Origin of the sequence: Rhizobium leguminosarum (assembly GCF_010668065.1) — a bacterium.
Classification (GTDB): domain Bacteria; phylum Pseudomonadota; class Alphaproteobacteria; order Rhizobiales; family Rhizobiaceae; genus Rhizobium; species Rhizobium leguminosarum_S.
This window is the reverse complement of record NZ_WUEN01000010.1, coordinates 227570-272003: the sequence shown is the minus strand read 5'-3', so window position 1 is coordinate 272003 and position 44434 is coordinate 227570. Positions and strand designations below refer to the sequence as shown.

The 44434-nt window shown below is 61.5% G+C and carries 38 protein-coding genes and 3 tRNA genes (1 of these 41 only partly in view); 21 read left to right on the top strand and 20 right to left on the bottom strand.

What is annotated here, in order from left to right; all coding sequences use genetic code 11:
- From GR198_RS25320 to GR198_RS25310, 3 genes are all read right to left on the bottom strand, one after another.
- A partial coding sequence (locus tag GR198_RS25320) for a GTP-binding protein (RefSeq protein ID WP_245456151.1) occupies positions 1 to 125 on the bottom strand: 125 nt, incomplete at its 3' end.
- Positions 126 to 473: 348 nt separating this feature from the next.
- Positions 474 to 547, bottom strand: a tRNA-Gly gene (locus tag GR198_RS25315).
- 25 nt (positions 548 to 572) lie between these two features.
- Positions 573 to 657, bottom strand: a tRNA-Tyr gene (locus GR198_RS25310).
- A 202-nt stretch (positions 658 to 859) separates the two neighbouring features.
- Here GR198_RS25310 and rlmB point away from each other — a divergent pair.
- The 3 genes from rlmB (at position 860) to GR198_RS35530 (ending at position 2438) form a co-directional block, all read left to right on the top strand.
- Complete coding sequence (gene rlmB, locus GR198_RS25305; protein WP_029872806.1) at positions 860 to 1750, top strand: 23S rRNA (guanosine(2251)-2'-O)-methyltransferase RlmB; 891 nt, start codon at positions 860 to 862, stop codon at positions 1748 to 1750.
- Positions 1751 to 2077: 327 nt separating this feature from the next.
- Positions 2078 to 2236, top strand: a complete 159-nt coding sequence (locus tag GR198_RS35535; RefSeq protein ID WP_003558513.1) for a hypothetical protein — start codon at positions 2078 to 2080, stop codon at positions 2234 to 2236.
- 64 nt (positions 2237 to 2300) lie between these two features.
- Entirely contained in the window at positions 2301 to 2438 is a 138-nt protein-coding gene (locus tag GR198_RS35530; RefSeq protein ID WP_172643817.1) for a hypothetical protein, read from the top strand.
- Between the two features lie 146 nt (positions 2439 to 2584).
- On the opposite strand, the gene GR198_RS25300 is transcribed toward GR198_RS35530, so the two are convergent.
- Both GR198_RS25300 and GR198_RS25295 read right to left on the bottom strand, forming a co-directional pair.
- Positions 2585 to 2971 (bottom strand): hypothetical protein, encoded by a 387-nt coding sequence (locus GR198_RS25300; protein ID WP_172643818.1) that lies wholly within the window; start codon positions 2969 to 2971, stop codon positions 2585 to 2587.
- A 111-nt stretch (positions 2972 to 3082) separates the two neighbouring features.
- Positions 3083 to 3158: transfer RNA gene (locus GR198_RS25295), tRNA-Thr, on the bottom strand.
- A 158-nt stretch (positions 3159 to 3316) separates the two neighbouring features.
- Here GR198_RS25295 and GR198_RS25290 point away from each other — a divergent pair.
- The 3 genes from GR198_RS25290 to GR198_RS25280 are packed head-to-tail and all read left to right on the top strand — an operon-like array spanning position 3317 to position 5658.
- Positions 3317 to 4090 carry an NAD kinase gene (locus GR198_RS25290; RefSeq protein ID WP_017993642.1) on the top strand — a complete coding sequence of 258 codons (774 nt, stop codon included), beginning with the start codon at positions 3317 to 3319 and terminating at the stop codon, positions 4088 to 4090.
- A gap of 4 nt (positions 4091 to 4094) precedes the next feature.
- A complete protein-coding gene (locus GR198_RS25285) occupies positions 4095 to 4610 on the top strand; it encodes a hypothetical protein (protein WP_029872808.1) in 516 nt (171 codons plus the stop codon).
- A 34-nt stretch (positions 4611 to 4644) separates the two neighbouring features.
- Positions 4645 to 5658, top strand: coding sequence for an alpha/beta hydrolase family protein (locus GR198_RS25280; RefSeq protein WP_164069739.1), 1014 nt, complete (start codon positions 4645 to 4647; stop codon positions 5656 to 5658).
- Positions 5659 to 5722: 64 nt separating this feature from the next.
- Here the strand turns inward: GR198_RS25280 and dhaL (GR198_RS25275) are convergent, their stop codons facing one another.
- The 11 genes from dhaL (GR198_RS25275) to GR198_RS25225 all read right to left on the bottom strand — a co-directional run bounded on the left by dhaL (GR198_RS25275) (position 5723) and on the right by GR198_RS25225 (position 20595).
- A complete protein-coding gene (gene dhaL / locus GR198_RS25275) occupies positions 5723 to 6388 on the bottom strand; it encodes a dihydroxyacetone kinase subunit DhaL (RefSeq protein ID WP_029872810.1) in 666 nt (221 codons plus the stop codon).
- 61 nt (positions 6389 to 6449) lie between these two features.
- Positions 6450 to 8549 (bottom strand): bifunctional sugar-binding transcriptional regulator/dihydroxyacetone kinase subunit DhaK, encoded by a 2100-nt coding sequence (locus GR198_RS25270; RefSeq protein WP_080658204.1) that lies wholly within the window; start codon positions 8547 to 8549, stop codon positions 6450 to 6452.
- 156 nt (positions 8550 to 8705) lie between these two features.
- On the bottom strand, positions 8706 to 9356 hold the full coding sequence (gene dhaL / locus GR198_RS25265) for a dihydroxyacetone kinase subunit DhaL (protein WP_029872811.1): 651 nt from the start codon (positions 9354 to 9356) through the stop codon (positions 8706 to 8708).
- A 15-nt stretch (positions 9357 to 9371) separates the two neighbouring features.
- A complete protein-coding gene (locus GR198_RS25260; protein ID WP_029872812.1) occupies positions 9372 to 10367 on the bottom strand; it encodes a dihydroxyacetone kinase subunit DhaK in 996 nt (331 codons plus the stop codon).
- 22 nt (positions 10368 to 10389) lie between these two features.
- Positions 10390 to 11160, bottom strand: a complete 771-nt coding sequence (locus GR198_RS25255; RefSeq protein WP_164069738.1) for an SDR family oxidoreductase — start codon at positions 11158 to 11160, stop codon at positions 10390 to 10392.
- A gap of 58 nt (positions 11161 to 11218) precedes the next feature.
- Positions 11219 to 12205: a substrate-binding domain-containing protein gene (locus tag GR198_RS25250; RefSeq protein WP_029872814.1), complete on the bottom strand. Its 987-nt coding sequence runs from the start codon at positions 12203 to 12205 to the stop codon at positions 11219 to 11221.
- An 88-nt stretch (positions 12206 to 12293) separates the two neighbouring features.
- Positions 12294 to 13298 (bottom strand): ABC transporter permease, encoded by a 1005-nt coding sequence (locus GR198_RS25245; RefSeq protein WP_011651405.1) that lies wholly within the window; start codon positions 13296 to 13298, stop codon positions 12294 to 12296.
- Positions 13299 to 13341: 43 nt separating this feature from the next.
- The gene (locus GR198_RS25240) at positions 13342 to 14820 is read right to left on the bottom strand and encodes a sugar ABC transporter ATP-binding protein (protein WP_164069742.1); all 1479 of its coding nucleotides are present in this window, start codon (positions 14818 to 14820) and stop codon (positions 13342 to 13344) included.
- 323 nt (positions 14821 to 15143) lie between these two features.
- Positions 15144 to 16275, bottom strand: a protein-coding gene (gene prfB / locus GR198_RS25235) for a peptide chain release factor 2 (protein ID WP_012756997.1) whose coding sequence is annotated in 2 segments (ribosomal slippage) — positions 15144 to 16205 and positions 16207 to 16275 — 1131 coding nt in all. Because the reading frame shifts where the segments join, the coding sequence is not laid out codon by codon here.
- A gap of 228 nt (positions 16276 to 16503) precedes the next feature.
- Positions 16504 to 18963 (bottom strand): penicillin-binding protein 1A, encoded by a 2460-nt coding sequence (locus tag GR198_RS25230; RefSeq protein ID WP_029872816.1) that lies wholly within the window; start codon positions 18961 to 18963, stop codon positions 16504 to 16506.
- 375 nt (positions 18964 to 19338) lie between these two features.
- Positions 19339 to 20595 carry an N-acetylmuramoyl-L-alanine amidase gene (locus GR198_RS25225; protein WP_029872817.1) on the bottom strand — a complete coding sequence of 419 codons (1257 nt, stop codon included), beginning with the start codon at positions 20593 to 20595 and terminating at the stop codon, positions 19339 to 19341.
- Between the two features lie 623 nt (positions 20596 to 21218).
- On the opposite strand from GR198_RS25225, the gene GR198_RS25220 reads away from it, so the two are divergent.
- Both GR198_RS25220 and GR198_RS25215 read left to right on the top strand, forming a co-directional pair.
- A complete protein-coding gene (locus tag GR198_RS25220) occupies positions 21219 to 24089 on the top strand; it encodes an Rne/Rng family ribonuclease (RefSeq protein WP_164069737.1) in 2871 nt (956 codons plus the stop codon).
- Positions 24090 to 24230: 141 nt separating this feature from the next.
- On the top strand, positions 24231 to 24440 hold the full coding sequence (locus tag GR198_RS25215) for a type II toxin-antitoxin system VapB family antitoxin (RefSeq protein WP_164069741.1): 210 nt from the start codon (positions 24231 to 24233) through the stop codon (positions 24438 to 24440).
- Between the two features lie 67 nt (positions 24441 to 24507).
- Here the strand turns inward: GR198_RS25215 and GR198_RS25210 are convergent, their stop codons facing one another.
- Complete coding sequence (locus GR198_RS25210; RefSeq protein ID WP_029872820.1) at positions 24508 to 26166, bottom strand: acyl-CoA dehydrogenase family protein; 1659 nt, start codon at positions 26164 to 26166, stop codon at positions 24508 to 24510.
- A gap of 179 nt (positions 26167 to 26345) precedes the next feature.
- Between GR198_RS25210 and GR198_RS25205 the strand changes: the two genes are divergently transcribed.
- The 9 genes from GR198_RS25205 (at position 26346) to rpmG (ending at position 37981) form a co-directional block, all read left to right on the top strand.
- Positions 26346 to 27302 (top strand): aspartate carbamoyltransferase catalytic subunit, encoded by a 957-nt coding sequence (locus GR198_RS25205; RefSeq protein WP_029872821.1) that lies wholly within the window; start codon positions 26346 to 26348, stop codon positions 27300 to 27302.
- Positions 27299 to 28588: a dihydroorotase gene (locus tag GR198_RS25200; RefSeq protein WP_029872822.1), complete on the top strand. Its 1290-nt coding sequence runs from the start codon at positions 27299 to 27301 to the stop codon at positions 28586 to 28588. The genes GR198_RS25205 and GR198_RS25200 overlap by 4 nt, the downstream gene beginning before the upstream one ends.
- Positions 28589 to 28666: 78 nt before the next feature.
- Positions 28667 to 29287, top strand: coding sequence for a glycerol-3-phosphate 1-O-acyltransferase PlsY (plsY, locus tag GR198_RS25195; protein WP_029872823.1), 621 nt, complete (start codon positions 28667 to 28669; stop codon positions 29285 to 29287).
- Positions 29287 to 30429 (top strand): DNA-processing protein DprA, encoded by a 1143-nt coding sequence (dprA, locus tag GR198_RS25190; protein WP_029872824.1) that lies wholly within the window; start codon positions 29287 to 29289, stop codon positions 30427 to 30429. Before plsY ends, dprA begins: the two co-directional genes overlap by 1 nt.
- A 248-nt stretch (positions 30430 to 30677) precedes the next feature.
- On the top strand, positions 30678 to 33332 hold the full coding sequence (topA, locus tag GR198_RS25185; RefSeq protein WP_029872825.1) for a type I DNA topoisomerase: 2655 nt from the start codon (positions 30678 to 30680) through the stop codon (positions 33330 to 33332).
- Between the two features lies 1 nt (position 33333).
- Positions 33334 to 35706, top strand: a complete 2373-nt coding sequence (gene rnr, locus GR198_RS25180) for a ribonuclease R (protein WP_029872826.1) — start codon at positions 33334 to 33336, stop codon at positions 35704 to 35706.
- Between the two features lie 123 nt (positions 35707 to 35829).
- The gene (locus tag GR198_RS25175; RefSeq protein WP_029872827.1) at positions 35830 to 36282 is read left to right on the top strand and encodes a DUF983 domain-containing protein; all 453 of its coding nucleotides are present in this window, start codon (positions 35830 to 35832) and stop codon (positions 36280 to 36282) included.
- Between the two features lie 254 nt (positions 36283 to 36536).
- On the top strand, positions 36537 to 37721 hold the full coding sequence (locus GR198_RS25170) for an MFS transporter (RefSeq protein ID WP_029872828.1): 1185 nt from the start codon (positions 36537 to 36539) through the stop codon (positions 37719 to 37721).
- A 92-nt stretch (positions 37722 to 37813) separates the two neighbouring features.
- Positions 37814 to 37981, top strand: coding sequence for a 50S ribosomal protein L33 (gene rpmG / locus GR198_RS25165; protein ID WP_003547442.1), 168 nt, complete (start codon positions 37814 to 37816; stop codon positions 37979 to 37981).
- Between the two features lie 751 nt (positions 37982 to 38732).
- Here rpmG and GR198_RS25160 read toward each other — a convergent pair.
- Both GR198_RS25160 and GR198_RS25155 read right to left on the bottom strand, forming a co-directional pair.
- On the bottom strand, positions 38733 to 40106 hold the full coding sequence (locus GR198_RS25160) for a PleD family two-component system response regulator (protein ID WP_029872829.1): 1374 nt from the start codon (positions 40104 to 40106) through the stop codon (positions 38733 to 38735).
- 18 nt (positions 40107 to 40124) lie between these two features.
- Positions 40125 to 40496, bottom strand: coding sequence for a response regulator (locus GR198_RS25155; RefSeq protein ID WP_003547430.1), 372 nt, complete (start codon positions 40494 to 40496; stop codon positions 40125 to 40127).
- Positions 40497 to 40628: 132 nt separating this feature from the next.
- On the opposite strand from GR198_RS25155, the gene GR198_RS25150 reads away from it, so the two are divergent.
- Positions 40629 to 40937 carry a DUF3572 domain-containing protein gene (locus GR198_RS25150; protein WP_003558471.1) on the top strand — a complete coding sequence of 103 codons (309 nt, stop codon included), beginning with the start codon at positions 40629 to 40631 and terminating at the stop codon, positions 40935 to 40937.
- A gap of 2 nt (positions 40938 to 40939) precedes the next feature.
- The gene (locus GR198_RS25145) at positions 40940 to 41614 is read left to right on the top strand and encodes a hypothetical protein (RefSeq protein WP_164054576.1); all 675 of its coding nucleotides are present in this window, start codon (positions 40940 to 40942) and stop codon (positions 41612 to 41614) included.
- On the opposite strand, the gene GR198_RS25140 is transcribed toward GR198_RS25145, so the two are convergent.
- Entirely contained in the window at positions 41589 to 42176 is a 588-nt protein-coding gene (locus GR198_RS25140) for a GNAT family N-acetyltransferase (protein ID WP_032984178.1), read from the bottom strand. The genes GR198_RS25145 and GR198_RS25140 overlap by 26 nt on opposite strands.
- A 76-nt stretch (positions 42177 to 42252) precedes the next feature.
- On the opposite strand from GR198_RS25140, the gene GR198_RS25135 reads away from it, so the two are divergent.
- Both GR198_RS25135 and GR198_RS25130 read left to right on the top strand, forming a co-directional pair.
- Positions 42253 to 43542: a DNA polymerase IV gene (locus GR198_RS25135; RefSeq protein WP_164069740.1), complete on the top strand. Its 1290-nt coding sequence runs from the start codon at positions 42253 to 42255 to the stop codon at positions 43540 to 43542.
- Positions 43543 to 43735: 193 nt separating this feature from the next.
- Positions 43736 to 44434, top strand: the 5' portion of a protein-coding gene (locus GR198_RS25130) for a L,D-transpeptidase family protein (protein WP_029872834.1). Its footprint extends 555 nt past the window's final position; 699 of the gene's 1254 nt are visible here — the first part of the coding sequence; the start codon lies at positions 43736 to 43738; the stop codon falls past the right edge of the window.

Below are 44434 nucleotides of genomic sequence, written 5' to 3'. Positions count from 1 at the left end.
TACGCCTTGTACTCACCGAAGTACTTCGTGATCGCTGCCGTCAGAGACGTCTTACCGTGGTCAACGTGGCCAATCGTGCCAATGTTGACGTGCGGCTTGTTGCGCTCAAACTTACTCTTTCCCATTTGAATGCTTCCTGTGAACGAAAATGGTGGCCCCGGCGAACCGGTTTAGTGCCGCCGTTTAAGGCTTTCGGCGACATTGCGCAAGACTTAATTGCAGACGCCAAACTTGGCCTGACAGCGCATATGGGAGACAATTCGCCGCCTGCAAGGCGATTCGCCAAAGCCCCCTCGAAAATCGCTGAAATCTTAGAGAAAATCGCATTGACCGCCGGAGACGCGCTATAGACGTTCGGCGTCGAGCGCCCTTCCCTACCAGTCGATAATCGCAATCGTCAGCTTCTCCGCCAGCGCCGGAGATATCTCGGGGACTATCACAGCAGCGGTCGAATAAAGTAGCGTAACGGAAACTGGAGCGGGTAGCGGGAATCGAACCCGCGTATTCAGCTTGGAAGGCTGCTGCTCTACCATTGAGCTATACCCGCGCGGGTGGTCCGATCCGATGACGAATGGTGGAGAGAGTTGGATTTGAACCAACGTAGGCTGAGCCAACGGATTTACAGTCCGTCCCCTTTAACCACTCGGGCATCTCTCCAGTTTTTCGTCCGGATCGCAAGACCAAGTTCGTCAGACTTCGAAGCGTTGCCGCCCGTCGTCTGCGCCGCGTATATGACCGGAGCATTTCAGTCTGTCAACACGATGACAACGGAAAAAACACGAAAAATTTCATTCGCCGCCGAAAGCCGGCATATGAAAGAAAGCCTATGCGGCAGCGAGCGCCATGGCTATAAAGCTGCATGAGCAAAGACAACAAATCCGGCGGCAAGACCGCGACAGACCCATCCGCCAAGGATACGCATTACGCCACTCTGCGGCGCGCCCACCGTGACGCCAAGCGCGAACGCGGAGAGATTCCGACGCCTCAGCCGCAGAAGCGAAAGCGCGGCGGCGAGGACTGGAAGCCGCCGGCGCTGGCGCCCGACCAGGTGCATCTCTATGGCCTGCATACGGTGCGCGCGGCCCTCGACAATCCCGAGCGCAAGAAGATCAAGCTGTTCGTGACGCAGAACGCACTCGCGCGCCTCGAAGTCGACGTCGAAACGCTCGGCATACCCTTCGAGATCGTTTCGCCGCAGGAGATCGACAAGGTGCTCGGCCCGGAGGCGATCCATCAGGGCGTCATGCTGGAAACACGGCCGCTTCCGGTACGCCGGCTCGAAGCGCTGAAGGAAAGCCCTCTCCTGCTCGTCCTCGATCAGGTGACCGATCCGCACAATGTCGGCGCGATCATGCGCTCAGCCGTCGCCTTCAATGCCGGCGCGGTGATCACCACGCAGCGACACAGCCCGACCGAATCGGGCGTGCTCGCCAAGTCCGCCTCCGGCGCGCTGGAACTGATACCTTATATACAGGTCACCAATCTCGCCGATGCGCTCGGTGAATTGCACAAGCTCGGTTTCTCCACCATCGGCCTTGATTCGGAAGGGCCGGCGCCACTCGAAGGCACCTTCTCGGGCGAGAAGGTGGCGCTCGTGCTCGGCTCCGAGGGCAAGGGACTTCGGCAGAAGACGCGGGAAACCGTCAACGCACTTGCCCGTCTCGACATGCCGGGCTCGATCAAATCGCTCAACGTCTCGAATGCAGCGGCAATCGCGCTTTATGCGGCGCGGCTCCACCTGAAGGCATAGGCTGCCCCCACCAGGGGCAGCCGGTCGATCCGTCTATCGGCCTGCGCGCCGTATCGCCTGCATAGGCCACTTCGACGGGATAGACGATCATCCGTGACATACAGCGCCGCGCGTCTTTTCAGACGCGCAATCGATTCGGATTTAATGAATTATGCAGGAGTTCGATCCGGCGCGACAAATGGAAACGCACACGGACAACGCTCGTGCAACGCCCGACCGATGCCGGAAAAATCCACTTTTGCCTTGGAATGACGCCCTGGAGCACTATGATCGGGCGATGACCGGTTGTTGCGACCGGCTCAGAAGCAAGAAGGAACGATCCCTATCATGGCCATTCGACCGCTGATTTTCGGTATCCTCTTCATCGCGGTCTTCGTCGTGATTATCATCAGCATCATCTGGGTGGACACGTCGCACCCCATCCACCAGCCCGATCCCCTGTCGCCGACGGCGCCCGGCCCCGCGACGCCGGGCCAGGTGCAATAATACTGGCAGGAACGCGGACGGCGATCATGCGTTAATCCCGGAATCGAACGAGGATTGAACGCTTATGCGCATAATGATCGCCGTCGTCGCCTTCATGGTCGTCTCTGTGCTTAGCATCACAATGATGTCGCCCTCCGGCGCCGGACAGACCGGCAATGGCGACAGGATCGAGGCGAGCGTCAACGAACCCGTAACTCATTAGAACAGGATGATTTTAGGCCGGCTCGGCCTAAAATCTGAATCCTGTTCTAAAATTAAATAGTTGGAGCATGATGTCGTCCGAAAACCGATCACACTTTTCGGCATCATGCTCTAAAGTAACGGCCCGGATGATCCGAGCCGTTTTCGTCAGCTGCGGTAGAGCCAGAACGGCATACCGCGATCGCGATGACGCCAGTCGCGGCGTTCCTGCCAACGCTCGGCACGCCACCGCCGCCCGTGACGGCGATCATCGCGCCAATCGGACCGGCGCCAATCGCGCCCATCGCGCCAGCCACGGTCGTCACGGTCGCGATCACGTCGCCAGCCATCACGAATTTGAACGATATCGCCCTGCGTCGACACCGCCGGCCGCTCGGCCGGCATGGCGGCCGCCGGTGCGATGGACGCGAAAGCCGCACCGACGGAAATGGTTGCGGCGAGAAAGAGATGTGCGAGCTTCATGGCTGTTTCCTCATTGATGATGAGGCGAAGATAAGCGCGCGCGGCTGAATTGGCGGTGAAGCAGCCCTTCACGCGCGGTTCATCAAGCGATACGTGCTATCTGAAAAGATCTGCTGGTGCGATTGAGCGCAACAGCGTCGAACCCAGACTGTGGGTCAGCAGACGTTATCGCGCGGAAAAGAATGGTGCCCCCGCCAGGGTTCGAACCCGGGACCCCCTGATTACAAATCAGGTGCTCTACCAACTGAGCTACAAGGGCAATAATTGCCCAACTAGCAGATTCTGTGATTCTGTAAAGGGAAAATCCGTGTCTGCGTGGACTGGTCGGCTGCAGCTCAAAACGCTTCGCGGCAGAAAACGTCCTTGTCGCACAAGGCCTTTATCCTTTAGCTAGGGCAGCATCATAAAGGGCATTGCATGGGCCGTTCATTTCAGACGCTTTCCTTTCTCGCCTCACCCACGACGGAGGCGCTTGCCGCGCGCGAGGAGTTGATTGGCCTCTATGGCGACGTACCGGCCGACGAAGCCGACGTCATCGTCGCGCTCGGCGGCGACGGTTTCATGCTGCAGACGCTGCACAACACCATGAACTCCGGCAAGCTGGTTTACGGCATGAATCGCGGCTCGGTCGGCTTTCTGATGAACGATTATCGTACCGACCGGCTTCAGGAGCGCATCTGCGTCGCCGTCGAAAACGTCTTCCGGCCATTGCAGATGACGACGGCCAACGCCGACGGCACCAACTCGACGGCGCTCGCCATCAACGAGGTCTATCTTTTTCGCCAGTCCTATCAAGCCGCGAATCTGAGGGTCATGGTGGACGGGCGCGTCCGCCTGGAGGAACTGATCTGCGACGGGCTGATGGTGGCGACACCTGCCGGATCGACGGCTTATAATCTTTCCGCCCATGGCCCGATCCTGCCGCTCGAGGCGCCGCTGCTCGCCATGACGCCGGTCAGCGCTTTCAGGCCGCGGCGCTGGAGGGGCGCTCTGCTGCCGAACAAGGTGACCGTCGATATCGATATTCTCGAGCCGGAGAAGCGGCCGGTGAACGCAGTGGCCGACAATACCGAGGTTAAGTCGGTGCTGCATATCCGCATTGCCCAGTCGGAGCATGTGACGGCGCGCATTCTTTCTGATCCCGACCGCTCCTGGTCCGACCGTATTCTCGCCGAGCAGTTCAAGGATTGAGACGATGGCAATGCGACGGATATTGATGACCAGCCTCCTGCTTGCGGGATGGAGCATCACAGCGGAGGCCGCGCCGGCGCAGGATGCCCTCCTGCCGGCATCGGTGATTTTCGCGACCAGCACCGGCTATTGGGAGGACGACGGCAACGCACCTGATGTCGAGCGGGCGCCGACGAGCGCCGAGAGCGTTGCAAATCCCGAGGGAGAGGCCACGCAGCGCCACGGCTACTACAAGCTCTTTGCCGTGCGCCAACCGGACAGGACCTCGAAGGTCTATCTGCAGCAGATTGCCCAGACCGAGACCGGCCCGGCGATCGCCTCGACCATCGAGTTGCAGGAGTTCAGCGACCTGAAGCCTTACGTGACCGATATCCGCCCGGAGAATTCGAACGGCATCATCAAGGAGCCGGGGCTCTTCGCCACGGTCTATCTGAAGACCGACCCTGCCGCGGAGCCGGATGGCTGGACCGTGCTGATCGACGAATTCGGCGACATCACCGTCGAGAAGGCGACGAATTGAACGGCCGGGACGTGTTCAATGGGGCATTCAAGAGATGACACTGGGCTTTCGCGACGGCGTCCTCTACGACGAGAAAAGGTCGAACTGGGACGCCGCCGGCCCCAGACCCATCAGTTGGTCTCTCTGGTATCCCGCCGCCGACGACGCGCAAAGCGACGTGCCGGAAAGAAGCTGGTTCCAGAAGGCGGCCGTCGCCCGCAATGCCCCCATCCGGCCAAGGGCTAGGCCCTATCCCCTCGTGCTATTATCGCATGGCACCGGCGGATCCGCGGCCGGATTGGAGTGGCTGGCGCGACGCCTGGTCGATCGCGGATTTGCCGCGCTCGGCATCAGCCACCACGGCAATACCGGCATCGAGCCCTACCGCGCTGAAGGCTTTGCCTGCCTTTGGGAGCGGGCGCCGGATCTAAGCACCATGCTCGACCATTGCGATGCGTGGCTCAGCGATCTCTCAGGCCATATCGATACGAACAGCGTCTTCGCAGCCGGATTTTCGGCCGGAGCCTATGGCGTGATGCTGCTTCTTGGGGCTGTCGCCCAGTTCTCGCAGTTCGAACCGTCGAGGATGAAGCCGGGTGGGGCGCGCGGACCAAGAGAGTTTCCCGATCTTGCCGATCATATCCCGGCATTGCTGCGCACCAGCGATGTGTTTCGCGATTCGTGGTCCCGCATGTCGAATTCCTACCGAGACGACAGAATCAAGGCCGCACTCATCTGCGCGCCGGGCCGGTCCGTTCTCGGCTTCAGCGAGGAAAGCCTGAAAGCTGTCGATGCGCCTGCCCTCATCCTGGTCGGTGATGCCGACAGGGCGGCACCCGCCGAAGAATGTTCGTCGTGGCTGCATGCGCGGCTCCGGCGCAGCGTCCTTAAAATCTTCGGCGGCGGCCTTGGGCATTATGTCTTCGTGCCAGAGGGAACAGCGCTCGGCCTTGCCTTTGCGGCGGAACTCTTTACCGATCCCCCGGGCATCGAGCGCGCAGCCGTTCACGACGAGATTGCCGATCTGTCGGCAGCGCTGTTTCAAGACAGCGGCATCATCGCGGAATAGGCGACGAATTGAGGATGCCCCCGGAGAACGAAGATGCATTTGCTCCGCGCAGCATGCAATTCTGTCACCGATCCTGCTCTTTCACAGTGTCGACGGCGAAGGTTTCCTTCATCGCGCGCAGGATGATGACTGCCGAGGCCGCGCCTGGATCGATGTGTCCGAGCGACCTCTCGCCGAGCCGGGCCGCCCTCCCCCGAGTGGCAACCATGGAACGGGTCGAATTCGCGCCGGTTTCGGCCGCCTCCAATATGCTGGTCCACATTTCGAGGCTCCCGGCCGCCCGCGCCCGTGCAGTGACGGCGGCTTCGGTCGCGGGAATCCAGGCATCGAGCATCGTCTTGTCGCCGCGCTGGCCCTTTCCACGCTCCCTGATGCCTGTTGTCATCGCCTCGACGATCGCCGCCTGATCGGCAGTTGAAAGGTGTTGGTCATCGTTCAGGACCTGGGCGGCCCTGCGAAATGCCGTTGCGTAAAGCGGTCCCGTGGATGCACCGACGGCATTCAGAAAGGCTGTCGCCGCCGACGTGAACACCTCTGATGGAAGCATGTGGTCGAGGTCGAGTTTCGCGAGTTCCCCGTTCACCGCCGTGAAGCCGAGCACCATGGTGATTCCATGATCGGCGTCGCCGATAGCCCCGTCCAGATCCGAGAGACGGTCCTTCTCCGCTGCGATCGCAACGGAGATGCGATGAAACATCCTGCTAAGGTGGCGCGCCGCGCTTTCCGACATCATGATCCTCCCAGTTCGAGCAGGATGCGGCCCGTGTCAGCCGGGCGCATCTCTTATACCTTCAGTTCGCGACCCGCAGGAACGCGGTATCGCAAGGATGATGCAACAATTCCGTCAATTCCTGATCGAGGTGCAAGATGGATATGGATGCGCCGACCATATCGAGCGAGGTGCAATAGTGTCCCACCCAATTCGCCTCTATCGCGATGCCTTTCGCACTCAGCCGCTGCTCGACACGCCGGAAGAGAATATAGAGCTCCATCAGCGGCGTTGCGCCGAAGGAATTGACCAATACTGCGACGCGGTCGCCCGATGCCGGCTTCATTTCCGCGAATATGCGATCCATCACCCGATCGGTGATTTCATCGGCGGTCATCATCTTTTCGCGAATGACGCCGGGTTCACCATGGATGCCCATGCCGATCTCGATGTGGTCGGGGCCAATTTCAAAGTTGTGGCGACGGGTCTGGGGAAGCGAGCACGGTTCCAATGCAACGCCCATCGTAAATGTCCGTGCGTTGGCCTTGCGCGTCGCCGTTTCGCAGGCGGCAAGCGACAGGCCGCGGTCGCAGGCCGCTCCGGCGACCTTGAAGATGAAGAAATTGCCGGCGACGCCGCGCCGGCCCTCCCTGTCTTCCAGCGGCGATGAGGCGATGTCGTCCGTCGTCACGACCGTACGGACCGCGATGTTTTCCTCCGCCGCCATCTCGGCTGCCATCTCGAAATTCATGACGTCGCCGGCATAGTTGCCGTAGACGAAAAGCACACCCTCTCCGCCGGACGCCGCCCTGGTGCATTGAAGGATCGGGCCGGGAGGCGGCGACGAGAAGATATTGCCGACAGCAACGGCATCGGCAAGACCCTTCCCGACATAGCCGAAGAACGCAGGCTCGTGTCCCGTGCCGCCGCCGATCACAAGACCGACCTTGCCGGCGCGCGGTCCCGTCCGGGCAACGAGCGCACGGCGAGAACTGTCGACCGGCTCGAGATAGGCAGCATGTGCCTTCACTGCGCCATAGAGCATTTCCTCGACGACCTCGTCGGGATTGTTCAGAAATTTCTTGATGTGAGTGCGAAAACCGGTCGCTGGCGGCGTGCCGATTTCGACCCTCGGGCGCTGCAAAAGCTTCTGATCGACCTCCGTCACACCGTCCGCATGCAAGATGCCACGGCCCGTCGCAGCATCGGTGATCAGCACGTTGACATAGCCGCCGCGAAGGGCTGCGAGGATTGCCGGCACCTTGTCGAAACCGCCGGCGACAGCGATACGCAGACCGATCTTCTTCAGCATGTCGAGTGATATTCCGATCGTGCGGTCGTCAAGCGGCCCCGCGACCGGGCGTCCCTGCCCGTCGATGAAACGTCCGGCGACGATGCCTGCAGCATCCTTCGCCAGATATTGCTGCAACGATACCGACTCGAAGAATCCGCTGGTATGGATGGTCGAATTCGGGCGCATGGAGGCGATACCGAAAATCACCTTGTTGGCGTGTGAAAGCGCCTCGAACTGAGTTTCGATCAATGGCTCACGCAACAGGATATTGCGGACTTCAGGAGCGGATACGATCGCCGGAGCTGCGATATTGATCAGCCGTGCGTCCACGGCATCGGCAAAGGCGGCTGCGCAAAGTTCGGGTGTATAGGCGAATGTCGCACTGGTTCCGCCGGTTGCCTGGACCACGGTGACGTCCTGCAGGCCGGTTATCGAGGTCTGCTCACCGACCGCCATGACCGTGCGGCCCCAGACGACGGCCAGCGTATCACCGGATTTCAAAAGCCTCTGCAGCGCTTGAGCGCCTGCGCGCCCGAGACGGTCGATGAGCGGGCGGGTATTGTCGTCGCTCGGAACGACGAGACAATCCTGCAAACCGAAATGCCGTTTCAACTCCTGAGCAATCGTCAGCGAACTCAGGCGCGACGGCTCGATGGAGATATTGACGATTCCGCGGGCGCGCGCATCGGCGAGATAGCTGTTCACCGTTGCCCGCGAAATCCCCATGGTATCGGCAATGTCGCCCTGCGTCATGCCGTCCTCATAATAGAGCCAGCAGGCCCAGACATAGGGATCATCGCCAAACCGCAGCGGGATGGGTTCCGAGGCATCGTCAGCGCTGTTTCGCACGCTACCGTTCTTCCGCGCTGATGATGTCTTGACGGTCATGCTTCCTGGTTTCCCTGCGATGTTCAAATCGCCCGCGAAGATGAGCGTAAAGGCTCCGGTTTTCAACATTCTCCCGCACAATGATTTCCGGCCGCCAATGTAGCCGGAAAGGTGATGATCTGGAGGATCACGACTCTCACCAAAACCCGCTGTTTTTCATGCGGATGGCCGAAGCCTTGCCTCGACGCCAAGTGCGAGCGACTGGAGGATCAGCGCGCAGGAAGTGGCGCCGGCATCCAGAACGCCAAGCGAACGTTCGCCGAGCCTGCTTGCCCGGCCGATCCTGGCCACCAGATCACGGGTACTGTCCCGGCCGGCCTCCGCGGCCGAAACGAGGATATTCAGCGATTCCGCAAACGATTTTCCGTCGCTATTGGCCCGATCGAACGCTTCTATGGCGGGCACGAGCGTATCGAGAAGGGTCTTGTCGCCGACTTTCGCAGACCCGATCGCCTGAATGCCTTCAAGACCATTGTGCAGCATTGCGCTGAACATTCCCGCATCGATCTGCGTAGCCTTTTCGATCGTTTCCGCGAACTGAATGAACATGACGCCATAGAGCGGTCCCATGGACCCGCCGATTTCCGTCATCAGCACCGTGCCGAGCGTGTCGAGAGCTTCTGCGAGCGACATGTCTGCGCCCTTGATCCGTTCAGCTGCCATGCCAAATCCCTTGGCCATGTTAACCCCGTGATCGCCATCGCCGATCTTGCCGTCAATCTCGCTGAGATAAGCGCGATTCTCGATGATCCGATCCGCGAGCGAGAAAACGATGTCACCCGAGGAAGCGTTGTCAAATTGCTGCATTCGCTTGGTCTCCCATCAAGGCATTGCCGGGCAGTGGACATCGACGTCGAGTAGCGTCTTCAACTCGTCGTCAAGCGCCATGACGGTCAGCGTCGCACCGACCATTTCCAACGAGGTGAAGTAATTTCCGATATAGGTCTTGTAGATTTTCAGTCCGCGCCCGGTAATCTCGGTTTCGATCGTGTCGTGAAGGATATAGAGCTCGTTCAAGGGCGTCGCGCCGAGGCCGGAGACGATGACGGCCACCTCGGTTCCGGATGCCAGGCCGTGATCGTCCAGAACGATCTTGGCCATTTCGCGTGCAACCTCGGCGGCAGGCTTCAGCGGCTCGACCCGGACCCCCGGCTCGCCGTGATGGCCAATGCCGACTTCCATCGTACCCGGCGCAATCTGGAAGTTGGGATGCCCGACGGCGGGCAGCGTGCAGGGACCGAGGCCGATGCCGATGGAACGGCAATTGTCGATCGCCCTTTGCGCTGTCGCCTGCACTTCCTCGAGGTTCGCCCCTTGCTCCGCTTTGGCGCCTGCGCATTTCCACATGAATATCTCGCCGGCGACGCCGCGTCGCTTCTCGCGCTCGTCCGGTCCGGCCGAACATACATCGTCATTGGCGACGACGGTCGCGATGGTGATGCCTTCCTTGGCGGCGAGCTTGATCGCCATTTTCACGTTCATGTTGTCACCGGCATAATTGCCGTAAAGGCAGACGACGCCGTTGCCGCCATTGGCTTCGCGCGCGGCATCGAGAAAACTCTTGGCCGTCGGCGACGAAAACAGCTCACCCACCGCGACGGCATCCAGCATATTGCGTCCGGTATAGCCGATAAAGGCGGGTTCATGGCCGGAACCGCCACCGGTGATGACGCCGACCTTGCCCGCGACGGGCGCATGGCGCGCAACGATGACGCGCGGATTGCCGTTGCCGAGCCTGACCATATCGGCATGCGCCTTGACGAAGCCCTTGACCGTATCCTCGACGACCTCGTCCGGATTGTTGATAAACCGCTGCATGGTTCCTCCTGCTTTCCGCGTGTCAGACAATGGTATAGCCGCCATCGACCAGAAGATCCGCGCCGTTGATCATCTCGGCGCCGCTCGACGCCAGAAACACCGCCGCCGCAGCGATCTCCTCGGGATAGGCGAAGCGTCCCGTCGGGATGCGCTTCTTCAGCTCCTCTCCGCGCGGGTTATCCCAGGCCTTCCTTCCGAGCTCGGTCAGAACCACTGTCGGTGAAATCGTATTGACGGTTATGCCGTGTTTGCCCCACTCGGCGGCGAGCGTCTTGGAAAGGCCGATGACGCCGAATTTGGAGGCGCAATAAGCCACGTGCTGGTCGATAGCGACCGTGCCGGCCTGCGAGGCGATATTGATGATCCTGCCGCCCTTGCCGGCCTTGAGCATGACCCGGCCGACAGCCTGAGAGACGAGGAACGTTCCCTTGAGATTGATGTCGATGGTTCTGTCCCAGGCCTCCAGGGTGAGTTCCTCGGCGGGGGCGAGCATGGCGACACCGGCGCTGTTGACGGCGATGTCGATATGGGCGAAGGCGGCCTGCGCCGCAGCGATGACGGCTTCCACCGATTGCGGGTTGGAAACGTCGCAGACGAAGGATTTCGCGCCACTTCCGAGGGCGTCGGCTTTGGATTTCGCGACCGTTTCATTGATGTCGATCACGCCGACGACCGCGCCCTTGGCGGCAAATGCCGATGCGATGGCATCGCCGATGCCGGAAGCGCCGCCCGTTACCAGGGCGACCTTGCCGCCCAGCGAAAAATTCAGATCAATCTGTTTTGAATCGGTCATGGATCTTTTCCCGGCCTGTCTGAGAAATGGGGCGGGCGAACCCGCCCCATAGAATGGATTATTTACGTGTCGCGAGCAGCTTGTCGACATTGTCGGCCGTCACCGGCGTCCACGGCACATTGTAATTCTTGTCCTTGCCGTCGTTCCACCGCATGTCCTTGTAGGTCGCCCAGATATCGGACTGCGGCTTGTAGTCGCCCTTCCTGGCGTGGAAGATGGCAAGGTCGAGAGCGCCCTGAGCCTGCGCACGTGCGTCTTGCAGGATCGACGTCATCTCGCCGGCCTTGACGGCGCGAAGAGCGTCGGTGATGCCGTCGATGCCGGCGATCGCAAAGCTCTTCTCGTCGAGCCCCGCAGCCTTGATCGCCTCGATGGCGCCGAGCGCCATCTCGTCGTTCTGGCCGATCACGCCGTTGATCTGTTTCGGATGCGCGGTCAGCCAGTTCTCCATCAGCGTCTGCGCTTCGGCACGTGACCAGTTCGCCGTCTGGTCTTCGAGAACCTTCACGTCAGGGCATTCGGCGAGCGCCTTCTTATTGCCTTCCAGGCGCGAGATCTGTGCGGACTGACCGACCGGGCCTTCGAGGATGACGACATTGCCCTTGCAACCGATCTTATCTAGGACGGTCTTGGCTTCCATATAGCCCGAGATGGTATCGTCGGAACCGACATAGGAGGTCAGCAGGTCGGAATTGACGCGGGTGTTCGAACCGATCACCGGAATGCCGGCATCCACCGCCGACTGTACGGCTGCTGCGCCTGCGTCGACGTCGATCGGTGCAAAGATGATCGCATTGTATTTCTGCGTGACCATCGTCTTGAACTGATCCTGCTGAACCAGCGCATCATAACGACCGTCGAAAACAGTCAGCTCTACCTCGCCGCTCTTGACGGCCGGGTGCTCCTGCATCGCCGCCGCCCAGATCTGCATGAACTCCGCATTGAGGCCGTAAGGGGCTGCCCCGATCTTGATCTTTTCCTGGGCCACGGCCGACGAGGCCAGCAAGGCAGTTGCCGAAGCAAGCGCAATCATAAGCTTTCTCATTTCAATCTCCTCCACTTTAAGTTTTAGCGGCCGGCATGGCTCGCCTCTGCAACGGGCCGGCAGGGGCCGGCACGGTTTCCGATGGGGCTCAGGCCCCGTAAGTTCGCTTCTGGTCGAGCATCACGGCGCCGACGATCAGGGCACCTTTCAGGACCTGCTGGTAGTAGGATTGGATCCCCATCAGATCGAGGCCGTTGTTCATGACGCCGATGATGAGCGCACCGATCAGCGTGCCCGTCACCCGGCCGACACCGCCCGACAGACTTGTGCCGCCGATGACGACCGCCGCAATCGCGTCCAGCTCATAGGCAATGCCCGCCTGCGGCAAGGCCGAGCCCGTACGGGCGCTGAGCAGCATGCCGGCAAGACCGGCAAGACCGCCGGAAATGACATAGACAGTGAAACGGATGCGGCCGATGTCGATACCGGAGGTCTTCGCCGCATGCGGATTGCCTCCGACGGCATAGATGTAGCGGCCGAAGCGCGTCCGGCTGAGGATCCACCACGAAGCCGCGAAAACGACAGCGAGAATGATGACGGGGGCCGGAATGCCGAAGACGTCGCCGGTGCCGATCCACCGGAAAGCCGGCGTCAGCGCGGGAACCGGGCGACCGCCGCCATAGATCAGCGTCAAGCCGCGCGCGGCCGAAAGCATGCCAAGAGTGGCGACGAAGGCCGGAACGGAGAATCGCGAGACGATCGCCCCCGATATCGCGCCGCAGGCAACGCCGACCAGAATGCCGACCGCAAGTCCGATGGCCACCGGATAGGGCGCACCGGCGATCGCCGCCGTGGCGGAGGTCGTCGAGAAGCTGGCGCTGACAATGCCGGCAAGCGCCACGACGGAACCGACCGAAAGATCGATGCCGCGCGTCAGGATCACAAAGGTCATGCCGATGGCAAGCACGCCGTTGATCGAAGTCTGCAGCAGCACGTTGGAAATATTGCCGCCGGTCAAGAAGAACTCGTTCGAGAACGAAAGGACCACCACGAGAAGCAGAAAAGCGAGAAAGATACCGTATTCCTGAATCAACAGCCGCCGCCGATCCGAACTGAACCAGCCGCCGGCATTGCTATCGTCGCTCTCTGACACTCTTGCTCGCTCCTCTGGCGCCGTACGGATGACCTGATCCTGATCAGGTCGATAGGTGGACGAGTGATTGGGCATCCGTTTCCTCCCGGCTGTAAATTCCCGCGCTTCTGCCGGCGCGCATCACCATGATACGGTCCGACATGCCCAGAACTTCGTCGATCTCCGATGAGATCATCACGACCGTTCCGCCGGCCGCGGCAAAATCACAGATGATGCGGTAGATTTCTCGTTTGGCGCCGACATCGACGCCACGTGTCGGCTCATCGAGGAGCAGCACCTTCGGATTACGCAGAAACCATTTTCCGAGCACCACTTTCTGCTGATTGCCGCCTGAAAGCCCCGAGACCGGCATGGTGTCACGGGCAGCCTTGATCTGAAATTGCGCCTGTATCCGGCGGCTGGCCTCGGCCTCGCGACGGCGGCTCATGGCAAAGGAAGGGCTCATCTCCGGTAAGCTTGCCATACAGATGTTGGCACGAACGGAGTCGGAGAGATTTAGCCCCGTGAGTTTGCGATCCTCCGTCACCAGCGCCAGGCCACTTGCCATCGCATCCGCCGGCTTCGACACGGAGATGCGGGCACCGTCGACGACGATCCTGCCGTCGGAGGATTTCTCGAGGCCAAAAAGGCAATTGAAGATCTCGGTTCGCCCCGAGCCCATCAGCCCGTAGATGCCGAAGATCTCCCCCTTGCGAGCGGAGAAAGAAATGTTCTCGATCTTGTTCGGGCAACTCAGCGCCGTAACCTCGAGGCCGGTTTCGGATGTCGGCGTATTGGTCTTGACATATTCCTCGGCCAGCTCCCGGCCAACGATCATCCGGATGAGATCAGGACGGCTGATCTGCTTGAGGTCTCCGCTACCGACATAGGCGCCGTCGCGAAACACGGTATAGGAATCGGCGATCTGGAAGATTTCCGAAAGCCGGTGCGAGACATAGACGATGCCGCGTCCCTGCCCCTTCAGGCGCCGGATGGCCGCGAAGAGCTGCTGAGCCTCTTTTTCACCGATTGCCGAGGTTGGCTCATCCATGAAGATGACCTCGGCATCGTGGCTTAGTGCCTTGGCGATCTCGACGAGCTGCATCTGCGCAACGGAGAGGTTCATCATGTATTGGGTGGCACGGATATCGAATTCGAGATCGTCGAGAAGCCCTTGGGCGGAGCGGTTCATCGTCCGGAAATCGATACCGCCGAAACGTGTCGAGGGCTCGCGGCCGAGATAGATGTTTTCCGCCACCGTCATGTGCGGAACCGGGCTCAGTTCCTGCTCGATGATGGCAATGCCGGAGGCGAGCGCGTCGGCCGGACCGGCAAAGTCCACGTCCTTGCCACGACGACGGATCGAGCCGGCATCGTGATTATGGATACCCATGAGGATTTTGAGAAAGGTCGACTTGCCTGCGCCGTTACCGCCGCAAAGTGCGTGGACCGAGCCGGCGCGAAGTTCGAAGCGGCCGTCGCGCAATGCCGCGACACCACCAAAGGATTTCTTCAGCCCTTCCACATCCAGCAAAAGCTCCACCCTCTTCTCCTCCACACATGCACCGGCAACCGATTGGCGGGAGCCGATCGACATCGGTGACCTCCAGCCCCGATATCGACAATGACATTATTCGACATCGACTCGACAAATGTCAAGTCAGTGTCGAACATATAAATGCGAGGGCGGCTCAGCGGACCTTCCGCCATCGTCTCGATGAGGTGAAACGATAAGTTCTTACGCCGAACCAGAGCTATGATCGCCTCGACGATCGAGCCGCTGAAGCGGGCCGGACTGCCAGCCTTCCAAACAAAAAAAAAGCCCCGTCTCCGGGGCTTTGTTAGTTCAATCCATCGTCGATCCGATCAGTCGACATCCTCGACGACCGCGTCGGCGGCACCGCTGATCCGGTGGGCAAGGGCTGCTTCCATGAACTCGTTCAGGTCACCGTCGAGAACGTCGTCCGGCGCGCTGCTGGCGACGCCGGTGCGCAAGTCTTTGACCATCTGATAGGGCTGCAGCACATAGGAGCGGATCTGGTGGCCCCAGCCGATCTCGGTCTTGGAAGCGGCTTCGGCGCTGGCAGCGTCCTCACGCTTCTTCAATTCGGCTTCATACATGCGGGCACGCAGCATGTCCCAGGCCTTGGCGCGGTTCTTGTGCTGCGAGCGCTCCTGCTGGCACTGCACGACGATGCCCGTCGGGATATGCGTGATGCGTACGGCCGAGTCGGTGGTGTTGACGTGCTGGCCGCCAGCACCCGACGAACGATAGGTATCGATGCGGCAGTCGCTTTCGTTGATCTCGATCTGGATCGAGTCGTCGACAACCGGATAGACCCAGATCGACGAGAAGGAGGTGTGGCGACGCGCATTGCTGTCGTAGGGCGAGATGCGCACCAGGCGGTGCACGCCCGATTCCGTCTTCAGCCAGCCATAGGCATTGTGGCCCTTGACGAGCAGTGTCGCGGACTTGATGCCCGCCTCTTCGCCGTCATGGACTTCGAGAAGCTCGACCTTGAAGCGCTGGCGTTCGGCCCAGCGGGTGTACATGCGCAAAAGCATGTTCGCCCAGTCCTGGCTTTCGGTGCCGCCGGCACCCGAATGGACTTCGAGATAGGTGTCGTTGCCATCGGCTTCGCCGGAGAGCATGGCTTCCACCTGGCGGCGCGCGGCCTCGGCCTTCAAGGCCTTCAGCGTGTCTTCGGCTTCCTTGACGACGCTCTGGTCGCCCTCTTCCTCGCCAAGCTCGATCAGCTCGATATTGTCGTTCAGCTGCTGCTCGAGCTGCTTGACGCCGTTGATGCCGTCATCGAGCTGCTGGCGTTCGCGCATCAGCTTCTGCGCTTCGGAAGCGTCGTTCCAGAGGTTCGGATCCTCTGCCTTGTTGTTCAACCAATCCAGCCGTCTTATCGCCTGGTCCCAGTCAAAGATGCCTCCTCAGCAGGGTGATAGCCTGCTTGGTTTCATCGACCACGTTTTCGATTTCCGCTCGCATTTTCCTGCTTCTCTGTCTCGGTCTTCTTCAGGTGCTGGTGAGATAGCGCATTTCCGTTTTTCTCCGAGCCACGGAGATGCTCTATCTTTTTGGTTTCGCGCAATTCCCTGGGAAAGTCGCTTTGCGCTTTTCCCAGCAAAACCGCTATGTACTTTTGCTGGAATTGCTCTAGAGACGCCCGCCGCGGATGTAAAGGGCCGCGGCGGGCGTGCAAAATTCAGGCCTCGGTCAGAACAGGCCGGGCGTGCCGGTCTGGACGGCCTGGTTCGCCTGCGGCGAGGTCTTCAGGATTTCCTCCGGCGCCATGGTGCTGTCCATGCCGATCACGGAGAAGCTGTCGGCCGGGCCGGTGCCGGGCTTGAAGGCCTCGACGATGGTGTTCGGATCGCCTTCGCCCGCCGCCATGCCGGTCTTGCGGTCGATCGAAATCAGGTTCATGCCTGATGGAATGACGAACTTCGATTCCGGCGTGTCCTTGACGGCAGCCTGCATGAATTCGTTGAAAATCGGGGCGGACAAGACGCCGCCGGTGCCGCCGCGGCCGAGCGGGCCCGGCGTATCGAAGCCCATATAAAGGCCGGCGACCAGATCCGGGGTGAAGCCAACGAACCAGGCATCCTTCTCGTCATTGGTGGTGCCGGTCTTTCCGGCGACGTCGCGACCGCCCAGATCGATCTTGCCGGCAGCGGTGCCGCGCTGGATGACGCCCTGCATCATCGAGGTGATCTGGTAGGCGGTCATCGGGTCGAGAACGGTTTCGCGATTGTCGACGATATTCGGCTCTTCCTGGTTCTGCCAGTCGCCGGCGTTGCAGCCCTCGCACAGACGCTCCTCATGCTTGAAGATCGTCTTGCCGTAGCGGTCCTGGATGCGGTCGATCAATGTCGGCTTGATCTGCTTGCCGCCATTGGCGATGACCGAATAGGCCGAGACCATGCGCAGCACCGTCGTGTCGCCGGCGCCGAGCGACATGGAGAGAACCGGCAGCATGTGATCATAGATGCCGAAGCGCTCGGCATATTCGGCGACGATGTTCATGCCGAGATCGTTGGCGAGGCGCACCGTCATCAGATTGCGCGAATGCTCGATGCCCGAACGCAGCGTCGACGGGCCGCCGGATTCGCCGCCGTAGTTTTCCGGCCTCCAGACTTGGCCGCCCGAGACGATTTCGATCGGCGCGTCCATGATGACCGAAGCCGGCGTATAACCATTGTCCATCGCCGCCGCGTAGACGAAAGGCTTGAACGACGAGCCCGGCTGGCGCATCGCCTGGGTGGCGCGGTTGAATTCGGACTGGGCATAGGAGAAGCCGCCGACCATGGCGAGCACGCGGCCGGTCTTCGGGTCCATGGCGACCAGGCCACCTTGCACCTTCGGCGGCTGCTGCAGGCGATAGGAGGTCGACGCGTCGTCACCGAGCTTTGCGACATAGACAACGTCACCGGGGGACACGGCGCCGACCGGCGATTTCGTGGTCTTGCGGGCGCCGTCGGCCGAACGGAAGGCCCATTGCATGTTCTTGGCGTCGATCGTGCCGCGCTGGCGATCGGCCACAACCTTGCCGCTGCCATCCTTGGCAGGCTGCAGGCCGATGTCGACGGTGCTGTCTGACACGGCGAGTACCACGGCAAGCCGCCATTCCGGTACATCTGACAGTGCGGGAATATCGGCAAGCGCCTTGCCCCAATCACCGCTCGCATCGATCTGCTTGATCGGGCCGTGGAAACCGCGGCGCTCGTCGTAAGTGACCAGACCGTCCTGCAGCGCCTTGCGGGCAGCGATCTGCATCTGCGGATCGAGCGACGTGCGCACCGAAAGGCCGCCCTCATAGAGGACCTTTTCGCCGTACTGGTCGATCAGCTGGCGGCGCACGGCTTCGGCGAAATAATCCGAAGCAAAGAGCGAGGGGCCAGTGGTGCGGGCGGTGACGCCAAGCGGCTGCTTCTTGGCTTCGTCGCCGTCAGGCTGGCTGACATAGCCGTTCTCGACCATCCGGTCGATCACCCAGTTGCGACGCTCGAGCGCAGCTTCCGGATGGCGGAAAGGATGATAATTGGCAGGACCCTTCGGCAGCGATGCCAGATAGGCGGCTTCGGCGACGGTCAGTTCGGTGACGGATTTGTTGAAATAGGTGAGTGCTGCGCCGGCAATGCCGTACGAATTCAGACCGAAGAAGATCTCGTTCAGGTAGAGTTCGAGGATCTTGTCCTTGCTGTAGGCCTGCTCGATACGGAAGGAAAGGATCGCTTCCTTGATCTTGCGGTCGATCGTCTGGTCCGAGCTCAAAAGGAAGTTCTTGGCCACCTGCTGGGTGATTGTGGAGGCACCGACAGGGCGGCGGCCGGAACCGAAATTCTGCAGGTTGACGAGGATTGCGCGGCCGAGACCGGTCAGATCAACACCTGGGTGATTGTAGAAATTCTTGTCTTCGGCCGACAGGAAAGCGGCCTTTACGCGATCGGGAACCGCCTGGATCGGCAGGAAGAGACGCTTTTCCTTGGCATACTCGGCCATCAGAGCGCCGTTGCCGGCATGGACGCGGGTCGTCACCGGCGGCGCATAGCTGTTCAGAACGGCATAGTCCGGGAGATCCTTCGCGACATTGGCGAGATAGATGGCAATACCCGCCGCCGCGACCAGAAACAGGACGCAGGCCATTCCGAAGAAATATCCAAAAAGTCTAACCATATTTCAGCTACCGGTCTCTTCGATCTTCAATCGGCGCAGCCGCAACGATTGCACAGATCAAGGCAATTTGCACGTTGCGCGGCTTACTCTATGAGCGCTACCGCCACAAGCCGATTCCGCGCCTCAGGCTGCGAAACATAAGCCGGAGTAACGGCGCGAATGTGAGCAAAATAGGGCTGTCTGCGCCGCATTCACCGCTGCGGCCGCGTTTCATTAGAACTGTCACATCCAAGCAACGCCCGTTCCCGCCGCCAATCTGAGGTATCTTCCTCAGAATTTGATTCATGCGGCGCACTTAGATCTTTGTTTTTATGAATCTTTGTTTTTATGCGGCCGCCGCGCTGTAACCGCTACAGATTTTTAGGCGGCGCCCCGTCAGCCGCCATTCGCCATGACGGCGGCGCGGTATCGCTTGACGGCGTCGGTCAAGAGACCGGCGATCTTGCCGCGCCAGGCCTCGTCGAGCAGCAGTTTCTCGTCATCGGCATTCGAGAGGAACCCGATCTCGAGAAGGATCGACGGCACGTCGGGGGCCTGCAGCACGCGGAAGCCGGCATGACGGTGCGGATTGTTGATGGTGCCGACCTGATCCTTGAAAGAATTCAGCACGCTCTCGGCCAGCGAGATCGAGAAGGCCTGCGTCTCGCGCCGCGTCAGATCGAGCAGAATGTCTGCAACCTCCGGCGGCTCGGCAACCGTCTCCTTGCCGGCGATCTGGTCGGAAAGATTTTCACGTTCGGCAAGGTCGGCGGCGAGCTTGTCGGATGCCTTGTCGGAGATCGTGTAGACGGTCGCGCCGCGGATATCCTTCTGCTTCAGCGTATCGGCGTGCAGCGAAATGAACAGGCCGGCATGGTTCTGGCGGGCGATCAGCACACGCTGCGAAAGCGACAGGAACTCGTCGTCCTCGCGCGTCAGGAAAGCCTTGATGCCCGGCTCCTTGTTCAGCCGGTCGGTCAAGGCCTTGGCGAAGGCGAGCGTCACCTGCTTTTCCTCGGTCTTGGTGTCGACGCCGATCGCGCCGGTGTCGATGCCGCCATGGCCGGCGTCGACGGCGATGACGAAATCGCCGGGCGCGGCCTTTTGCGGTGCCGGAATGGCGCTCGTCGTCTGAGCCGCCTCGGTCCGATCGCTCCAGGATTGCGTCTTCACCAGTTCGGCAAAGGCCTTCTTGTCGATCATCTCCGCATCGAGCACGAGGCGATGGCCGTTGCCCGTCTCATCGGCCTGCACCTTGGCAAGCGCCAGCTTCACCGGCCCTGCCGTCGTCAGCACGATGCGGGCGCTCTCTTCGTCCATCTTGCCGTAGCGGATATCCTTGAACAGGCCGCGGGCGGCAAGATCCTTCGCCGGAAAACCGAAGGCGGTCGCCGGCAAGTCAACGACGATGCGTTCCGGATTGGCGATATAGTGGACGGAGAAACGCGGCTCGCGATCGAAATCGATGACGATGCGCGTCCTTGCATCGTCGCCGACGATGCGCGCGCCATAGGCAAGCAGCGGATCCCTGGCCTCGACAGAGCTGGCAGCGGCCGGCAGCAGACTAGCAGCCAGAAGCGCCGCCAGAACCCGCCTTGCGAATGTCGATCGCCGCGCTGCGGATTTCGCCGCGATCCGAGCCCTCTTAAACAATAAACCGCCACACCCTATCTGTATTGCGATGGACCCGACGCGGCTGCGGCCAACGTCCTGTGACGAAACACCCGCTGCAGCCTGCCGAATCGCGATCACTTTATCCCCAGTTTGTATGCGTTGCGAAATCCATCAATATTATGGCACATTTGGCTTTTCCCTTGCTATTGTGACACAGAAAACATACAACGAATTTCAGGGTAAAGTGTTGACGGGATAGAGTCGCCGCAAAGGCTGCCAGCCAGATCAGGACCTGGCGCCACACCGGTCATCGTCCGCCGTCTCATGCGCTTAATCCCTAGAACTGGATCCTGATTTTCCGGCTTATTGTCGGAATTCATTGGTGGATCAGCCACCACGCTCTCAGGGAGCAAACTCATCGGACCCGAACGGGTCTTCGTATTTGTCGATCACGCTTGGTTGTTGATGGTTTCGCAGCAGGTTTTATCTGAAGTGTACAGGCCCCGGACCGAAATGGTTCCGGCTGCGGTTTGGCTGCTGCCCTCCCCCTCGCATCAGGCGCGACTTTCATTATCCGGCGCGGCCACAGTGGACCGCATTCTTTCTGTTTCAACAGCAGTCGGGAATGCGCTCTCGCGGCCACGCCGAGGAGCACAGCTTACATGGCAGACAAAATGCTTATCGATGCGTCTCACGAGGAAGAGACGCGCGTCGTTGTCGTACGCGGGAACCGCATAGAAGAATTTGACTTCGAGTCCCAGCACAAGAAGCAGATCCGCGGCAACATCTATCTTGCAAAGGTAACGAGGGTCGAACCCTCGCTGCAGGCCGCCTTCGTCGATTACGGCGGCAACCGGCACGGCTTCCTGGCCTTCGCCGAAATCCATCCCGACTATTATCAGATACCGCTTGCCGACCGTCAGGCACTGCTTCGGGCCGAAGCCGAGGAGCATCGCCGCGACGAAGATGTCGAGCATGTCGAAACCGCGCCGATGGTCGATCTTTCCAAGCAGGATCAGCCGGATGTCGGCATCGTGCCGGCTGAGGCGCCGGAAACGGCTGCCGTCACGGAAGAGACCGCTGCGGTAGGGGCCGCGGCATCGCCCGAGGCCACCGAGGAAGCGCCGGCCAAGAAGGCAAGGCCGCGCCGCAGCCGCAAGAAGGTCGTAGAACCGGTTGCCGAGACGACCGCGACCGAGGACGCTGTTCCCACAGACGTCGAAGCCGAAGGCGCTTCGAGCGTCGACAATGAGGATGACGGTTCGACCGGCGGCGCGATGGCCGCGATGGTGGAAACCGACTCGATTTCCGAGGACGTCGATACCAGCAAGCGTCGCCACGATGACGACGACGACGATGACGATCACGGCGAAGAGGAAGTCATCGAATCCGTCGGCGCCGAAGACGCGATGGAAGAAGTGCCGGACCGCGTGCAGCGCAAGCCGCGCAAGCAGTACCGCATTCAGGAAGTCATCAAGCGCCGCCAGATCCTGCTCGTGCAGGTCGCCAAGGAAGAGCGCGGCAACAAGGGTGCAGCCCTTACCACCTATCTCTCGCTCGCAGGCCGCTATTCGGTTTTGATGCCGAACACGGCGCGCGGCGGCGGCATTTCCCGCAAGATCACCAATCCTGCCGACCGCAAGCGCCTGAAGGAAATCGCGCGCCTGCTCGAGGTGCCGCAGGGCATGGGCGTCATCCTTCGCACCGCCGGTGCCAACCGCACCAAGGTCGAGGTCAAGCGCGACTTCGAATATCTGATGCGTCTCTGGGAGAACGTGCGCACGCTGACGCTGGCGTCCACGGCTCCCTGCCTCGTCTATGAGGAAGGCTCGCTGATCAAGCGTTCGATCCGCGACCTCTACAACAAGGATATCAGCGAAGTCATCGTTTCCGGCGAAGAAGGCTATCGTGAAGCGAAAGACTTCATGAAGATGCTGATGCCGAGCCATGCCAAGGTGGTTCAACCCTACCGCGACATCCATCCGATCTTTTCGCGTTCCGGCATCGAGGCTCAGCTCGACCGCATGCTGCAGCCGCAGGTGACGCTGAAGTCTGGCGGCTACTTGATCATGAACCAGACCGAAGCGCTGGTCTCGATCGACGTCAACTCCGGCCGCTCGACCCGCGAACATTCGATCGAAGACACCGCGCTGCAGACGAACCTCGAGGCTGCAGACGAAGTCGCCCGCCAGCTTCGCCTTCGCGACCTTGCCGGCCTGATCGTCATCGACTTCATCGACATGGAAGAGAAGCGCAACAACCGTGCCGTCGAGAAGAAGCTGAAGGAATGCCTGAAGAACGACCGCGCCCGCATCCAGGTCGGCCGGATCTCGCATTTCGGCCTGCTCGAAATGTCGCGCCAGCGCATCCGCGCTTCGGTTCTCGAATCGACGACGCAGGTCTGCTCGCATTGCGGCGGCAGCGGCCATGTGCGTTCGCAGTCCTCCGTCGCCCTGCATGTCCTGCGCGGCATCGAGGAATATCTGCTCAAGAACACCACGCACAACATCACCGTGCGCACCACGCCTGACATCGCGCTCTACCTGCTCAACCACAAGCGCCAGACGATCGTCGATTATGAGGCCCGCTTCGGCGTCGCGATCATCATCGATGCGGACGGCTCGGTCGGTGCGCAACATTTCGCGATCGATCGCGGCGAGCCGGTGGAAAACCCGGTCAAGATCGAAACCCTCTTCAACTTCGCAGCCATTCCCGAGGATGACGACGACGACATCGTCATCGAAGTGGATGAGGAGGAAGACGAGGAACTCGAGGAAAAGCCGGTCGTTGCCGAGCGGCCCGTCGCGGCACGCGCGGAAGGCGAAGCTGACGGTAACCGCAAGCGCAAGCGCCGCAGGCGGCGCCGCGGCCGCAACGGCAATGCCGAGCAGCCGGTATCGGCAGGCGAAGCCGGCGACGAGGATGAGGACGGCGACGACGAGGGCGGCGAAGGTGATGAAAACATCGAGGCCACGCCCGAGACGCACGCCGAAAGCGAGGAATCGCAGCGCCGGAAGCGCCGCCGTCGCGGCAAGCGTGGCGGCCGTCGCAATCGCGCCGAGGATGGTTCCGAACTGACGGCTGGCGAAGCCGGTGAAGACAATGGCGGCGACGAGGACGAAGGCGACGACGTTTCGAACGACGGCGCTCCGAGCGAAGCCGTAGCGGTCGAGGCGATTGCCGAACAGGCCGACGAAGGCCAGGCCGCGATGGCAGCCGTCGAGAGCGTGCCTGTCATAACCGAAGAGGTAAAGCCCGCCCGTGCCCGCGGCCGCCGCAAACCGGCCGCAGCGCCGGTCGAGGAACCGGTTGCAGAGACGGCCCCTGCGGTCGAGGCCGAACCGGAATTGGTGGCAGCCTCCGCCGATCTCGAAACATCAGTTCAGGAAGAAGCAAAGCCGGTTCGCGCCAACCGCGAATCCAACATCTCCTCCTCCGAGCCAACGGTGAAATCCACCCGCGTCGAGAATGGCGAAGGCGATGACGGCAAGCCGAAGAAAGCCGGCTGGTGGCAGCGCCGTGGCTTCTTCTGAACGCTGATTTTCGGACGTAAACACTGAAATCCGGCCGCGGCGACGCGGCCGGATTTTCGTTTATGGTAACGGCATCGTCGCCGAGCTTGAACCGCCGTGACGTGGATGTGTATCTCTATGATGATCACATTGGGTGCGATCATGCGGACGAATATCGATATCGATGATGCCTTGCTCGACGCGGCAATGACCGCCGCGGGATTGGCGACGAAAAAGGCCACTGTCGAGCAGGCTTTGCGAAACCTAGTCGAGAAACACTGGCGGAAAAATGCGATCGCAAATCTCGCGGGGATAGGCTGGGAAGGCAACCTCGACCAGATACGTCGCGACCGGTCGGACGATACAAGATGATCGTCGTCGACAGTTCGATCCGATAGCCGAGCGTCTCGGCCTCGGGATCGCCTGACCCTGCTTGCGATCAGGCAGCCGGGGGATAGAGCAGGTCGACGATGTAGCTGGCGTCGAAGCGGGAATCGAGCATGCCGTAGGTGGAGCGCCAGCCGCCGGCAAGACGCGTCTCGATGAAGGCATCGGCAATGCGCCCTGCCCCAAGGCGATAGAGTTCGGCGGCACCGGCGGCGAGCGCCAATTGTTCGACGAGCAGGCGCGCGGCGCCCTCATCCTGTTCGCACAGCGCGATTGCGGCGCGCAGCACGTCGATCGTCTTCTTGCCGGCAGGGCCGAGATCGCGGGCAAGGCCGGCGAAGACCGTTTCGAACAGATCCTTGCCGCGGTTCAGCACGCGCAGCACGTCAAGCGCCATGACGTTGCCGGAGCCTTCCCAGATGGCATTGACGGGAGCCTCGCGGTAATGGCGGGCGATCGGGCGCTCTTCGATGTAGCCATTGCCGCCAATGCATTCCATCGCCTCGTAGATCAGCGCGGGCGCGATCTTGCAGCACCAGTATTTGGCGACCGGCGTCATGACACGGGCATAGGCCGCTTCCTCGGCATTGCCGCGCGCCTTGTCGAAGGCGTCGGCTAGACGGAAGGACAGTGCCGTCGCGGCGGCGACATCGAGCGCCATGTCGGCGAGCACGCGCGTCATGATCGGCTGGTTGACAAGCATCTTGCCGAAGACGCTGCGGCCGCGGGTGTGGTGCACGGCTTCGGCGAGCGAGGCGCGCATCATGCCTGACGAGGCCAGCGCGCAGTCGAGCCGGGTCAGCGTCACCATGTCGAGGATGGTGCGGATGCCGGCATCCGGACCACCGAGCAGGAAACCGAACGTGTCTGTAAATTCGACCTCGGAAGAGGCGTTGGAGCGGTTGCCGACCTTGTCCTTCAGCCGCTGGAATTGCAGGCCGTTGGCGGAACCATCCTCCAGAAGGCGCGGCACCAGAAAGCAGCCCATGCCCTCCTTCGTCTGCGCCAACATGATGAAGGCATCGCTCATCGGCGCCGACATGAACCATTTATGGCCGGACAGCCGGTAGATGCCCTCGCTGACCTTTTCGGCAGCGCTCCTGTTGGCGCGCACATCCGTGCCGCCCTGCTTTTCCGTCATGCCCATGCCGATGGTCACGGCGGATTTCTGCATGGCGGGCTTGTTCGACGAATCATATTTGCGTGAGAGAATTTTCGGCGCCCAGTCCTTCTGGACCGCGGGCGAAGCCGAGAGCGCCGCAACGGAGGCGCTCGTCATCGTCAGCGGGCAGAGATGGCCGGATTCCAGCTGCGACGTCAGATAAAACCGAGCGGCGCGAACCTTGTGGGCCTCGTCCTTGGCCTCGGTATCGGCCTGGGGATCCCAGACGGAGGAATGCAGGCCGACCGACATGGAGCGGCGCATCAATGCATGCCAGGCGGGATGGAATTCGACGACGTCGAGGCGTTCACCACGCGGACCGTGGGTGCGCAGCTGCGGCGCGCCCTGGTTCGCCATGCGCGCCATCTCCTGCGCCTCCGGCGAGGTGACGTAGCGGCCCATGTTTTCCAGGTCTTCGCGGATGCCGCGCGGCAGGGCTGCCGTCAGATCGACGATCAGGGGATCGGATCGATAGGCATTGATGCCGGACCACAGGCTCGGCTGGTTGAGTTCTGCGAGTTTGTCGTCAGTCCGGTTGGCGGAGGTCATAATTCGCTTCTAGTGTAAGAACCCGGCAAAGGGAAACCGGAAGTTATGATTCGGTTCATTCTGCTCTATCGGAATTCGGGCGAAAATGCATGGGGACATAAGCCTTTGCCCACAGCACATGCTTGCCCCGGCGGGCCGCACTCTTTATAGACCCGCCAGAGACAGCAAGAGGCAGGGTCATGGTCTTTTTCCCCCACCGCCACCTCATCGGCATCAAGGGCCTCACCGAGCAGGATATCACCTATCTTCTCGACAAGGCCGATGAGGCCGTCAAGATCAGCCGCCAGAGAGAAAAGAAAACGTCGACGCTGCGCGGGCTGACGCAGATCAACCTCTTCTTCGAGGCATCGACCCGCACACAGGCCTCCTTCGAGCTTGCCGGCAAGCGGCTCGGCGCCGACGTCATGAACATGTCGGTCGGCAATTCCTCTGTGAAGAAAGGCGAAACGCTGATCGACACGGCGATGACGCTGAATGCGATGCGCCCCGACGTGCTGGTGATCCGCCATTCGAGCGCCGGTGCCGCCGCCCTTCTCGCCCAGAAGGTTTCCTGCTCTGTCGTCAATGCCGGCGACGGGCAGCACGAACATCCGACCCAGGCACTGCTCGATGCGCTGACGATCCGCCGCGCCAAGGGCAAGCTGTCGCGCATCATCGTGGCGATCTGCGGCGACGTGCTGCATTCGCGGGTGGCGCGCTCCAATATCCTGCTGCTCAATGCCATGGGCGCCCGCGTGCGTGTCGTCGCGCCTGCGACCCTCCTGCCGGCCGGCATCGCCGAGATGGGCGTCGAGGTCTTTCATTCGATGCAGGAAGGGCTGAAGGACGCCGACGTCGTGATGATGCTGCGGCTGCAGCGTGAGCGCATGTCCGGCGCCTTCGTGCCTTCGGTGCGCGAATACTTTCACTTCTACGGGCTCGACGCCGAAACGCTGAAGGCGGCGAAGGAAGATGCGCTCGTCATGCATCCCGGCCCGATGAACCGCGGCGTCGAAATCGCCTCGGAAGTGGCGGACGGGCCGCAGAGCGTCATCGCCGAACAGGTGGAAATGGGGGTCGCGGTGCGCATGGCCGTCATGGAGACGCTGCTCGTCTCGCAGAACCAGGGTCCCCGAAGCGATGGAATGATGGCATGAGCAACCCGATCGTCCTCAAGAACGTCCGCATCATCGACCCGTCGCGCAATCTCGACGAGGTCGGGACGATCATTGCCGAAAACGGCGTGATTCTCGCCGCCGGCCACAAGGCGCAGAACCAGGGCGCGCCTGATGGAGCCGTCATCCGCGACTGCACGGGCCTTGTCGCGACGCCCGGCCTCGTCGATGCGCGCGTCCATGTCGGTGAACCCGGCGGCGAACACCGCGAGACGATCGCATCGGCGAGCCGGGCGGCAGCCGCCGGCGGCGTCACCTCGATCATCATGATGCCGGACACCGATCCCATCATCGACGACATCGCGCTCGTCGAATTCGTCAAGAAGACGGCGCGGGATACGGCCGCCGTCAACGTCTATCCGGCAGCAGCGATCACCAAGGGCCTTGCCGGCGAGGAGATGACGGAGATCGGCCTGTTGATGCAGGCGGGCGCCGTTGCCTTCACCGATGCCCATTCCAGCGTCCACGACACACAGGTGCTGCGCAGGATCATGACCTATGCGCGCGAATTCGGCGCCGTCATCTCCTGCGAGACGCGCGACAAATATCTCGGCGCCAACGGCGTCATGCATGAGGGGCTTTTCGCCAGCTGGCTCGGGCTTTCCGGCATTCCAAAAGAAGCCGAGCTCATCCCGCTCGAACGCGATCTGAGGATCGCACAGCTGACGCGCGGCCGTTATCACGCCGCGATGATCTCAGTGCCGGAATCGGTCGAGGCGATCGAGCGTGCCCGCAGCCGCGGCGCCAAGGTGACTTGCGGCATCTCGATCAACAATCTGGCGCTCAACGAAAACGACATCGGTGAATACCGCACCTTCTTCAAGCTCTATCCGCCGCTGCGCCCGGAAGATGACCGCGTAGCGATGGCCGACGCCGTTGCGAGCGGCGCGATCGACATCATCGTCTCCTCGCACGACCCGCAGGACGTTGATACCAAGCGCCTGCCCTTCGGCGAGGCAGAGGATGGCGCCATCGGTCTCGAAACCATGCTGGCGGCAGCGCTCAGGCTTCACCATGGCGGCCAGGTGAGCCTGATGCGGCTGATCGACGCCATGTCGACCCGCCCTGCTCAGATTTTCGGCCTGAATGCCGGCACGCTGAAGCCGGGCGCTGCGGCCGATATCGCGCTGATCGATCTCGATGAGCCTTGGCTTGTCGCCAAAGACATGCTTCTCTCCCGCTCGAAGAATACGCCGTTCGAGGATGCGCGCTTCAGTGGGCGGGCGGTCGCGACATACGTCTCGGGAAAGCTTGTCCACGCAATTTAGAACCGACACGATCGCCGTCCATCCCCCAGCGGGAGAAGGCTGACTCGAGGATAGGCCACGGAGAGGCTGAGGGGGCATATGTTATCCAATCTCATGTCATGGCAGATCACGCTGCCGATCGCGCTTGCCGCCGCCATTATCGGTTATCTCTTCGGCTCGATCCCGTTCGGCCTGATCCTCACGCGCGCCGCCGGCCTCGGCGACGTGCGCAGCATCGGCTCCGGCAATATCGGCGCGACCAATGTGCTGAGAACGGGAAACCGGACGCTCGCCGCGGCGACGCTGCTGCTCGATGCGCTGAAAGCATCGGCCGCGGCCTGGGTCGTCGGCTATTTCCTCGGTGAGGAGGCCGCGATCATCGCCGGCTTCTTCGCCTTTATCGGCCATCTCCTCCCGGTGTGGATCGGCTTCAAAGGCGGCAAGGGTGTCGCCACCTATATCGGCACCCTGCTCGGCGTCGCGCCGATTATGGTCGTACTCTTCGCCGCCGTCTGGCTGGCAGTCGCCTTCACCACCCGCTACTCCTCGCTTTCGGCGCTGGTTGCCATGCTTGTCATTCCAGTTGCGCTGTGGATATTGGGCAACGAAAAGGTTGCGGCTGTCATGGCGATCATGACCCTCATCTCCTACTGGAAGCACAAGGCGAATATTTCGCGGCTGATGGGCGGGACGGAAAGCAAGATCGGGGCGAAGGGATAATGGATGCGCTGAACGCCGAACCAAAAGGCGTCGTGCTGACCGAGCGGCAAAGAATTGCCTGGCTGCGCCTCATCCGTTCCGACAATATCGGCCCTGCCACCTTTCGCGACCTCATCAATCATTTCGGCTCGGCCGAGGCAGCACTTGCCGCACTGCCGGAGCTTTCGGCGCGCGGCGGCGCCACGCGGGCAATCCGCATCGCCAGCGAGGCCGAGGCGCATCGGGAACTGGAGGCGGCACGTCGCTTCGGCGCCCGCTTCGTCGGCATCGGTGAGCCGGACTATCCGCAAGCACTGAAGCAGATCGACGGTGCACCGCCGCTTCTGGCCGTCAAGGGCGCGCTTGCCGCTGCCAAACGACCGGCCGTCGGCATCGTCGGCTCGCGCAACGCCTCGATCGCGGGCGCGAAATTCGCGGCGATGGTGGCGCGCGACTGTGGCCGGGCGGGTTACACCGTGGTCTCCGGCCTGGCGCGCGGCATCGACACCGCTGCCCACCGGGCAAGTCTCGACACGGGCACGATCGCAGCACTCGCCGGCGGCCTCGACCAACCCTACCCGCCGGAGAATATCGGCCTGCTCGAAGAGATAACCGGTGGCAATGGCCTTGCGGTGAGCGAGATGCCCTTCGGCTGGGAACCCCGCGCCCGCGACTTCCCACGCCGAAACCGGCTGATCGCCGGCATCGGGCTCGGCCTCGTCGTCATTGAAGCGGCGACGCGTTCGGGCTCGTTGATCACGGCGCGGCTTGCCGGCGAGTTCGGCCGTCTGGTGTTTGCCGTGCCCGGCTCGCCGCTCGATCCGCGCTGCCATGGCACCAACGGCCTGCTGAAGGACGGTGCTTCGATCGTCACCGCACCCGACGATGTCGTCGAGGCCCTGGCGCCGCTTGCGCAATTCGACCTGTTCCCGTCATCGATGGCGGAGGAACCGGCACCTGACGGCAAGGCAATGTCGGTGCCACCAGGCGATTCCGATCGAAACCGCATCATCGATGCGCTCGGGCCGACGCCGGTCGAGATCGACGACGTCATCCGCCATACCGGCCTGTCGGCATCCGCGGTCTATCTCATCCTTCTGGAACTCGATATATCAGGCAGGCTGCACCGGCATCAGGGTGGCCTCGTCTCGCTTTCCGATTGAACTTGGATACACATCAGGCAGCGGCTTTGCGAATTGCCGAACCCTGGGTCGAAAACCTTCGGCAGCCTATCTTTAATTGTATTTTCTCAATACTCTCCCTTTGGCTGCAGCAGACACAAGAGGTAAAATTGTAGCAAACCCCTTGACCGCGGCGATTTCCCTGTCCATGTCGGAGGGCCGATATCCATGTTGCGGTGTGTGTCGCGCTGGCTTCAACGCTGGCGTCGTTTCCTTTTTAGAGAATCATCATGAATGTTGTAGTGGTGGAATCGCCTGCCAAGGCCAAGACGATCAACAAGTATCTGGGTCCGGGATACAAAGTGCTCGCCTCCTTCGGCCATGTGCGCGATCTGCCTGCCAAGGACGGCTCAGTTCTTCCTGATCAGGACTTCGAAATGCTTTGGGAGGTCGACAGCGCCTCCGCCAAGCGCATGAAGGACATTGCCGACGCGTTGAAATCCTCGGACGGCCTCATTCTCGCGACCGACCCTGATCGCGAAGGAGAGGCGATTTCCTGGCATGTTCTCGACATGCTGAACAAGAAGCGCGCGCTCACCGGCAAGTCGGTCAAGCGCGTCGTCTTCAACGCGATCACCAAGAAGGCGGTGCTCGACGCGATGGCTGCGCCGCGCGATCTCGATGTGCCTCTGGTCGACGCTTATCTCGCCCGGCGCGCACTCGACTACCTCGTCGGCTTCAACCTTTCACCGGTTCTCTGGCGCAAGCTGCCCGGCGCGCGTTCGGCCGGCCGCGTCCAGTCGGTGGCACTGCGCCTCGTTTGCGACCGCGAATCCGAGATCGAGCGCTTCATCTCGGAAGAATACTGGAACATCTCGGCGATGCTGAAGACGCCGCGCGGCGACGAGTTCGAGGCGAAACTGGTTTCGGCGAGCGGCAAGCGTTTGCAGCCGCGCGCAATCGGCAACGGCGAAGATGCCGGCCGGCTCAAGGCATTGCTCGAAGGTGCGAGCTACGTCGTCGACTCAGTCGAGGCGAAGCCGGTCAAGCGTAATCCCGGACCGCCCTTCACGACCTCGACGCTGCAACAGGCAGCCTCCTCCAACCTCGGCTTCTCGGCCTCGCGCACCATGCAGGTTGCCCAGAAGCTCTATGAGGGCGTCGATATCGGCGGCGAGACGGTCGGTCTCATCACCTATATGCGAACCGACGGCGTGCAGATGGCGCCGGAAGCGATCGATGCGGCGCGCAGCGCCATCGTCGACCAGTTCGGCGAGCGCTACATGCCGGAAAAGCCGCGCTTCTATTCCACCAAGGCGAAGAACGCCCAGGAGGCGCACGAGGCGATCCGTCCGACCGATTTCGACCGCTCGCCTGATCGTGTGCGCAAATTCCTCGATGCCGACCAGATCCGGCTCTACGAGCTGATCTGGAAGCGCGGCATCGCCAGCCAGATGGCGTCGGCCGAGATCGAGCGCACGACGGCTGAAATCACCGCCGACAACAAGGGCGAAAAAGCCGGTCTGCGCGCCGTCGGTTCGGTCATCCGCTTCGATGGTTTCATCGCCGCCTATACCGACCAGAAGGAAGATGGCGAGCAGAGCGACGACGGCGACGAGGATGGCCGCCTGCCGGAGATCAATGCGCGCGAGGCGCTCGCCAAGCAGAAGATCAATTCGACGCAGCATTTCACCGAACCGCCGCCGCGCTATTCGGAAGCCTCGCTGATCAAGAAGATGGAAGAGCTCGGCATCGGCCGCCCCTCCACCTATGCCGCGACGCTCGCGACGCTGCGCGACCGCGACTATGTGACGATCGACAAGCGCAAGCTGATCCCGCAGGCCAAGGGCCGGCTGGTGACCGCTTTCCTCGAGAGCTTCTTCACCAAATATGTCGAATACGACTTCACCGCCGATCTCGAAGAGAAGCTTGACCGGATTTCCGCCGGCGAGTTGAATTGGAAGCAGGTGCTGCGCGATTTCTGGAAGGATTTCTTCGCCCAGATCGAGGACACCAAGGAACTGCGCGTCACCAACGTGCTCGATTCGCTGAACGAGGCGCTGGCACCCCTCGTCTTCCCGAAACGGGAGGACGGTAGCGACCCGCGCATCTGTCAGGTCTGCGGCACCGGCAACCTGTCGCTGAAGCTCGGCAAATATGGCGCCTTCGTCGGCTGCTCGAACTATCCGGACTGCAACTACACCCGCCAGCTCTCCTCCGAAAACGGCGGAGAAGCGGACGGTGCTGCGCTCAACGAGCCGAAGAACCTCGGCACCGATCCGACGACCGGCGAGGAACTGACGCTGCGTTCCGGCCGCTTCGGCCCCTATATCCAGCGCGGCGACGGCAAGGAAGCCAAACGCGCTTCGCTGCCGAAGGGCTGGAAGCCCGAGGACATCGATTATGAAAAGGCGATGGCGCTGATCTCGCTGCCGCGCGATATCGGCAAACATCCCGAATCGGGCAAGATGATCTCGTCCGGCATCGGCCGCTATGGGCCGTTCCTCCTGCATGACGGTTCCTACGCCAATCTGGAAACCGTCGAGGACGTGTTCTCGGTCGGCCTCAACCGCGCCGTGACTGTTATCGCCGAAAAGGCGAAACAGGCCCCGGGCCGCGGTGCGCGCGGCACGCCGGCAGCGCTGAAGACGCTCGGCGATCATCCTGATGGCGGCGCCATCACCGTTCGCGACGGCAAGTACGGCCCTTATGTCAACTGGGGCAAGGTCAACGCTACACTGCCGAAGGGCAAGGATCCTCAGGCGATCACCGTCGAGGAAGCGCTTGCGCTGATCGCCGAGAAGGCCGGCAAGGCCCCTGCGGGCAAGGCGGCCAAGGCGAAAGCCAAGCCGAAGGCCGCAGCCGCCGAAGCCAAGAGCACCAAGACGGCCGCCAAACCGAAGGCAACGAAGGCGAAAGCGCCCGCGAAATCGAAAAAGGGCTGACGTGAGCAGAATACCGCGCGAGAGAACGAACCCTGCGGGCAAGCGCCCGGGCAAGACCGGCCGCGCCGGCAAGGATGCTCCCGTCGTCGAGCCGCTGAACATCGTCCACGGCGCGCTGCCTTCGCGAGAGGTGATCCTGCGCTTCATCGCCGATCATCCGCAGAAAGCGTCCAAGCGTGAACTCGCCAGGGCTTTCGGCCTGAAGGGCGACAACCGCGTCGAACTCAAGCACATGCTGCAGGAGCTCGAGCAGGAAGGCATGCTGCAGAAGAACCGCAAGTCGCTGATCCGGCCCGGTGCGCTGCCGCCTGTCACCGTTCTCGATATCACCACGCGCGACAAGGACGGCGATCTGATCGGCCGACCGGCGGAATGGCCGGAGGACCAGGGTGTAGCACCCGCCGTCGCCATCCGCCAGCAATCGCCCGCAGGCCGCCAGGGCAAGGGCAAGGCGCCCGTCGCCGGGCTCGGCGACCGCATCCTGGCGAAGATCTTCCCGGCTGTCGATCGCGGCGGGCCGGCCTATACGGCGCGGATCATCAAGGTGATCGACAGGCGCCGCGGCGCCTCGATGGGCGTTTTCCGCACTGCACCCGGCGGCGGCGGCCGGCTGCTGCCGATCGAACGGCGCGGCGAGGAGATGATGATCGATCCCGACTTCACCGGCGGCGCCACGGACGGCGATCTGGTCGAAGTCGAAATCGCCCGTCTCGGCCGTTTCGGCCTGCCGCGCGCCAAGGTGCTTTCCGTCGTCGGTTCCGTCGGTTCGGAAAAGGCGATCTCGATGATCGCGATCCATGCGCACGGCATACCGCATGTCTTCCCGCCGGCGGTCATCGCCGAGGCGGACGCCGCAAGGCCCGCCAGCATGTCGCATCGCGAGGATTGGCGCGACGTGCCGCTGATCACCATCGACCCGGCCGATGCCAAGGACCATGACGACGCCGTTTATGCCGAGCTCGACCCCTCGCCCGACAATCCCGGCGGCGTCATCGTCACCGTCGCGATCGCCGATGTCTCCTGGTATGTCCGACCCAATTCGCCGCTCGACCGCGAGGCGCTGAAGCGCGGCAACTCCGTCTATTTCCCCGATCGTGTCGTGCCGATGCTGCCGGAGCGCATCTCCAACGATCTCTGCTCGCTGAAAGAAGGCGTCGACCGCCCGGCGCTCGCCGTGCGCATGAGCTTTTCCGGGGAAGGCCGCAAGATCGGCCATACTTTCCATCGCGTCATGATGAAGAGTGCCGCCAAGCTCTCCTACCAGCAGGCGCAGGCAGCCATCGACGGGAAACCGGACGATCAGACCGGACCGATGCTCGAGCCGATCCTGAAGCCGCTCTGGCACGCCTATGAGGTGATGAAGCGCGGACGCGACCGGCGCCAGCCGCTGGAACTCGATATGCCGGAGCGCAAGATCCTGCTGAAGCCCGACGGCACGGTCGACCGGGTCGTCGTGCCGCCACGCCTCGATGCGCATAAGCTGATCGAAGAGATGATGATCCAGGCGAACGTCTGCGCCGCCGAGACGCTCGAAAAGAAGCGTCAGCCGCTGATCTACCGCATCCATGACGGCCCGACGCTTGCCAAGCAGGAGATCCTGCGCGAGTTCCTGGCCACGCTCGGCATCTCGCTTGCCAAGGGCGGCAACATGCGCGCCAACAACTTCAACGGCATTCTGGCGAAGGCGGACGGCACGCCGCATCAAACCATGGTGAGCGAGATGGTGCTGCGTTCGCAGAGCCAGGCGATCTACGGACCGGAGAATATCGGCCATTTCGGCCTCAACCTGATGAAATACGCCCACTTCACCTCGCCGATCCGCCGTTATGCAGACCTCATCGTGCATCGCGCCCTCGTCGGCTCGCTCGGCTTCGGCGAAGGCGGCATCACGCCCGAAGAAGAGGCAGCGCTCGACGATATCGCCGCCGAAATCTCGACCTTCGAGCGCCGGGCCATGGCAGCCGAGCGCGAAACCGTCGACCGGCTCATCGCGCACCACCTCAGCGGCCGCGTCGGCGAGGAATTTGCCGGGCGGATCTCGGGCGTGACTAAATCGGGACTTTTTGTTTCCCTGCCGGACTATGGCGCCGACGGTTTCGTCCCTATATCCACGCTCGGCAGCGATTATTTCATCTATGACGAGGCGCATCAGGCACTCTCCGGTGAACGAACAGGACTCGGCTATCGCCTGGGTGATAGCGTCACCGTCAAACTTGCCGAAGCGATCCCGCTTGCCGGTGCACTGCGTTTCGAGATGATCAGCGAGGGCCGCGAAATGCCGGCGGCGGTGCGTTCCTTCCACAAGGCGGGGCGCCGCGACAGGGGCCAGGTTCGCAAGAAGCCCGGAACGAGGCCGCCGCGCGGACGGCACTAAAGCGCGTCGCAATCTTTCAGATTGGCTCCCCGCGCTGTAGGTCCTTGTTTTTACGCGTGTCGTTATCGCAAAACCGCTGCACAGTTTCGCGCGACATGTTTTAGATCCGAAGAGGAACATGCGATGAGCACACCGACCGATCCGGTTGCCCGCTACGGCGATACGCCCGAGGTCGAGCGTCCGCTTGGGCGCTCCATCATGCGCGGGCTGATGAACCGCTGCCCGGCCTGCGGCAACGGCAAGCTCTTTCGCGCCTTCCTGAAGCCGGTCGATCATTGCGCCGCTTGTGGCGAGGCGATGCATCACCAACGCGCCGACGACCTGCCGCCCTATATCGTCATCCTCGTCCTCGGACACGTCGTGGTCGGCGGCTATATGCTGACCGACCTGACTTTCGTGCTGCCGGTCTGGGTCCACCTGGCCATCTGGGCGCCGATCACCGTCATCACGGCGCTTGCCTCGATCCAGCCGATCAAGGGCGGGGTCATCGGTCTGCAATGGGCGCTGCGCATGCACGGCTTCGGTGGCGAGAGCGACGGTCCGGACGATTATGACATCCCCGGTCGGTCGAATTAGCGCCTTCACCTTCCAGACATATTTAACGTGTAGTGCCAGCCCTCCACCGACCACCACCCAAATGCGGGAGCCAAGGATCCTCAAGACCTGACATGGTTAGCATTTCTTGCCCGAACGGGCTTTACATTCCGCAGATGGTCACTCACATCGGAAATACTGCGAAGCGGCATCCGTCACCTGGATTTGGCACGTCCGTGTCTATCTATCTGACGGGATCGGCCGATTCGTTCGCGCACCTCTCTAAGGATGGATAAATGTCTCAGCCGAGAACCGGCACACCGGGCGATGTCGAAGAAATCCATTGGCCTTCTCTGGTGGCAGCCATCTCGTCCATATCAGCCGTTGGCATAGCAATCGGCCTCGGTCTGCCCCTCCTCAGCATTATCCTCGAAAAACGCGGTATCTCGTCCACCCTGATCGGACTCAACACGGCGATGGCCGGGGTCGCGGCGATGGCCGCCGCACCGATCACCACCAAGCTCGCCCATAAATACGGCGTTGCGCCGACGATGATCTGGGCTGTGCTGATTTCGGCGCTGAGCGCGCTTGGTTTCTATTACGCCCAGGATTTCTGGATGTGGTTTCCGCTGCGTTTCGCCTTCCACGGCGCGACGACGACGCTGTTCATCCTCTCCGAATTCTGGATCAACGCCGCTTCGCCGCCTTCCAAGCGCGGCTTCGTGCTCGGCATCTATGCGACGGTGCTTTCCCTTGGCTTCGCGGCCGGACCGCTGCTGTTTTCGATCCTCGGCAGCGACGGCATCTTCCCCTTCCTGATCGGCGCCGGCGCCATCCTGCTTGCCGCCATCCCGATCTACATCGCCCGCGACGAAAGCCCGGTGCTCGAGGAAAAACCGGAGCTGCATTTCATGCGCTACGTTTTCCTGGTGCCGACTGCGACGGCGGCGGTCTTCATCTTCGGCGCGGTCGAAGCGGGCGGGCTGTCGCTTTTCCCGATTTTTGCCGTGCGCGCCCATTTCACCGAATCGCAGGCAGCACTTCTGCTCACCATGATGGGTGTCGGCAACGTCATCTTTCAGATCCCGCTCGGCCTGCTTTCCGACCGCATCGCCGACAAGCGGCCGCTTCTGGCCGGCATGGCGCTGATGGGCTTCATCGGCTCGATGATGTTGCCGCTGTTGCTCGACAACTGGCTGCTGATGGCCGGGCTCCTGCTTTTCTGGGGTGGCTGCGTCTCAGGCCTCTATACGGTCGGCCTCAGCCATCTCGGCTCTCGGCTGACAGGCTCCGATCTTGCAGCGGCCAATGCCGCCTTTGTCTTCTGTTATGCGATGGGAACCGTGGCCGGGCCGCAGGCGATCGGCGCAGCGATCGATGTCGCTGGAAATAACGGTTTTGCCTGGGCGATTGCCGCTTTCTTCGGTCTTTACGCCCTACTTTCCGGCATCAGACTGATGTTCATTCGAAAACGGGCTTGACTTTTCGGGCGGGATTCGTAGTTTCGCGCCAGGATTTGCCGTGGAGCCCATCCGGCTTCCACGGCTTTCATTTTCTTAAAGGCAGGACGACCATGGCCAAGGCTACAACAATCAAGATCAAGCTGCTGTCGACGGCCGACACCGGTTTCTTCTACGTCACTACGAAGAACAGCCGCACGATGACGGACAAGATGACGAAGACGAAGTACGACCCGGTTGCGAAGAAGCATGTCGAGTTCAAGGAAACCAAGATCAAGTAATCACTTGGCCTGACGGATTTCAAAAAAGCGCGCGCCCTCGGGTTGCGCGTTTTTTATTGCCCAGATTGATCGTCTTTAAAAAAATGATAGCGCAAACAGACAAAACGCCGCCCTTCCATCTTCGGGAAGTGGCGGCGTTTTCTTGAAAGGGGGTCGGCCAGCATGCAAAACGGCACGAGGAACCGCTATAACTTGCCTACTAGCCGACCGACCCCACGACCCAGGAGATGCGGCGGACCTGAGCATCATGGGGTATCGACAACTCCTCAACGGGAGCGCTTCTCTTATGAGCCGATAATTTGCGCAAAAATGAAAGAAAATCAACAAATTCTTAATGATGAATTTTCTTATCTTGATTCTATGGTTAAAAGTCCAGATTTGGGACATACAAACATTGATCGGCTCTGCTTGAACTCGAAGCGTAGCGCTTCGCCCTTCGAAGAAATTCGACAATATAACTTAACAACTTACGCCTCCCCTCCCCTTACGTGAGGTGACGTCGCCGCAATCTATTTGACCCTGTTGGCGGCATGCATTTTTTATAGTCTTCATTTCATTTTGAGCTACGGCCTGACACTCTCAAGACTATCGCGCGGCAACACATCCGCAGCAACGCGGCGAGTCCATTTTTGGGGCTATTGAGTTGCGAAATTTTCGCCCCGCATGGCACAAGCGAGAATTAAAAATCGGTAACAATTGGCTTACAGCAGTGGAAAACCCGCAAATGGCGCGTATGGCGCCAAGTGATTCGTTACGCGGCCGCGGCAACCACACGGTTTCGGCCGGTGTTCTTGGCCTCGTAAAGAGCCAGATCCGCCTGTTTCATGAGCTGGCCCGGGGTCAGTACCGACGCAATACGCGAGGCGATGCCGAAGGAAGCAGTGACGTTCAGCGCTTCCCCGGAGTGTTTCATCATGAAGGGAGCGTTTTCGATCGCCGCACGAAGGCGCTCGGCGACGGCGGCGGCAATTTCCGGCGAGGTGTCGGGCATCACGACGACGAATTCCTCTCCACCGTAGCGGCAGGCAAGATCGGCGCCGCGGATGGTCGAACGGACGCGATTTGAAAATTCCCGCAGCACTTCGTCGCCGCCGTCATGGCCGTAGGTGTCGTTTACATGCTTGAAGCGGTCGATATCAGTGATCAGCACCGAAAGCGGCCGGCCCCGCGCCATCGAACGGTTGAAAAGCACGTTCAGGTGATTGTCGAGATAGCGCCGGTTATAAAGGCCGGTCAGCGGATCGGTCACGGCAAGCTCGATCGTCTGCTTGACGCTGGCGCGCAGGCGGTCGTTATAGCGCTTGCGGCGGATCTGCGTCAGGCTGCGGGCAACCAGTTCGTTGGGATCGACCGGGCGGATGATGTAGTCGTTGACGCCGAGATCGAGCGCGCGCACGACCATTTCGTCAGCGCCCTGCTCGGTGATGATCAGGATCGGCAGGAAGCGGGTGCGCTCCAGCGAGCGCAGCTGCGAGCAGAGGCGAAGCGGATCGTAGTCGTCGAAGTTGGCATTGACGATGACGAGATCGAACGCGCTTTCGGCGGCCTCGAAGAGGGCGGCCTGCGGATCGGAGAGGGCAAGCACGTCGGCGACGGGCTTCAGCGCCTTGACGATGCGCTCCTGCGAATTGGCGCGACCGTCGACGAGCAGGACCTGAGCGGTCTCGTCGGCGCGGCCCTCGCCTGCCCGTGTGAGGTCATCGATGCCCATCGTATGAGCGGTGTCGGCGCGGATGCGCAGCTCATCGCTCAACGTCTTCAGCCGCAGCAGGCTCTTCACCCGGGAGATCAGTTGCAGATCGTTGACCGGCTTGGTGAGAAAATCGTCAGCGCCGGCCTTCAGGCCGCGTACGCGATCGGTCGGCTGGTCGAGCGCGGTGACCATGACGACTGGAATGTGGGCGGTCTTCTGGCTGGCCTTCAGCCGCTCGCAGACCTCGAAACCGTCTATGCCGGGCATCATGATGTCGAGCAGGATGAGATCGACCTGGTTGCGCTCGCAGATCGCCAGTGCCGTGTAGCCGTCGGCTGCGGTCATCACGTCGAAATACTCCGCAAGCAGCCGCGCCTCGAGCAGCTTCACGTTGGCCGGAATATCGTCAACCACCAGTATTCGCGCAGTCATCAGCGTCTTTCCGATGCGTCAGGCATCGCCCAGATAGGTCTTGATCGTCTCGATGAATTTTGGAACCGAGATCGGCTTGGAAACATAGGCCTCGCAGCCGCCCTGGCGGATCCGTTCCTCGTCGCCCTTCATCGCGAAAGCCGTAACGGCGATGACGGGAATCACGTGCAGCTCGTCGTCTTCCTTCAGCCATTTCGTGACTTCGAGCCCGGAGACTTCGGGAAGCTGAATATCCATCAGGATGAGGTCGGGGCGATGCTTGCGCGCCAGATCGAGCGCCTCCATACCGTTTCTGGTCTGGATCGTCGTGTAGCCGGACGCCTCGATGAGGTCGCGAAAGAGCTTCATGTTGAGCTCGTTATCTTCTACAATCATCACCTGTTTGGGCATGACAAGCTGTCCCTACGTCCGTTCGCGCAGCGGTTCGTCCCATGAGAAAGGCACATGCGGACAAATAGCTCGTGAAACCGATAGCGCACGCTACCGGTATTTGGTTGAAGAAAAGGTAACTTACCCAGCGAAATGCAAAGCAACTTCAAGACTTCGAAACAACAGGCCGCCGACCCGCACGAGACAGCGATCGCCGTGCTCGGCTGGCTTGCCGACGATCCCGACATGTTCGGCCGCTTCCTCGCCCTGACGGGTGTGGCGCCCGGCCAGGTGCGCAACGCCGTAAACGATCCGGGATTCCTTGCCGGCTTGATGGATTTTCTGATGAACCACGAACCGACGGCCATGGCCTTCTGCGCGGCGAGCGGAATCAGCCCAGAGACCGTGACGGCGGCCTGGCGGCATTTCTCGTCACCGGGCCTCGATTCCGGAGAATACTGACCGTGACCTCCGGGGAATTCGACATCTCGCATATCCACCTCGGCGAACGGCCGTTGATCGTCTGCGACGTCGACGACGTCGTGTTGCAGTTCATCGGTCCCTTCCAGCTTTTCCTTCAGAGCCAGGGGCACGCGTTTCTGCCGCGATCGTTCCGGCTGCACGGCAACATCGTCTCGCAAGCCGACGGCGTGGAGATCGAGGATCAAGAGGTCAGCCGGCTGATCGAGGAATTCTTCGAGGCACAAGAGCTGTGGCAGACGCCGCTCGACCGCGTCGTCGAAACGCTCGACCGGCTTTCGGAAGAGGCCGATGTGCTTTTCCTGACAGCCATGCAGCCGCGGTTCCAGAACCAGCGCCGTCGCCTGCTCGACAGGATGGGCCTGCTCTTTCCGCTGCTTGCCACCGAACAACCCAAGGGGCCGATCGTTCACGCATTGCATGCCAGCCGCTCCCTTCCCGTCGTCTTCATCGATGATATGGCGCGCAATCTGCATTCCGTTAGGGATCACGTCGCCGATTGCCTGCTGATTCACCTGATGCCGAACTCGCCCGTCCATCGTTTCGCACCGGCCGCCGCTGACGACATCACCCGCGCCACCGACTGGACGCATGCGGCCGAGCTGATCGAGGCGCATTTTGTTTCCGGCACCTTCACGCACGCAGTTCCAGCCGCATGAGCGGCCGACCGTCCTTGCGCCGTGCTATCGTCTCGAAACCGGCGGCATCGAAGATCGCCGTCGAGCCGATGCAGAGTGTCACGGATTTCGACTGCTTCACATGATCGATCGGACAGGCTTCGAGCAGCCGCGCTCCCTGGCGCCGCGCATGGTCGATCGCGCCGGCGAGCAGACGGTGGCTCATTCCCTTGCCGCGCAGTTTGGGCAGCAGGAAGAAGCAACTGACGGCCCAGATGGATGGATCATGCGCATCGCCCTCCTCCAGCGGCCGCGAGACGGTGCGCGGCGAATTGAACTGCGACACGTCGTGGCGCGGCCCGACCTGCACCCAGGCGACCGGCGCGCCTTCGGCATAACAGAGGATGCCAGGCGGCGGACCCGCCTTGATCCGCTCCCGCATATGCGCCTTGCGTTCGTCGGCCGCCATCTTCGTCCTCACCGCATGCGGCAGACGCAATGCGACGCACCAGCAGTTATAGAAGGCACCCTGCGGCCCGAACAGGGTTTCGAAATCGTCCCAGCGTTCTGCTGTCACCGGCTCGAAACGAAGGTCGTTATCCAAAGGCAAAGCTTCCACCCTCTCTTGTGACTCGGAAGCTTAAGGCGTAATCTCAGAATGTTCAATCTTTGTTCCCATGATGACGCCCACGCCTGACAAGACACCCGGCTTCTGTCGCGACTGCCTTGCCGAGCAGAAGGGCGAGGCGCGCCGTTGTATTTCCTGCGGCAGCCCCCGTCTCGTGTGCCACCGCGAACTCTACGCCTTGACGCTTGCCCATATCGATTGCGACGCCTTTTACGCAGCGGTGGAGAAACGCGACAATCCGGAACTTGCCGACAAGCCTGTCATTATCGGCGGCGGCAAACGCGGTGTGGTTTCCACCGCCTGCTATATCGCCCGCATCCACGGCGTGCGTTCTGCCATGCCGATGTTCAAGGCGCTGGAGGCATGCCCTCAAGCGATCGTCATCCGCCCCGACATGGAGAAATATGTCCGGGTCGGACGGCAGGTGCGCGCATTGATGCAAGAGTTGACGCCGCTGGTGCAGCCGCTTTCGATCGACGAGGCCTTCCTGGAGCTTGGCGGCACCGAGAGGCTGCATCACGATCCGCCGGCGCGCACGCTGGCCAAATTCGCCCGTCGCATCGAAAGGGAGATCGGCATCACCGTTTCGGTCGGGCTTTCCTATTGCAAATTCCTCGCCAAGGTCGCCTCCGATCTGCAGAAGCCACGCGGCTTTTCGGTCATCGGCCGCGAGGAAGCGGTCGAGTTCCTGGCGCCGCGTCCCGTCACCACGATCTGGGGCGTCGGCAAGGCCTTTGCGGCAACGCTGGAGGCGGACGGCATCCGCACCATCAGCCAATTGCAGCAGATGGAGGAAAACGACCTGATGCGCCGCTACGGCAGCATCGGCCAGCGGCTCGCCCGGCTGTCGCGCGGCATCGACGACCGCGAAGTGCATCTCAATGATGCGGCCAAGAGCGTTTCGTCCGAGACCACTTTCTTCGATGACATCTCGCGCTACGACGATCTGGTGCCGATCCTGCGCAATCTCTCCGAAAAGGTCTCCTGGCGGCTGAAGAAAAACGGCATTGCCGGCCAGACCGTGGTTCTGAAGATGAAGACCGCCGATTTCAAATCGCGCACCCGCAACCGCAAGCTCGAAGACCCGACCCAGCTTGCCGACAGGATCTTCCGCACCGGGCTCGAACTTCTCGAAAAGGAGACTGATGGCACGAAATTCCGCTTGCTCGGCATCGGCGTCACCGATCTCGGCGATGCCGCCCGCGCCGATCCGCCCGACCTCATCGACCATCAATCGGGCCGGCGCGCTGCCGCCGAAGCGGCGATGGACAAGCTGCGCGACAAGTTCGGCAAGAAGACGGTCGAGACTGGCTACACCTTCGGCAGCAAGCGCGATCACTAGCGCATAACCCCCAAAATCGGAATCGATTTTCGGAAAGGATTATGCGCAGATTCAAAGCGATAGAGCGTCCTTAGCGCGTCTGAAGACGCGCGGCGCTCTAACGCGTGAAACCTGCGGGTGATCCAGCCTATAAAATCTTCCTTAAACTTCGTCCCATAATGTGCCGGGCAAGTATTGCGTATGGTTGGGTATCATGTTCTCGCGTCTCGTCTTCGGCCTCGGCTTGCTGTCGGCCACCGCACTCGTGCACCCCGCTCTTGCTGCGGATGCGCGCACGCTGCAGATCATCGTCTCGAAGGACAAGCAGTCGCTTGCGGTCTATGATGGCACCGAGGTCGTCGCGACCTCGAAGGTCTCGACCGGCAAGGACGGCCACACGACGCCGAGCGGCATCTTTTCGGTGCTGGAAAAGCAGAAATACCACGAATCCAATCTCTATTCCAACGCCCCGATGCCGTTCATGCAAAGGCTGACATGGTCAGGCATCGCGCTGCATGAATCGAATTCGGTGCCGCGTTATCCGGCCTCGCATGGCTGCGTGCGCATGCCCGGCGCCTTCGCAAAAATGCTCTATGGGATGACCGACCGCGGTGTCCCCGTCATTATCAGCGACGGTGAACTGGCGCCGCAACCGATCGAGCATCCGACGCTTTTCCATCCGGATGCACCGGCGATGCAGCTGCTGTCAGACGTCGAGCTGCGGCCCTCCATGCCCGACAGCCCCGAGAAGCCGGTACAGGTGGCGATGAACGACACGGCTGCGATGCCGATGCCGGCAGCGCCGCCGATTGCAGCGCCCGAACCCGAGCCGCCGTCCGAGCCGATCAGCATGCTCGTTACGCGCCGGACGCTGCGCGAGACGGTGATCGACATCCAGACCCTCCTCAACCAG

Bases quoted from the DNA above. Each gene is read 5' to 3' on its own strand.
- plsY (WP_029872823.1), top strand. From the start codon at position 28,667: ATGTTATCCAATCTCATGTCATGGCAGATCACGCTGCCGATCGCGCTT.
- GR198_RS35535 (WP_003558513.1), top strand. From the start codon at position 2,078: ATGGCCATTCGACCGCTGATTTTCGGTATCCTCTTCATCGCGGTCTTC.
- GR198_RS25135 (WP_164069740.1), top strand. From the start codon at position 42,253: ATGACGCCCACGCCTGACAAGACACCCGGCTTCTGTCGCGACTGCCTT.
- GR198_RS25150 (WP_003558471.1), top strand. From the start codon at position 40,629: ATGCAAAGCAACTTCAAGACTTCGAAACAACAGGCCGCCGACCCGCAC.
- GR198_RS25160 (WP_029872829.1), bottom strand. From the start codon at position 40,106: ATGACTGCGCGAATACTGGTGGTTGACGATATTCCGGCCAACGTGAAG.
- rlmB (WP_029872806.1), top strand. From the start codon at position 860: ATGAGCAAAGACAACAAATCCGGCGGCAAGACCGCGACAGACCCATCC.
- GR198_RS25175 (WP_029872827.1), top strand. From the start codon at position 35,830: ATGAGCACACCGACCGATCCGGTTGCCCGCTACGGCGATACGCCCGAG.
- dhaL (WP_029872810.1), bottom strand. From the start codon at position 6,388: ATGTCGGAAAGCGCGGCGCGCCACCTTAGCAGGATGTTTCATCGCATC.
- GR198_RS25205 (WP_029872821.1), top strand. From the start codon at position 26,346: ATGGTCTTTTTCCCCCACCGCCACCTCATCGGCATCAAGGGCCTCACC.
- GR198_RS25200 (WP_029872822.1), top strand. From the start codon at position 27,299: ATGAGCAACCCGATCGTCCTCAAGAACGTCCGCATCATCGACCCGTCG.
- rpmG (WP_003547442.1), top strand. From the start codon at position 37,814: ATGGCCAAGGCTACAACAATCAAGATCAAGCTGCTGTCGACGGCCGAC.
- GR198_RS25280 (WP_164069739.1), top strand. From the start codon at position 4,645: ATGACACTGGGCTTTCGCGACGGCGTCCTCTACGACGAGAAAAGGTCG.
- GR198_RS25285 (WP_029872808.1), top strand. From the start codon at position 4,095: ATGGCAATGCGACGGATATTGATGACCAGCCTCCTGCTTGCGGGATGG.
- GR198_RS25270 (WP_080658204.1), bottom strand. From the start codon at position 8,549: ATGACCGTCAAGACATCATCAGCGCGGAAGAACGGTAGCGTGCGAAAC.
- GR198_RS25170 (WP_029872828.1), top strand. From the start codon at position 36,537: ATGTCTCAGCCGAGAACCGGCACACCGGGCGATGTCGAAGAAATCCAT.
- GR198_RS25155 (WP_003547430.1), bottom strand. From the start codon at position 40,496: ATGCCCAAACAGGTGATGATTGTAGAAGATAACGAGCTCAACATGAAG.
- GR198_RS25230 (WP_029872816.1), bottom strand. From the start codon at position 18,963: ATGGTTAGACTTTTTGGATATTTCTTCGGAATGGCCTGCGTCCTGTTT.
- GR198_RS25215 (WP_164069741.1), top strand. From the start codon at position 24,231: ATGCGGACGAATATCGATATCGATGATGCCTTGCTCGACGCGGCAATG.
- GR198_RS25220 (WP_164069737.1), top strand. From the start codon at position 21,219: ATGGCAGACAAAATGCTTATCGATGCGTCTCACGAGGAAGAGACGCGC.
- GR198_RS25260 (WP_029872812.1), bottom strand. From the start codon at position 10,367: ATGCAGCGGTTTATCAACAATCCGGACGAGGTCGTCGAGGATACGGTC.
- GR198_RS25290 (WP_017993642.1), top strand. From the start codon at position 3,317: ATGGGCCGTTCATTTCAGACGCTTTCCTTTCTCGCCTCACCCACGACG.
- GR198_RS25255 (WP_164069738.1), bottom strand. From the start codon at position 11,160: ATGACCGATTCAAAACAGATTGATCTGAATTTTTCGCTGGGCGGCAAG.
- dprA (WP_029872824.1), top strand. From the start codon at position 29,287: ATGGATGCGCTGAACGCCGAACCAAAAGGCGTCGTGCTGACCGAGCGG.
- GR198_RS35530 (WP_172643817.1), top strand. From the start codon at position 2,301: ATGCGCATAATGATCGCCGTCGTCGCCTTCATGGTCGTCTCTGTGCTT.
- GR198_RS25210 (WP_029872820.1), bottom strand. From the start codon at position 26,166: ATGACCTCCGCCAACCGGACTGACGACAAACTCGCAGAACTCAACCAG.
- dhaL (WP_029872811.1), bottom strand. From the start codon at position 9,356: ATGCAGCAATTTGACAACGCTTCCTCGGGTGACATCGTTTTCTCGCTC.
- topA (WP_029872825.1), top strand. From the start codon at position 30,678: ATGAATGTTGTAGTGGTGGAATCGCCTGCCAAGGCCAAGACGATCAAC.
- GR198_RS25250 (WP_029872814.1), bottom strand. From the start codon at position 12,205: ATGAGAAAGCTTATGATTGCGCTTGCTTCGGCAACTGCCTTGCTGGCC.